This window comes from Cupriavidus sp. 05T41, from assembly GCF_056396525.1.
Genome location: NZ_JBFTLQ010000008.1, coordinates 1 through 56,185 on the forward strand (window position 1 = coordinate 1; position 56,185 = coordinate 56,185).

At 67.2% G+C, this 56,185-nt stretch carries 48 protein-coding genes and 1 pseudogene (1 of these 49 cut by a window edge); 27 read left to right on the top strand and 22 right to left on the bottom strand.

Annotation, left to right across the window (positions count from 1 at the left end; genetic code table 11):
* The 4 genes and pseudogenes from AC1DKV_RS06705 to AC1DKV_RS06720 all read right to left on the bottom strand — a co-directional run.
* Positions 1 to 354, bottom strand: a pseudogene (locus tag AC1DKV_RS06705) (thiolase family protein); the annotation flags it as partial.
* Positions 355 to 392: 38 nt separating this feature from the next.
* Positions 393 to 1,643, bottom strand: a complete 1,251-nt coding sequence (locus AC1DKV_RS06710) for an ABC transporter substrate-binding protein (RefSeq protein WP_441611851.1) — start codon at positions 1,641 to 1,643, stop codon at positions 393 to 395.
* Between the two features lie 75 nt (positions 1,644 to 1,718).
* The gene (locus AC1DKV_RS06715; RefSeq protein ID WP_477137512.1) at positions 1,719 to 2,774 is read right to left on the bottom strand and encodes a cyclase family protein; all 1,056 of its coding nucleotides are present in this window, start codon (positions 2,772 to 2,774) and stop codon (positions 1,719 to 1,721) included.
* A 3-nt stretch (positions 2,775 to 2,777) separates the two neighbouring features.
* Positions 2,778 to 3,602, bottom strand: a complete 825-nt coding sequence (locus AC1DKV_RS06720; protein ID WP_441611853.1) for an IclR family transcriptional regulator — start codon at positions 3,600 to 3,602, stop codon at positions 2,778 to 2,780.
* A 267-nt stretch (positions 3,603 to 3,869) separates the two neighbouring features.
* On the opposite strand from AC1DKV_RS06720, the gene AC1DKV_RS06725 reads away from it, so the two are divergent.
* A complete protein-coding gene (locus AC1DKV_RS06725; RefSeq protein WP_441611854.1) occupies positions 3,870 to 6,332 on the top strand; it encodes a penicillin acylase family protein in 2,463 nt (820 codons plus the stop codon).
* 29 nt (positions 6,333 to 6,361) lie between these two features.
* On the opposite strand, the gene AC1DKV_RS06730 is transcribed toward AC1DKV_RS06725, so the two are convergent.
* Both AC1DKV_RS06730 and AC1DKV_RS06735 read right to left on the bottom strand, forming a co-directional pair.
* On the bottom strand, positions 6,362 to 9,421 hold the full coding sequence (locus AC1DKV_RS06730) for an FAD-binding and (Fe-S)-binding domain-containing protein (protein ID WP_441611855.1): 3,060 nt from the start codon (positions 9,419 to 9,421) through the stop codon (positions 6,362 to 6,364).
* A gap of 85 nt (positions 9,422 to 9,506) precedes the next feature.
* Positions 9,507 to 10,193: a GntR family transcriptional regulator gene (locus AC1DKV_RS06735; RefSeq protein WP_477131379.1), complete on the bottom strand. Its 687-nt coding sequence runs from the start codon at positions 10,191 to 10,193 to the stop codon at positions 9,507 to 9,509.
* A 249-nt stretch (positions 10,194 to 10,442) separates the two neighbouring features.
* Here AC1DKV_RS06735 and AC1DKV_RS06740 point away from each other — a divergent pair, with 249 nt between their 5' ends.
* The 6 genes from AC1DKV_RS06740 to AC1DKV_RS06765 all read left to right on the top strand — a co-directional run bounded on the left by AC1DKV_RS06740 (position 10,443) and on the right by AC1DKV_RS06765 (position 17,004).
* A complete protein-coding gene (locus AC1DKV_RS06740; protein WP_441611857.1) occupies positions 10,443 to 11,648 on the top strand; it encodes a pyridoxal-phosphate-dependent aminotransferase family protein in 1,206 nt (401 codons plus the stop codon).
* Between the two features lie 95 nt (positions 11,649 to 11,743).
* Positions 11,744 to 12,742, top strand: coding sequence for a Bug family tripartite tricarboxylate transporter substrate binding protein (locus AC1DKV_RS06745; protein WP_477137513.1), 999 nt, complete (start codon positions 11,744 to 11,746; stop codon positions 12,740 to 12,742).
* 178 nt (positions 12,743 to 12,920) lie between these two features.
* Positions 12,921 to 13,430 carry a tripartite tricarboxylate transporter TctB family protein gene (locus AC1DKV_RS06750; RefSeq protein ID WP_441611859.1) on the top strand — a complete coding sequence of 170 codons (510 nt, stop codon included), beginning with the start codon at positions 12,921 to 12,923 and terminating at the stop codon, positions 13,428 to 13,430.
* 10 nt (positions 13,431 to 13,440) lie between these two features.
* A complete protein-coding gene (locus AC1DKV_RS06755) occupies positions 13,441 to 14,937 on the top strand; it encodes a tripartite tricarboxylate transporter permease (protein ID WP_441611860.1) in 1,497 nt (498 codons plus the stop codon).
* A 20-nt stretch (positions 14,938 to 14,957) separates the two neighbouring features.
* On the top strand, positions 14,958 to 15,767 hold the full coding sequence (locus AC1DKV_RS06760) for an enoyl-CoA hydratase/isomerase family protein (RefSeq protein WP_441611861.1): 810 nt from the start codon (positions 14,958 to 14,960) through the stop codon (positions 15,765 to 15,767).
* A gap of 22 nt (positions 15,768 to 15,789) precedes the next feature.
* Complete coding sequence (locus AC1DKV_RS06765; RefSeq protein WP_441611862.1) at positions 15,790 to 17,004, top strand: CaiB/BaiF CoA transferase family protein; 1,215 nt, start codon at positions 15,790 to 15,792, stop codon at positions 17,002 to 17,004.
* 18 nt (positions 17,005 to 17,022) lie between these two features.
* On the opposite strand, the gene trhA is transcribed toward AC1DKV_RS06765, so the two are convergent.
* From trhA to AC1DKV_RS06780, 3 genes are all read right to left on the bottom strand, one after another.
* Complete coding sequence (trhA, locus tag AC1DKV_RS06770; protein ID WP_441611863.1) at positions 17,023 to 17,640, bottom strand: PAQR family membrane homeostasis protein TrhA; 618 nt, start codon at positions 17,638 to 17,640, stop codon at positions 17,023 to 17,025.
* Positions 17,641 to 17,841: 201 nt separating this feature from the next.
* On the bottom strand, positions 17,842 to 19,512 hold the full coding sequence (locus tag AC1DKV_RS06775) for an amidohydrolase (RefSeq protein WP_441611865.1): 1,671 nt from the start codon (positions 19,510 to 19,512) through the stop codon (positions 17,842 to 17,844).
* Positions 19,513 to 19,586: 74 nt separating this feature from the next.
* Entirely contained in the window at positions 19,587 to 21,119 is a 1,533-nt protein-coding gene (locus tag AC1DKV_RS06780) for an amino acid permease (protein ID WP_477137514.1), read from the bottom strand.
* A 331-nt stretch (positions 21,120 to 21,450) separates the two neighbouring features.
* Here AC1DKV_RS06780 and AC1DKV_RS06785 point away from each other — a divergent pair, with 331 nt between their 5' ends.
* On the top strand, positions 21,451 to 22,338 hold the full coding sequence (locus tag AC1DKV_RS06785) for a mechanosensitive ion channel family protein (RefSeq protein ID WP_441611867.1): 888 nt from the start codon (positions 21,451 to 21,453) through the stop codon (positions 22,336 to 22,338).
* A 109-nt stretch (positions 22,339 to 22,447) separates the two neighbouring features.
* On the top strand, positions 22,448 to 23,533 hold the full coding sequence (locus tag AC1DKV_RS06790; protein ID WP_441611868.1) for a Zn-dependent alcohol dehydrogenase: 1,086 nt from the start codon (positions 22,448 to 22,450) through the stop codon (positions 23,531 to 23,533).
* A gap of 56 nt (positions 23,534 to 23,589) precedes the next feature.
* On the opposite strand, the gene AC1DKV_RS06795 is transcribed toward AC1DKV_RS06790, so the two are convergent.
* The 3 genes from AC1DKV_RS06795 to AC1DKV_RS06805 form a co-directional block, all read right to left on the bottom strand.
* Positions 23,590 to 24,162, bottom strand: coding sequence for a hypothetical protein (locus AC1DKV_RS06795; RefSeq protein ID WP_441611869.1), 573 nt, complete (start codon positions 24,160 to 24,162; stop codon positions 23,590 to 23,592).
* A gap of 80 nt (positions 24,163 to 24,242) precedes the next feature.
* On the bottom strand, positions 24,243 to 25,637 hold the full coding sequence (locus tag AC1DKV_RS06800) for a carotenoid oxygenase family protein (protein ID WP_441611870.1): 1,395 nt from the start codon (positions 25,635 to 25,637) through the stop codon (positions 24,243 to 24,245).
* Positions 25,634 to 26,413 (bottom strand): TetR/AcrR family transcriptional regulator, encoded by a 780-nt coding sequence (locus tag AC1DKV_RS06805; protein WP_441611871.1) that lies wholly within the window; start codon positions 26,411 to 26,413, stop codon positions 25,634 to 25,636. Before AC1DKV_RS06805 ends, AC1DKV_RS06800 begins: the two co-directional genes overlap by 4 nt.
* Before the next feature lie 250 nt (positions 26,414 to 26,663).
* Here AC1DKV_RS06805 and AC1DKV_RS06810 point away from each other — a divergent pair, with 250 nt between their 5' ends.
* A complete protein-coding gene (locus AC1DKV_RS06810; RefSeq protein ID WP_441611872.1) occupies positions 26,664 to 27,584 on the top strand; it encodes a LysR family transcriptional regulator in 921 nt (306 codons plus the stop codon).
* A gap of 4 nt (positions 27,585 to 27,588) precedes the next feature.
* Here the strand turns inward: AC1DKV_RS06810 and AC1DKV_RS06815 are convergent, their stop codons facing one another.
* Entirely contained in the window at positions 27,589 to 28,098 is a 510-nt protein-coding gene (locus AC1DKV_RS06815; protein WP_441611873.1) for a DUF6630 family protein, read from the bottom strand.
* A 69-nt stretch (positions 28,099 to 28,167) separates the two neighbouring features.
* Positions 28,168 to 28,857 carry an ArsR/SmtB family transcription factor gene (locus AC1DKV_RS06820; RefSeq protein ID WP_441611874.1) on the bottom strand — a complete coding sequence of 230 codons (690 nt, stop codon included), beginning with the start codon at positions 28,855 to 28,857 and terminating at the stop codon, positions 28,168 to 28,170.
* A gap of 368 nt (positions 28,858 to 29,225) precedes the next feature.
* Here AC1DKV_RS06820 and AC1DKV_RS06825 point away from each other — a divergent pair, with 368 nt between their 5' ends.
* Positions 29,226 to 30,326 (top strand): alkene reductase, encoded by a 1,101-nt coding sequence (locus AC1DKV_RS06825; protein WP_441611875.1) that lies wholly within the window; start codon positions 29,226 to 29,228, stop codon positions 30,324 to 30,326.
* Positions 30,327 to 30,460: 134 nt separating this feature from the next.
* Here the strand turns inward: AC1DKV_RS06825 and AC1DKV_RS06830 are convergent, their stop codons facing one another.
* Together AC1DKV_RS06830 and AC1DKV_RS06835 are read right to left on the bottom strand one after the other, a co-directional pair.
* Positions 30,461 to 31,396, bottom strand: a complete 936-nt coding sequence (locus tag AC1DKV_RS06830; RefSeq protein WP_441611876.1) for a LysR family transcriptional regulator — start codon at positions 31,394 to 31,396, stop codon at positions 30,461 to 30,463.
* 530 nt (positions 31,397 to 31,926) lie between these two features.
* On the bottom strand, positions 31,927 to 33,120 hold the full coding sequence (locus tag AC1DKV_RS06835; protein ID WP_441611877.1) for a hypothetical protein: 1,194 nt from the start codon (positions 33,118 to 33,120) through the stop codon (positions 31,927 to 31,929).
* 112 nt (positions 33,121 to 33,232) lie between these two features.
* Here AC1DKV_RS06835 and AC1DKV_RS06840 point away from each other — a divergent pair, with 112 nt between their 5' ends.
* Together AC1DKV_RS06840 and groL are read left to right on the top strand one after the other, a co-directional pair.
* Positions 33,233 to 33,523, top strand: coding sequence for a co-chaperone GroES (locus tag AC1DKV_RS06840; protein WP_441611878.1), 291 nt, complete (start codon positions 33,233 to 33,235; stop codon positions 33,521 to 33,523).
* A gap of 56 nt (positions 33,524 to 33,579) precedes the next feature.
* Positions 33,580 to 35,199 carry a chaperonin GroEL gene (gene groL, locus AC1DKV_RS06845; RefSeq protein ID WP_441611879.1) on the top strand — a complete coding sequence of 540 codons (1,620 nt, stop codon included), beginning with the start codon at positions 33,580 to 33,582 and terminating at the stop codon, positions 35,197 to 35,199.
* Between the two features lie 90 nt (positions 35,200 to 35,289).
* Here the strand turns inward: groL and AC1DKV_RS06850 are convergent, their stop codons facing one another.
* Positions 35,290 to 35,898 carry a nitroreductase family protein gene (locus tag AC1DKV_RS06850; protein WP_441611880.1) on the bottom strand — a complete coding sequence of 203 codons (609 nt, stop codon included), beginning with the start codon at positions 35,896 to 35,898 and terminating at the stop codon, positions 35,290 to 35,292.
* Positions 35,899 to 36,247: 349 nt separating this feature from the next.
* Here AC1DKV_RS06850 and AC1DKV_RS06855 point away from each other — a divergent pair, with 349 nt between their 5' ends.
* Positions 36,248 to 37,084 (top strand): transporter substrate-binding domain-containing protein, encoded by an 837-nt coding sequence (locus tag AC1DKV_RS06855; RefSeq protein ID WP_441611881.1) that lies wholly within the window; start codon positions 36,248 to 36,250, stop codon positions 37,082 to 37,084.
* 51 nt (positions 37,085 to 37,135) lie between these two features.
* On the opposite strand, the gene AC1DKV_RS06860 is transcribed toward AC1DKV_RS06855, so the two are convergent.
* Complete coding sequence (locus tag AC1DKV_RS06860) at positions 37,136 to 37,333, bottom strand: hypothetical protein (RefSeq protein ID WP_441611882.1); 198 nt, start codon at positions 37,331 to 37,333, stop codon at positions 37,136 to 37,138.
* Positions 37,334 to 37,471: 138 nt separating this feature from the next.
* Here AC1DKV_RS06860 and AC1DKV_RS06865 point away from each other — a divergent pair, with 138 nt between their 5' ends.
* From AC1DKV_RS06865 to AC1DKV_RS06925, 13 genes are all read left to right on the top strand, one after another.
* Positions 37,472 to 38,335: an ABC transporter permease subunit gene (locus AC1DKV_RS06865; protein ID WP_441611883.1), complete on the top strand. Its 864-nt coding sequence runs from the start codon at positions 37,472 to 37,474 to the stop codon at positions 38,333 to 38,335.
* Positions 38,335 to 39,063, top strand: coding sequence for an ABC transporter ATP-binding protein (locus tag AC1DKV_RS06870; protein WP_441611884.1), 729 nt, complete (start codon positions 38,335 to 38,337; stop codon positions 39,061 to 39,063). The genes AC1DKV_RS06865 and AC1DKV_RS06870 overlap by 1 nt, the downstream gene beginning before the upstream one ends.
* A gap of 59 nt (positions 39,064 to 39,122) precedes the next feature.
* Entirely contained in the window at positions 39,123 to 40,118 is a 996-nt protein-coding gene (locus AC1DKV_RS06875) for an NrtA/SsuA/CpmA family ABC transporter substrate-binding protein (RefSeq protein ID WP_441611885.1), read from the top strand.
* Positions 40,119 to 40,250: 132 nt separating this feature from the next.
* Entirely contained in the window at positions 40,251 to 41,633 is a 1,383-nt protein-coding gene (locus AC1DKV_RS06880; RefSeq protein ID WP_441611887.1) for an NtaA/DmoA family FMN-dependent monooxygenase, read from the top strand.
* Entirely contained in the window at positions 41,626 to 42,864 is a 1,239-nt protein-coding gene (locus tag AC1DKV_RS06885) for an acyl-CoA dehydrogenase family protein (protein WP_441611888.1), read from the top strand. The genes AC1DKV_RS06880 and AC1DKV_RS06885 overlap by 8 nt, the downstream gene beginning before the upstream one ends.
* A 104-nt stretch (positions 42,865 to 42,968) precedes the next feature.
* A complete protein-coding gene (locus tag AC1DKV_RS06890; protein WP_441611889.1) occupies positions 42,969 to 43,430 on the top strand; it encodes a RidA family protein in 462 nt (153 codons plus the stop codon).
* Between the two features lie 216 nt (positions 43,431 to 43,646).
* A complete protein-coding gene (locus AC1DKV_RS06895; protein ID WP_441611890.1) occupies positions 43,647 to 44,690 on the top strand; it encodes an ABC transporter substrate-binding protein in 1,044 nt (347 codons plus the stop codon).
* A 9-nt stretch (positions 44,691 to 44,699) separates the two neighbouring features.
* Entirely contained in the window at positions 44,700 to 45,572 is an 873-nt protein-coding gene (locus tag AC1DKV_RS06900) for an ABC transporter permease (RefSeq protein ID WP_441611891.1), read from the top strand.
* Positions 45,569 to 46,276: an ABC transporter ATP-binding protein gene (locus tag AC1DKV_RS06905; RefSeq protein ID WP_441649664.1), complete on the top strand. Its 708-nt coding sequence runs from the start codon at positions 45,569 to 45,571 to the stop codon at positions 46,274 to 46,276. Before AC1DKV_RS06900 ends, AC1DKV_RS06905 begins: the two co-directional genes overlap by 4 nt.
* 42 nt (positions 46,277 to 46,318) lie before the next feature.
* Positions 46,319 to 47,629, top strand: coding sequence for an LLM class flavin-dependent oxidoreductase (locus tag AC1DKV_RS06910; RefSeq protein ID WP_441611893.1), 1,311 nt, complete (start codon positions 46,319 to 46,321; stop codon positions 47,627 to 47,629).
* A 125-nt stretch (positions 47,630 to 47,754) separates the two neighbouring features.
* The gene (gene dapC / locus AC1DKV_RS06915) at positions 47,755 to 48,987 is read left to right on the top strand and encodes a succinyldiaminopimelate transaminase (RefSeq protein ID WP_441611894.1); all 1,233 of its coding nucleotides are present in this window, start codon (positions 47,755 to 47,757) and stop codon (positions 48,985 to 48,987) included.
* A 194-nt stretch (positions 48,988 to 49,181) separates the two neighbouring features.
* Positions 49,182 to 50,156 carry a Bug family tripartite tricarboxylate transporter substrate binding protein gene (locus AC1DKV_RS06920; RefSeq protein WP_441611895.1) on the top strand — a complete coding sequence of 325 codons (975 nt, stop codon included), beginning with the start codon at positions 49,182 to 49,184 and terminating at the stop codon, positions 50,154 to 50,156.
* Positions 50,157 to 50,204: 48 nt separating this feature from the next.
* Positions 50,205 to 51,503, top strand: a complete 1,299-nt coding sequence (locus tag AC1DKV_RS06925) for an LLM class flavin-dependent oxidoreductase (RefSeq protein ID WP_441611896.1) — start codon at positions 50,205 to 50,207, stop codon at positions 51,501 to 51,503.
* 293 nt (positions 51,504 to 51,796) lie between these two features.
* On the opposite strand, the gene AC1DKV_RS06930 is transcribed toward AC1DKV_RS06925, so the two are convergent.
* The 4 genes in view from AC1DKV_RS06930 to AC1DKV_RS06945 are tightly spaced (at most 28 nt apart) and all read right to left on the bottom strand, a layout consistent with a single transcriptional unit that may run on beyond the window.
* Complete coding sequence (locus AC1DKV_RS06930; protein ID WP_441612261.1) at positions 51,797 to 53,533, bottom strand: dipeptide ABC transporter ATP-binding protein; 1,737 nt, start codon at positions 53,531 to 53,533, stop codon at positions 51,797 to 51,799.
* 5 nt (positions 53,534 to 53,538) lie between these two features.
* A complete protein-coding gene (locus tag AC1DKV_RS06935; RefSeq protein WP_441612262.1) occupies positions 53,539 to 54,486 on the bottom strand; it encodes an ABC transporter permease in 948 nt (315 codons plus the stop codon).
* A gap of 4 nt (positions 54,487 to 54,490) precedes the next feature.
* Positions 54,491 to 55,456 carry an ABC transporter permease gene (locus tag AC1DKV_RS06940; protein ID WP_441643115.1) on the bottom strand — a complete coding sequence of 322 codons (966 nt, stop codon included), beginning with the start codon at positions 55,454 to 55,456 and terminating at the stop codon, positions 54,491 to 54,493.
* 28 nt (positions 55,457 to 55,484) lie between these two features.
* Positions 55,485 to 56,185: the 3' portion of an ABC transporter substrate-binding protein gene (locus AC1DKV_RS06945; protein ID WP_441611898.1), read on the bottom strand. It continues 898 nt past the right edge of the window; the window shows 701 of its 1,599 coding nt (coding positions 899-1,599); the start codon falls outside the window, past its right edge; its stop codon occupies positions 55,485 to 55,487.

The window sequence follows — 56,185 nt, forward strand, 5'->3', positions numbered from 1 at the left end:
GCTCTGGCCGCTCAGGCGGTTCTCCCCGGCCACCACCAGCACGTTGCGGCAGCGCCCCGCGCCCACCAGCTCGCGCGCCAGCATGGCCATCACGCCGCCGGTGGCGCCGCCCGATGCCACGCCGTGCGCGTACGCCGGATCGAGCGAGGCGTACTCGCAGAAACGCGTGGCCAGCATCAGGTGCGGCAGCGTGGTGGCATAGCCGCACAGCACGCCGTCGATGTCGGCGCGCGCCAGGCCGGCGTCGGCCAGCGCGGCGTCGGTGGCGGCCGCCATCAGGGTCAGCGGCGTGCTGCCCTCGATGCGGCCGAAGCGCGTATTGCCCGCGCCGCGCAGGTAAGCTGCATTTTGCATATCGTCTCGGTCAGTCCATCGCGTTCATTGCCCGGCGCTCATCGCTTCATCAGCGGGCACTGCGACTTGGCCGGCGGGATGAAGGCCTGGTCGCCCGGCACCGTGGCCAGCAGCTTGTAGTAGTCCCACGGGTACTTCGACTCGGCCGGCGTCTTGACCTCGAACAGGTACATGTCGTGCACCATGCGGCCGTCTTCGCGGATGCGGCCGTTCTTGGCGAAGAAGTCGTTGATCGGCATGGACTTCATCTGCTTCATCACCGCCGCGGTCTCGTCGGTGCCGGCGGCCTGGATGGCCTTCAGGTAGTGCATGACCGAGGAATAGGTGCCGGCCTGGCTCATGTTCGGCATCTTCTTGAGCTTCTCGAAATACCGGCGCGACCACGCGCGCGTGGCATCGTTCATGTCCCAGTAGAAGCCTTCGGTCAGCAGCAGCCCGGACGCGGTCTTCAGGCCGATCGCGTGGATGTCGTTGATGTACAGCAGCAGCCCCGCCATGCGCTGGTTGCCGCCCCTGGTCAGGCCGAACTCGCTGGCCGCCTTGATGGCGTTGACCGCGTCCCCGCCGGCGTTGGCCAGGCCCACCACCTGCGCCTTGCTGGCCTGCGCCTGCAGCAGGTAGGAGGCGAAGTCGCTGGCGCCGATGGGGTGGCGCGCGGCGCCCAGCACCTTGCCGCCGGTCTCGTTGATGACGTTGGTGGCGGATTCCTGCAGCGTGTGGCCGAAGGCGTAATCGGCGGTCAGGAAGAACCAGGTCTTGCCGCCGCGCTGCACCACCGCGCGCGCGGTGGAATTGGCCAGCGAATACGTGTCGTAGGCATAGTGCACCGACACCGGCGTGCACAGGTCATTGGTGATGCGCTCGGTGCCCGGGCCGGAGAACACCACAATGCGGTTCTTCTGCTTGGCCACTTCCAGCACGGCCAGCGCGGGCGCCGACGCGGCCACGTCGAGGATGGCGTCCACATGGCCGGTGTCGAACCATTCGCGTGCCTTGCTGGCGGCGATATCGGCCTTGTTCTGGTGGTCGGTCACCACCAGTTCGATCTTCTTGCCCAGCACCTTGCCGCCGAAGTCGTCGATCGCCATCTGCGCCGCGGTGGCGCTGCCGCGCCCGGTCACGTCGGCGTACAGCCCGCTCATGTCGAGGATCAGGCCGATCTTGACTTCGTCGTCGGAAATGCCGGGCTTGGCACCTTGCGCGCCGGCCTGGCCGGCGCCGCACAGCAGCGCGGCGGCCAGCGCCAGCACGCCCAGCGGGCGGCGCAGCAGCGGATGGTTGCGGTTCATGGTGATCTCCTCCATGGGCCTTGGTGGCCCGCGTTCTTCTTGGTTTCTATGAAACAGCGGGGAACCGGGCGGCGGCTAGACCGTCGCCACCGGCGTGGTGGGCGAGCCCACCGCGCCCGGCAGCCGCAGCGGCGGCGCGGTGAGCATGAAGCGCGAGCGCTGGTTGGCGCGCAGCCATGCCGCCAGTTCCTTCATGTACCAGAGCTCGCCTAGCGGCAGGCCGAGCTTGAACAGGCAGTGGTGGTGCAGCGGCAGCAGCGAGTGGTGCGTCTCGCCGGCCGGCGCGGGGCGCGCGGGATAGCGCTCCACCGCGTAGTTGTCGGCGATCAGCGCGGCGATGCCGGCATCGGTGATCCAGTTCAGGAGCTTGTCGTCGCGGCCGTCGAGCGCGCAGCAGCTGTGGTGCAGCACATTCTCGTCGGGCTCGCGCTGCATCGACAGCACCACCTCGGCAAAGCCGGTGCGCAGCAGCAGCATGTCGCCGCTCTCCACCTCCACGCGGTCGGCTTCGAGCACGCGCATCAGGTCGTCGTAGCCCACGTTGCGGAAGTCCTGCCCGTAGTTGTGCGCCAGGTCCACCAGCACGCCGCGGCCCTGCATGCCCTTCACGGCGAAGTTCTCGATGCCGAGCGCGCGCGCCTCGCTGTGGTCGTGGCCGCAGGCGTGCGCGGCGAAATGGTCGTCCTCGGCGTAGTCCACCGGGCCGACGATATGCTCGTTGGCGCGATAGCCGTTGTAGTAGACGCGCTCGGCGCGGCCGTCGCCGTCGGCGTCGAACAGCGCGCCCACGTGGGCCAGCGAATCCCATTGCGTGGAATACTGCAGCGACAGCAGCACCTGGTCGTCGCTGATCACGTCGGTGGCGGCGGGATCGACCTTGGCCAGCGGGAAATTCACGTAGGGGATGTCGTCGCGGAAGGTGGGGCGCAGCACCGGCGGGTTGCGGCGCGGGTTGAGCTTGTTGCCGCCCGGGTAGTCCAGCGGCAGCGACAGGCAGAACGACAGCCCGGCCTGTATCTCGCGGGCGCCCTTGCGGACCTGCTCCGGGCCGATCAGGTTGACGCGGCCAAGCTGGTCGTCGGGCCCGAAATCGCCCCAGTTGGAACCCTGTGGTCGTTGCTTCCAGCGCATGCTCTATGCCTCCGGTTGTGGGTTTGCGTGCGCGGCGGCCGTCTTGCGTGGCCGCCGTGCAATGGATGATTTTGGCGTGGGGGGGGTCCAGGCCGCGCACACGATCTCGGCTTCGCGCCGCAGCGCGCGCGCCAGCGCCGGCTCGCGCTCGGTGATGCGTTCGTTGAGCGCGGCGATGCTGATGGCGCCGAGCGGATAGCCGTCGGGGTCCGGCAGCGCGATGGCGATGCCGCCCATGCGCTCGACCACCACATCCAGCAGTACCGCATAGCCGCGCGCGCGGGTGGCCTCCACCTCGCGCAGCAGCAGGGCGCTGTCGATGCGCGGGTAGCGCTTGAGCGCGGGCGCGATGCAGCGCACGGCGGCCTCCACCTCGGCATCGGGCAGCGCCGCCAGCAGCGCCAGGCTCCCCGCGCCCACGCCGAGCGGACGCCGGCTGCCCACGTCGAGGTAGTTCGCGCGGATCGGGAAGGTGCCCGGGCGCAACTCCAGGCACACCGATTCGCAGCCGCTCGGCACCGACAGGATGGCGGTGTCCTCGAACGCCTGGGCCAGCCGGATCAGCGCCGGCCGCACGGCGGAGCGCGGGTCGATGCGGCGCACGCTGGTCGCGCGCAGGGCCAGCCATTCGGGGCCGAGCGAGAAGGCCTTGGTGTCGGCATCGCGCGCGATAAAGCCCTCGGCGGCCAGCGTGTCCAGCAGGCGCAGCGCAGAAGCCTTGTCCACGCCCGCCGCGCCGGCGAGGTCGGTCAGGCGCGTATTGCGCGGGTCGGACAGCGCGCGCAGCAGCCTGCAGGCCTTCTGTAGGGAAGTCGTCGGGACCGTCACGCGTGCGCACTCCGGGCAGAGGATTGTTTCAGGGAATGAAACCGGTTTGGTGGTTATAGACGCCTGTACCGGCCTCGTCATTCTGCGCTGCATCAAAGTTTTGCGGGATGAAATTCGTGCGAAGGCCTTGCCGGAACGCGGGGGCGCTTGCCCGGCGGGCGCCGGATTCGACCGCCAGCGCCGTCTTCCGCTATCCTTGGCGGCATTTCGCCGCGCCGGCAGGCGTGGCCAACCCATGCCGTACCCGCCCCTTCCAGGAGATTCCAGATGGTTCGCCGAGCCCGCCGCCTCGCCGCCGTACTTGGCCTGAGCGCCGCCGTGGGCGCCGCCGGCACCGCGCTGGCAGCGCCGCCGGCCGCCAACAACGCCGCCGCGGCGTCCAGCACCGAGCGCTACCAGGTGGCCGGCCTGGAAAAGCCGGCCAGCATCCTGATCGACCGCTGGGGCGTGCCGCATATCTATGCCAATACGCTGTACGACGCTTTCTACGTGCAGGGTTTCATGGCCGCGCGCGACCGCCTCTGGCAGATCGACCTGTGGCGCAAGCGCGGCCTGGGCGAGATGGCCAGGGACTTCGGCGCCGCTTACGTGGAGGGCGACCGCGCGGCGCGCGCCGTGCTGTTCCGCGGCGACATGTACCGCGAGTGGCTGGCCTATGGCTCCGACGCCAAGCGCGTGGCCGAGGCGTTCGTGGCCGGCGTGAATGCCTACGTGGCGCAGACCGAGGCGCGGCCAGACCTGCTGCCGCCGGAGTTTCGCGTGCTGAACTACAAGCCGGCGCGCTGGCGCGCCGAGGACATCGTGCGCATCCGCCACCATGGCCTCACCCTCAACTTCACCGGCGAGATCGACCGCGCGCAGATCTACTGCCACGTGAAGCCCGACGCCGTGCGCGCCGACTGGGTGCGCCGCGAGCTGGACCCGCCCGTCACGCCCAGGCTGCCGGACGGCCTGGACCCGTGCGCGCTGCCCGCCGCCGAGTTGCGCCGCGCCTATGAGCTGGCCACCGCGGCGCCGAGGTTCCCCAAGGAGTGGTGGAGCTCGGCCGCGGCCGGCAACATCCCGCACGAAGCGCTCTACGCCGTGCTCGACAACAACAGCGACACCGCGCGCAGCCTGGGCTCCAACAACTGGGTCATCGCCGGCGCGCGCACCGCCACCGGGCGGCCCATCCTGGCCAACGACCCGCACCGCGCGCACGGCGCGCCCAGCCTGCGCTATATCAGCCACCTGAACGCGCCTGGCCTGTCGGTGATCGGCGCCGGCGAGCCCTTCCTGCCGGGCATCTCGATCGGCCACAACGGCACCGTGGGCTTCGGCCTGACGCGCTTCTACATGGACCAGGAAGACCTCTACGTCTACGAGACCAACCCGGCGCAGCCGCGCGAGTACAAGTACCGCGGCCGCTGGGAGCCGATGGAAGCCGTGACCGAGGAGATTGCCGTCAAGGGCGAGCCCGCGCCGCGCAAGGTCAGCATCGACTTCACGCGCCACGGTCCGGTGCTCTACGCCGACGCCAAGGGCAACCACGCCTATGCGTTGCGCGCGGCCTGGCTGGATCTCGGCATGGCGCCGTACTTCGGCTCGATGGACTATATGCGGGCCCAGAACTGGGACCAGTTCCGCGCCGCCATGAACCGCTGGGGCGCGCCCGGCGAGAACCAGGTCTATGCCGACCGCGACGGCAATATCGGCTGGATTCCCGGCGGCCTGACCGTGATCCGCCCGAACTGGGACGGCCTTACCCCGGTGCCCGGCGACGGACGCTACGAATGGGCCGGCTACCGCAACATGGACGAGCTGCCGTGGGCCTACAACCCTGCCGCCGGCTTCGTGGTGACCGCCAACGAGAACAATATCCCGCCCAAGCATCCCGCTGCGAAGATGGGGGTGGGCTACGAGTGGAGCGACACGGCGCGCGCGCGGCGCCTCAAGAGCCTGGTCGCGGCCAATGCGCATTCGACGGTGGCCGACAGCATGGCCTGGCAGAACGACACCACCTCGCTGCCCGCGCTGCGCGTGGTGGCGCTGCTGGCCAATGTGCGCAGCGACGACGCGCAGGCCCAGCGCGGCCTGGACCTGCTGCGCGGCTGGGACGGCAACGAGCGTGCCGACAGCGCGCCGGCCGCGCTGTTCGAGGTCTGGTTCAGCAAATACCTGCGCCCGGCGGTGGTGCGCGCGGCGCTCTCGGCGGACGGCGCGCGCCTGGCCGGCTACGGCGATGCCAGCCGCGTGCTGGCGGTGCTGGAGCGGCCCGAGCCGTGGATGCCGGCGGAGCGCCGCAACGATGTCATCGTGAGTTCGCTCAAGAGCGCCATGACGGAAGTGGAGCGCAAGCTGGGGCCCGATCCGAAGACGTGGCAATGGGGCAAGCTGCACACCGCCGTGTTCGACCACCCGCTGCACCCGATCCTCGACGCCGCCGCGCGGCAGCGCTACGAAGTCAACGCCGGTCCCATCGGCGGCTCGTCGTTTACGCCGATGAACACCAGCTACCGCAACAGCGACTACCAGCTCACCGCGGGCGCCTCGTTCCGCATGGTGCTGGACGTCGGCAACTGGGATGCCTCGCGCGTGGTCAACACGCCGGGCCAGTCCGGCAATCCGGCCAGCCCGCACTATCGCGACCTCGCGCCGCTGTGGGCCAGGGGCGAGTACTTCCCGCTGCTCTACACGCGCAAGGCCGTGGAGAAGGAGAGCCGCGAGAAGGTCGAGCTGGTGCCGCAGTAACGTGGCTAAGCGGCTAAGCGGCTAAGCGGCTAAGCGAAGGCCACCGGCGCCGCCAGCGCCATCTCCAGGATGCGCGCCACATGCAGCGCCTCGCGCTGCGCGCCATCGTGGATCTGGTGGCGGCAACTGGTGCCGTCCGCCACCAGCAGGGTATCCGCATCCGCCTTGCGGATGGCCGGCAGCAAGGCCTGCTCGGCCATCCGCATCGAGGCGTCGTGGTGCTCCGCCTCATACCCGAAGCTGCCGGCCATGCCGCAGCAGGATGATTCGATCAACTCGGTCTTCAGGCCGGGGATCCATGACAGCACTTCCTGCACGGGGCGCACCGCGTCGAACGCTTTCTGGTGGCAGTGGCCATGCAGCAGCGCCTGGGTCGCGGCGAGCTGCGCGAGGGCTGGCGCGAAGCGCCCGGCCGCGCGCTCGCGCACCAGGAATTCCTCGAACAGGAAGGCGTGCCCGGCAAGCTGGCGGGCGGCGTCGCCATAGCCGTACTGGAGAAACTCGTCGCGCATGGTGAGCAGGCAGGATGGCTCGAGCCCGACCACCGCCACGCCGCGTGCGACATGGGGCAGCAATGCATCGAGCGTGCGCCGTGCCTCGGCCTTGGCCTCGTCCACCAGGCCGGCGGCGAGGAAGGTCCGCCCGCAGCACAGCGCGCGCTGGCCCGGGGCGGTGCCGAGATGCACGGTGTAGCCGGCGGCTTCCAGCACACGCCGCGCGGCGCGCGCGTTGGCGGGCTCCATGTGGTTGTTGAAGGTGTCGACGAACAGCAGAACCTCTTTGCCGCCTTCCGCCTTTGCGGAGGTGCCGCGGGCGTCCGCGCCCTGGAGGAAGGCGGGCTGCCAGCGCGGCAGCGTGCGCCGGGCCGACAGTCCCAGCACGCTTTCGCTCAGCCTGGCCAGCAGCGGCACGCGGTCGCGCAGGTTGAACAGCCATGGCAGGCGGCTGGCCACGCCGGCGTAGCGCGGCATCCAGGCCACCAGGCGGTCGCGCGCGGACAGCCGCCCGGCGCGCGCGTGGGCTGCCCGTACTTCGATCTTCATCTTGGCCATGTCGATGCCGGTAGGGCAGTCGCGCTTGCAGCCCTTGCATGACACGCACAGGTCCAGCGCGTCCTTCACCGCCGGCTCCAGCAGGCCTTGGGGCCCGAGCTGGCCGGACAGCGCCAGGCGCAGCGTATTGGCGCGCCCGCGCGTGAGATGCTGCTCGTCGCGCGTGATGCGGTAGCTCGGGCACATGGTGCCGGCGTCGAACTTGCGGCAGTGGCCGTTGTTGTTGCACATCTCCACCGCGGCGGCGAAGCCGTTGGCGGGATCGAGCCCCGTGCCTGGCGCGCTTTCCGCCTCGGTGACCGGATCGCGCATGACGTTCCACGCGGACCAGTCGAGCGCGCCCGCGAAGGGCTTTACCGTGTAGCCAGGCGGGAAGCGGAACAGCGCCGCTTCATCCATGCGCGGCGTGCGCACGATCTTGCCCGGGTTGCAACGGTGTTCCGGGTCGAACAGCGCCTTCACTTCCTCGAACGCGTGGTTGAGCGCGGGGCCGAACTGCCACGCCACCCATTCGCCGCGGCACAAGCCGTCGCCGTGCTCGCCGGAGTACGCGCCCTTGTATTCGCGCACCATGGCCGCGGCCTCTTCGGCGATGGCGCGCATCTTGGTGGCGCCGTCGCGGCGCATGTCCAGGATGGGGCGCACATGCAGCGTGCCGACGCTGGCGTGCGCGTACCAGGTGCCGCGCGTGCCGTGCTTGTGGAAGACCTCGGTCAGGCGGCTGGTGTACTCGGCCAGGTGCTCGAGCGGCACCGCGCAGTCCTCGATGAAGGAGACCGGCTTGCCGTCGCCCTTCATGCTCATCATGATGTTCAGGCCGGCCTTGCGCACTTCCCACAGCGCCTTCTGCGGCGCGGCTTCCGGCATCTCCACCACGGCGCCGGGCAGGCCCAGGTCGGCCATCAGCTCGACCAGCCGCGCCAGCCCGCGCAGGGTTTCGGCGCGCGCCTCGCCGGCGAACTCGACCAGCAGGATGGCCTCGGGCTCGCCCACCAGCGCGCGTTCGATCACCGGGCGGAAGGCGTCGTTGCGGCGCGCCAGGTCGATCATGGTGCGGTCCACCAGTTCCACCGCGGCGGGGCGCAGCCCGACGATATGGCGCGTCATCTCCATCGCCTGGAAGAAGGAGGGGAAGTTGATCACGCCGAGCGCCTTGTGCACCGGCAGCGGCGCGAGTTGCAGCGTGATGCGCCTGAAGTAGGCCAGCGTGCCTTCGGAACCCACCAGCAGGTGCGCCAGGTTGGCACTGCCGTCGGCCGTGTAGGGACGCTCGCTTTGCGGATGGAAGATATCGAGGTTGTAGCCGCCCACGCGGCGCAGCACCTTGGGGTACATCTGCGCGATGGCGTCGCGCTCGCGCTCGGCAATGCGGCGCACGCCGTCGGCGATATGGCGGTGGGCGGCGCCCTCGCCGGGCCAGCGCGCGTCGAAGCGCACCTCCTCGCCGCCGGCGAGGATGGCGTCGATGCCCAGCACGTTGTGGACCATATTGCCGTACTGGATCGAACGCGAGCCGCAGGAGTTGTTGCCGGTCATGCCGCCGATGGTGCATTGCGCGGCGGTGGACACGTCCACGGGAAACCACAGCCCGTGCGGCCTGAGCCAGGCGTTCAGGTGATCGAGCACGATGCCGGGCTGCACGGTGACGGTACGCGCGTCCTTGTCGAACGCGATGACCTCGTTGAGCCACTTGCTGTTGTCGATCACCAGTGCTTCGCCCACGGTCTGGCCGCACTGGCTGGTGCCGCCGCCGCGCGGCAGCAGCGGCGCCTTCAGGTCGCGCGCGATGTCCAGCGCGAGGCGTGCATCGGCCTCGTCGCGCGGCACCACCACGCCCAGCGGCATGACCTGGTAGATCGACGCATCGGTGGCGTAGCGGCCGCGGCTGGCCGTGTCGAACAGCACATCGCCGCGCAGCTCGGCGGCAAGGCGGCGCTGGAGCGCGGAGCCGGCCCGCGCGGCGCCCTGCATGCCGTGCGCGTCGCGGGGGATGAAGCGCAGTGGCTGGACGGCGGTGTTCTCGGTGGGCAATGCCATGGCTGTCTCTTCCTGGTGTGGGTGCAGGGAACGCAGCCGTGGCGCCGTCCTGCGCCGCATGCCTTGGCTTGCGGCGCGGCGTGCCTCAGGCCGCGTCCAGTCGATCTAGTTCGGCGATCAGCGCATCGCGCTTGTTCTTCAGGTGCTGGCGCAGGATCTCGCGCAGCGTCGCGCCATCGCGCGCGGCCAGCGCATCGAGCATGGCGCCGTGCTCGCGCACGGCCAGGTCCCATTTGTCCTGGTCGAAGTTGGAACGAAAGCGCAGGGCCTGGATGCGCAGGTTGATTCGGCGGTAGGTCTCCTCCAGGATCGGGTTGCGCGCCGCCGCGTTGATCGCGTCATGGATACGGCGGTTCAGGCTGTAGTAGTTCGGCAGGTCGCGCCGCGCGTGGCACGCCAGCATCTCGAAATGCAGCGCGCGGATCTCGGTCAGCTCCGCCGGCGTGATGCGCTGGCAGGCCAGCTCGCCGGACATGGCCTCCAGCCCGCCCATCATCTCGAACAGGTTGTCGATGGTCTCGCGCGAGAGCTGCACCACTTCGGCGCCCCGGTTGGGCAGCAGCGTGATGAGCCCGTCGCTGGCCAGCACCTTGAAGGCCTCCCGCAGCGGCGTGCGCGAAACCTGCAGCTGGTCGCACAGCACGCGCTCGTTGAGCCGGGTGCCCGGCGCGAGCTCGCCTTCGACGATCATCGTGCGCAGGCGCTGCGCCACCGCCACATGCAGGATCTGGCGGTCTACGGCGATGGCTTCGGGGGTCGAGATCATGTTCATGGCTTGACAATATTGTATTCAAAATCTACATTGGGGCAAGCAAGAACTTGCTTCGAGCTTGCCGGGCCGCACCGCGGCCCCGCCGCCGCCCCGCCAAAGCACAGCCAAATTCCCCGATAGGCCTTGAATTTACTGGGGTTTTTCCCTGATTGCAGCACGCGCGGCGGCACTACATTATCCCGTATCGCAGCGCCGCAGTGTGTCATTGTTTTTTGAATACAAAATTCAAAACCACGCCTGAGAGGTGACATGATCCGACTGAACTCCCATCCCAGCGGGCGGCATTTCCTGCAGATTCCCGGCCCCACCAATGTGCCGGACCGCGTGCTGCGCGCCATCGACCATCCCACCATCGACCACCGCGGGCCCGAGTTCCAGCAGCTCGGCAAGAAGGTGCTGGCCGATGTGCGCAAGGTCTTCCAGACCGCGCAGCCGGTGGTGATCTACCCGGCGTCCGGGACCGGCGCATGGGAGGCCGCGCTGGTCAACACGCTGTCTCCCGGCGATCGCGTGCTGATGTTCGAGACCGGGCATTTCGCCTCGCTGTGGAAGAAGATGGCCGACAAGCTCGGCCTGCAGCCGGAGTTCCTGGTGGGCGACTGGCGCCACGGCGTGGACGCCGCCGCCATCGGCGCGTACCTCGGGCAGGACCGTGGCCATGCCATCAAGGCGGTGTGCGTGGTGCACAACGAGACCTCCACCGGCGTGACCTCCGATATCGCCGCCGTGCGCCGCGCCATCGACGCGGCCGGCCATCCGGCGCTGCTGCTGGTCGATACGATTTCCTCGCTCGGCTCGGTGGACTACCGCCACGACGAATGGGGCGTGGACGTGACCGTGTCCGGTTCGCAGAAGGGCCTGATGCTGCCACCCGGCCTGTCCTTCAACGCCGTCAGCCAGAAGGCCATCGCGGCCTCGGCTTCGGCGCGGCTGCCGCGTGCGTTCTGGGGCTGGGACGAGATCATCGAGGCCAACAAGAACGGGTACTGGCCCTACACGCCGGCCACCAACCTGCTCTATGGCCTGTCCGAAGCCTGCGACATGCTGTTCGCCGAAGGGCTCGGCAACGTCTTCGCGCGCCACCAGCGCCACGCCGAGGCCACGCGCCGCGCGGTGCGCGCCTGGGGACTGGAGATCCTGTGCCAGAACCCGGCCGAATACAGCCCGGCGCTGACCGCGGTGCTGCTGCCGCAAGGGCATGACGCCGACGCCTTCCGCCGCATCGTGCTGCAGCACTTCAATATGTCGCTGGGCCAAGGCTTGTCCAGGCTGTCGGGCAAGGTCTTCCGCATCGGCCATCTCGGCGATTTCAACGACCTGACCCTGATGGGCACGCTGGCCGGCGTCGAGATGGGGCTGGCGCTGGCCGGCATCCCGCACCGGGCCGGCGGCGTGCTGGCGGCGATGGACAGCCTGCGCGCGTCCTCGGTGGCATTGGAGGCGGCGGCAAGGTAGGCGCGGTTCGCAGCACGGGCGGGCCCCGCGGTGCCGCCCGGCATGTGCCGATGTGCCGACAGAGCGCACGGCGATCCAACCAAAGGAGACAAGTCATGACCTTGCGTTTGACCTTGCGCGCGCTTGCGTGCGCCTCGCTGCTTGGCGCCGTGGGCACGCCCGCGCTGGCCTGGGAGCCGACCAAGCCGGTGGAGATCGTGGTGCCGTTCAGCGCGGGCGGTGCGTCCGACCAGATGGCGCGCTCCATCCAGGGCATCATCGCCAAGCACAAGCTGATGGCGCAGCCCGTCATCGTGCTCAACAAGGCGGGCGCCTCCGGCGCCGAAGGCCTGATGGACACCAAGGCTTCGCGCGGCGACGCGCACAAGCTGCTGGTCACTTCGTCCGCGCTCTATACCGTGCCGATGATCAGCCAGCTCCCGTTCAACTGGCGCGACCTCACGCCGGTGGCCATGGTCGCGCTCGACGAGTTCGTGCTGTGGACCAATGCCGAGGCGCCGTACAAGACCCCCGCCGACTTCGTCAACGACGCGAAGAAGATGGCCGGAAAAATGAAAATGGGCGGCACCAGCTCCAAGCGCGAGGACCAGATCATCACCGCGCAGGTCGAGCGCAAGACCGGCGCGAAGTTCATCTACATCCCGTACAAGGGCGGCGGCGAGGCCGCCACGCAGCTCTCCGGCAAGCACATCGACGCCAACGTCAACAACCCGTCCGAATCGATCGGCCAGTGGCGTGCCGGCGAGCACCGCGCGCTGTGCGTGTTCGCGCCGGCACGGATGAACTACTCGGCCAAGATCACCGCCACGCAAAGCTGGGGCGACATCCCCACCTGCAAGGAACAGGGCCTCGACGTGCAATACCAGATGCTGCGCGTGTTCATGCTGCCGGGCGGCGTGACGCCCGACCAGCAGAAGTACTACGTCGAGCTGATGCAGAAGGTGGTCGCCACGCCGGAATGGAAGGACTACCTCGAGAAGAACGCCCTCAAGAGCGACTTCCTGGCCGGGCAGAAGCTGGTCGATTTCCTCGGCGCGGACGAGACCCGCCACAGGGACATCATCAAGGAAGCGGGATTCGTGGCGGCGCGGTAGGCGCAGGCGCCTCGCCGGGTTTCTTCTGTCTGTGTTTCTCCCCGCTCCCCGCTCTCCTCTGCGCGCTCCCGCTCGCGGGAGCGGGGAACACGGCACCGCACCATCCGCGTACTTGCACATCCTTCAACAGAAGACAGGCGCGGCCCGCGGCCGCAGCCTCGCAAAAGGAGACCCCAGCATGAACGAACATCCCGAAGGCCATGCCGGCGCGGCGGCGATCTCGGTGCGGACCGCCGAGATCGCGGTCGCGCTGCTGATCGCCCTGGGCGCGGTGGTGGTGATGGTGAGCAACTACCGCATCGGTGCCGGCTGGGCGCCCGACGGCCCGGAGGCCGGGTATTTCCCGCTGCGCATCGGCGCCATTATCTTCGTGTCCTGCCTGGCGGTGCTGTGGCAGGCATGGCGCATGGACGGCGGCGGCGCCCCCTTCGTTACCTGGCCGCAGCTGCGCCAGGTCGGCGTGATCGTGGTGCCGCTGACCGTGTACGTCGGGCTGATCGCCGTGCTTGGCATCTATGTGGCGTCGGCCGTCTTCATCGCGGGGTTCATGGTGGCCATCGGCAAGTTCGCCTGGTGGCGGGCGGTGCTGGCCGGCGTGGCGATCAACGTGGTGCTGTTCTGGGTCTTCGAGATGCAGTTCCGCGTGCCGCTGCCCAAGGGCCCGCTCGAAGCGGCGTTCGGTTTCTGAAGAGGCGGCCATGGAAGAACTCAACTCACTGATGGGCGGCTTCGCCGTGGCGATGTCGTGGCACAACGTCGGGCTGATGCTGGTCGGCATCCTGCTCGGCATCGTGGTGGGCGTGCTGCCCGGCCTGGGCGGCCCCAACGGCGTGGCCATCCTGCTGCCGCTGACCTTCAGCATGGAGCCCACCTCGGCCATCATCATGCTGTCGTGCATCTACTGGGGCGCGCTGTTCGGCGGCGCCATCACCTCCATTCTCTTCAATATTCCCGGCGAGGCCTGGTCCGTGGCGACCACTTTCGACGGCTACCCGATGGCGCAGCAGGGCCAGGCCGGGCGTGCGCTGACATCGGCCTTCACCGGCTCCTTCGTCGGTGCGCTGGTGGGCGTGCTGCTGATCACCTTCCTCGCGCCGATGGTGGCGAAGTTCGCGCTGCGCTTCGGCCCGCCTGAGTTCTTCGCGGTCTACTTCCTCACCTTCTGCAGCTTCATCGGCATGGGCAAGGAAAGCAAGCCCAAGATCCTGATCGCGATGTGCGTGGGCTTTGCGCTGGCGGCGGTGGGCATGGACACGGTTTCCGGCACGCTGCGCATGACCTTCGGCTCCACCGAGCTGCTGCGGGGCTTCGATTTCCTGGTGGTGGTGATCGGCCTGTTCGGCATCAGCGAGATCCTGATGACGATGGAAGAAGGCATCGCGTTCCGCGGCAAGCGCGCCAACATCGACCTCAAGGTGGTGCTCAAGACCTGGGCCGAGCTGCCGCGCTACTGGCTGACGCTGCTGCGCTCGTCGGTGATCGGGTGCTGGCTGGGGGTGACGCCCGGCGGCGCCACCGCCGCGTCCTTCATGGGCTACGGCGTGGCCAAGCGCTTCGCGCGCGACCCCGACAGCTTCGGCAAGGGCAATGTGGAGGGCGTGATCGCGCCGGAATCGGCCGCGCACGCGGCCGGCACCAGCGCGCTGCTGCCGATGCTGGCGCTGGGCATTCCCGGCTCCGCCACCGCCGCGGTGCTGCTGGGCGGCCTGATGATCTGGGGGCTGCAGCCGGGGCCGCTCCTGTTCACCGAGCAGAAGACCTTCGTGTGGGGCCTGATCGCCAGCATGTACCTGGGCAATATCGCCGGGCTGCTGGTGGTGCTGTCCACGGTACCGCTGTTCGCCGCCATCCTGCGCATTCCGTTCGCCATCATCGCGCCGCTGATCCTGGTGGTCTGCGCCATCGGCGCCTTCACCGTGCACAACGCCATGTTCGATGTCTGGCTGATGCTGATCTTCGGCGTGGTGGGCTATGTGCTCAAGAAGCTCGACTATCCGCTGGCGCCGCTGGTGCTGGCCCTGGTGCTGGGCGACCGCGCCGAGGACGCATTCCGCCAGACCATGCTGATCTCCTCCGGCAGCATGGAGGTGTTCTGGTCCAACGGGCTGGTCGGCACCATCATGGCGCTGGCGGTGACCAGCCTGGTGTGGCCGCTGATCGGCGGCCTGCGCCAGCGCCGCCGCGCGCTGGCCTGAGCCGAAGAGGGAGACCCCGCATGAACGAAATCCCGAACGCAGCCACCACCGGCGAAGCGCCGCTCCTGCTCGAACGCGACGGCGCCGTCGCCACCGTGGTGCTCAACCGCCCGGCCAAGCTCAATGCGTTGACGCTGGCGATGTGGCAGCAGCTTGGTGACGCCTTTCGCACCCTGTCCGCCGATATGTCGGTGCGCTGCGTGGTGGTGCGCGGCGCCGGCGAGCGCGCCTTCTCGCCCGGCAACGATATCTCCGAGTTCGCCACGGCCCGCTCCAACAAGGCGCAGGCCATTGCTTACGGCCGCGTGATGCACGCCACCGCGCAGGCCATCCTCGACTGCCCGCACCCGGTGGTGGCGCAGATCCACGGCATCTGCGTGGGCGGCGGGCTGGAAGTGGCGGCCATGGCCGATATCCGCATCTGCGGCGCGGGCAGCCGCTTCGGCGCGCCGATCAAGAACCTCGGCCTGGTGATGGCGCATGCCGAGATGGCGCCGCTGATCCGCCTGGTGGGCGAGGCGCGCACGCTGGAGATCCTGTTCGAAGGCCGCATCATCGGCGCCGACGAAGCCCTCGGCATGGGCCTGGTGTCGCGCGTGGTGGCGGACGCCGAGGTGGCCGCCGAGACGCGCGCCACCGCCGCGCGCATCGCCGCCGGAGCGCCGCTGGTGGCGCGCTGGCACAAGAAGTTCGCGCGCCAGCTGGCAGCCGGCAAGACGCTGGACGCGCGCGAGCTGGACGAAGCCTTCGACTGCTTCGATACCGGGGATTTCCGCACCGGCTTCCAGTCCTTCCTCGCCAAGGAAACCCCGCGGTTCAGCGGCAGCTAGGCCCCGACGGAGCGCACCCGCGATGCAGGATACCAACGCATTTCCCCGCCCCGGCGCTCTTTCCGGCATGCGCGTGCTGGAGCTGGCGCAGATCATGGCCGGCCCCACCTGCGGCATGATGCTGGCCGATCTCGGCGCCGAGGTGATCAAGATCGAGAAGACCGACGGCGGCGATGACGCGCGCGGCTACCGCGAGCCGCAGATCAACGGTGTCTCCGCGCCCTTCCTGATGCTCAACCGCAACAAGCGCGCCATTGCGCTGGACCTGAAGCAGCCCGAGGGCCGCGAGGTCTTCCTGCGCATGGTGAAAGATGCCGACGTGGTGATCGAGAACTTCCGCAAGGGCACGATGGAAAAGCTCGGCCTCGGCTACGACACGCTCTCGCGGCATAACCCGGGCCTGATCTACTGCGCCATCTCCGGCTACGGGCGCAGCGGCCCCGCCGCGGACAAGGGCGGCTTCGATCTGATCGCGCAGGGCTTCGCCGGCCTGATGAGCATCACGGGCGAGGAGGGCGGGCCGCCGCTGCGCACCGGCAACTCCATCGCCGATATCAACGCCGGCATCCTGGCCGCCTTCGGCATCCTCGCCGCCTGCCAGCACAAGCAGAAGACCGGACGCGGCCAGGTGGTCGAAACCTCGCTGATCGAGGCCGGCCTGCAGCAGCTCTACTGGCACGCCGCCATCCATTTCGCCACCGGCGAATCGCCGGGGCCGAGCGGCTCGGCGCATATCCTCGCCACGCCTTACCAGGCCTTCCCGACGCAGGACGGCCATATCATCGTCGGCGGCGCCAACGAGAAAAACTGGGAACGCATCGCGCAGGTGCTGGGCAAGCCCGAGTGGCTGGACGACCCGCGCTACCGCCTGAATGCCGACCGCATGCGCCACCGCGACAGCCTGCTGCCTGCCATGGCCGGGATCCTCTGCGGCCGGCCGTCGGCGCACTGGCTGGCCGAGTTCGACCGCGCGGGAGTGCCGGCGGGGCCGGTGCATTCGATCGGCGAGGCGCTCGCCCACCCGCAGACGCTGGCGCGCGGCATGGTGGTCGAGCAGCAGCATGCGGTGGCCGGCGCGATCAAGACGCTGGGGTTGCCGGTGCAGTTGTCGGAGACGCCCGCGCAATACGTGCGGCCCGCGCCAGGCCTGGGCGAACACACGCGCGAGCTGCTGGCCGAATATGGCTACGGCGAAGCCGAGATCGAAAGCATGCGGGAGACGGGCGCCGTGCGGTGAGGATGGCGCCGCCGGCGCCTATCCCACGTACCAGAAAATGCTCGCGAACTGGCAGGCGCTGCCCGCCAGCACGAACAGGTGCCAGATCCCGTGGAAATGGCGCACCTTCTCGTCGAACAGGAAGAAGCCGATGCCCGCCGTGTAGAGCGCGCCGCCGGCCACCAGCCAGTACAGGCCCGCGGCCGGCAGCGCCGCCACCAGCGGCCCGAACGCGAACAGCACCAGCCATCCCATCAGAACGTAGATCAGCAGCGAGAAGATGCGCGTGCGCTTGCCGATCCACAACTCCTGCGCAATGCCGATCAGCGCCAGCCCCCAGTTCACCCCGAACAGCGTCCAGCCCCACGGCCCGCGCAGCGTCACCAGCGCGAACGGCGTGTAGCTGCCGGCGATCAGCAGGTAGATGGCGCAGTAGTCCAGCCGCCGCAGCACGTCCTTGGGGCGGCCGCGCAGGCTGTGGTAGAGCGTGGAGATGGTGTAGAGGAACACCAGCGTGCTGCCGTAGACCACCGAGCTGACGACCTTCCAGGCATCGTGGTACAGGGCGGAGGAGGTAACGAGGACGGCCGTGCCGGCGGCCGCGAGGACGGCGCCGGCGAGGTGGCTGTAACCGTTGAAGCGTTCTCCGTGGTACATGGGCGTGGCTTCTCCTGTGTCTGGCCGCCCGGGTGGCATCGTGAAACGATTTCCCGGGCGATTGCGTCAGGGGACGTTGCCGCCGCAGCGCTGCTGCGGTGCAATAGGCCGTATTCTTGCACGGATCACCGGTCTGCAGAACCCTGCCGGGCCGCAGGGTCTTTCCGGGGCGGCGGCCCGCCCCGGTGATTCAGGCCTGGCTCAGCGCCGTTCGCCTTGTGCGTAGACGCGTTCGCCGGCCACCCACGTCTGCAGCACGCGGGTCTTCCAGATCTCGCCCGGCGCGACCTTGAACAGGTCCTGGTCGACCAGGATGAAATCGGCCCACTTGCCCGGCTCCAGCGAGCCCAGCGTCTTCTCCTGGTGTTCCGCGTAGGCGGCGTCCAGCGTGAAGGCGCGGAAGGCCTGGGTCAGCGTCATCGCTTCTTCCGGGTGCCAGCCCTTGATCGGGCGGCCCTGGTGGTCCGTGCGCGTCACCGCAGCGTGCAGGCCGTAGAAGGGGTTGGCGGATTCCACCGGGAAGTCCGAGCCGCCGGCGATCACCGTGCCTTGCCTGAGCATGGTCTGCCACGCATAGGCGCCCTTGATGCGTTCCTGGCCGATGCGGTCCTCGGCCATGTTCATGTCGCTGGTCGCATGGGTGGGCTGCATCGAGGCGATCAGGTCGAGCTTCTTGAAGCGCGGGATGTCCGGCAGCGACACGACTTGCGCGTGCTCGATGCGGTTGCGCAGTTCGCGGCCGCCGACTTCCTTGTAGGCCACTTCGAGCGCGTCCAGCACCTGGTGGTTGGTGGCATCGCCGATGGCGTGCACATTGACCTGGTAGCCGGCCTTGATGGCGGTCTTGACGGCTGCCTGCATGGCGGCGTCGCTCATGAACAGCAGGCCGCTGTGCACGTGGTCGTCCGAGTAGGGCGCCATCAGGGCCGCGCCGCGGCTGCCCAGCGCGCCGTCGCCGTACAGCTTGACGGCGCGCAGGTAGTAGCGGTCGTTGCCATAGCCCGAGAGCGGGCCCTTGGCCGAGAGCGCCTTGAAGTCGTCGCCGGTGTCGCGGATCATGCCGTAGATGCGCGTGGTCAGCTTGCCCTGGTCGGCGAACTCGCGGTAGATGCGGTCCTCCTGCGCGGTCACGCCAGCGTCGCCCGCCGCGGTCAGGCCGAGCGCGTTCATATGCGCGAGCGCGGCGGCCAGCGCGGCGCGGCGGTCGTCGTCGGAGTAAGGCGGGATCACGTTGTTGACCAGCGCCATCGCCTTGTCGACCAGCACGCCGGTGGGATTGCCGTTGGCGTCGCGCTCGATGCGCCCGCCTGCCGGGTCCTTGGTGTCGCGCGTGATGCCGGCGGCCTGCATCGCCCTGGTATTGAGCCACGCGGCGTGGCCATCCACGCGCACCAGGCGCGCGGGGCGGTCGGAGACGGCGGCGTCCAGTTCGGCCGCGGTGGGAAAGCGGCCCAGCTTCCAGTTGACCTGGTTCCAGCCATAGCCCAGCAACCACTTGCGTTGCGGGTTGCTGACGCCATAGGCGCGGATGATGCCTTGCGCTTCCTGCAGGTCCCTGGTTTCCGACAGCGAGATCTCGGTGGTCTTGAAGCCCAGGCGGAACACATGGCCGTGCGCGTCGATCAGGCCCGGCAGCAAGGTCTTGCCCTGGCCGTCGATGCGCTTCGCATCGGGATACTGCGCACGCAACGCGGCGGCGTCACCGGTGGCCAGCACCTTGCCCTGGTCGAACACAAGGCCGGTGAAGCTGGCGACCTGGTCGTTCTTCAGCGTGTAGCCCTGCACGGATTCGACCAGGCTGGGCGCGGCGTGGGCCGACAGCGCGAGGCCGGCGGCCAGCGCCAGCAGGCTCTTGTGGATTGCGTGTTTCAAATCAACTCTCCTTGTTGTTGTGGTACAGCGCTTTGGTTTTCTTATGGGCTCTCAGGATGACTGCTTGGTGCTCTTTATTCGGCCGTCGCCGCAGCGGGAAGGGCGGGGCCGCCCGCCTCGCTTCGCGCAGGTGGCAGCGGCGGGAATTTCATGTCGGCATAGCGTACGAAATGCGTCTTGCGCACGATGCGATAGCCCAGCCAGATCGCGAGGAAGATCGGGATGCCGATATAGGTGGCGGTCACCGCCACCCAGTCGATCTTGCCGTCGGTGAAGGCCTGGTAGTTCTGCCCCAGCGTGACGACCAGGCACAGCCCGAAGGCGAACAGCGGGCCGTACGGGAGAAATGGCGAGCGATAAGGCAGGCGCGACAGGTCCAGCCCCTGTGCCACGAAGCCGCGGCGGAAGCGGTAGTGGCTCACCGCAATGCCCAGCCAGGCGATGAAGCCCGTCATGCCCGACAGGTTGAGCAGCCACAGGTAGACCGACTTGCTCTCGAACAGCGAGGTCAGGAAGCACAGCGCGCCCACCGCGGTGGTGGCCAGCAGCGCCGCCAGCGGCACGCCGTTGCGCGTGAGCCGCGCGAAGATGCGCGGCGCGCGGCCTTCGGTGGCGAGGTTGTAGAGCATGCGGGTGGAGGCGTACATGCCGGAGTTGCCGGCGGACACCACCGCCGTCAGGATCACCGCATTCATCACCCCGGCGGCGAAGGCGAGGCCCGCATGGCGGAACACCAGCGTGAACGGGCTCACGCCCACCGTTTCCACGTCGTTCTTGAGCAGGCTCGGGTCGGTGTAGGGAATCAGGATGCCGATGATCAGGATCGCCAGCACGTAGAACAGCAGGATGCGCCAGAACACCTGGCGCACGGCGCGCGGGATGTTCTTCGCCGGATCGGCCGATTCGCCCGCGGCCACGCCGATCAGCTCCGTGCCCTGGAACGAGAAGCCGGCGATCATGGCCACGCCGATCATGGCGGGCAGCCCGCCGACGAAGGGCGCATCGCCCGCGGTCAGGTTCTGCAGGCCGACCGGCAGGCCACCGCCGTCGCCGCGCAGGATGCCGAAGATCATCAGCACGCCAATGACGATAAAGGCGATCACCGTCACCACCTTGACCAGCGCGCACCAGTATTCGGCCTCGCCGAAGCCGCGCACCGAGATGGCATTGAGCAGGAACATCACGCCAAGGAACAGCGCGCTCCACAGCAGGCCGGGCGTATCGGGGAACCAGTACAGCATCACCAGTTGCGCCGCCGCCAGCTCCACCGCGATGGTCACCGCCCAGTTGTACCAGTAGTTCCAGCCCAGCGCGAAGCCGAAGCCTTCGTCCACGTAGAGCGCGCCGTAGGTGGCGAACGAGCCCGACACCGGCATATAGGCCGCCAGCTCGCCCAGGCTGGTCATGAGGAAGTACACCATGGCGCCGATCAGCACATACGCCGCCAGCGCGCCGCCCGGGCCCGCCTGCGCGATGGTGGCCCCGGAGGCGACGAACAGGCCGGTGCCGATCGAGCCGCCGATCGCGATCATGGTGAGGTGGCGCGCGCGCAAGGTGCGGCGCAGGGCGGGCGGAGCGGTGCCGGTGGCGGGAGGCTCGATGGTCATGGGCGAGAGGGGTTGGGGCAGGAGGGCCGGGCCTGCCGGCACCGCCCGCATTCGCCGGCGGTGCCGGCGTGCGACCCAGCCCGGCTGGCATGCCGCGTACAGGCATGCAATACATTCACCGGCTGGTACATACGGCGGCATCATAAGAGAAAACGCGGCGCGGCGGAAGCGGTCGCGCACCGCGATGGGGCATGGTTCCGTGCGTGCCGGGTCGCGCGCGGGAAGCCATGTTTTGCGATCGTGCATTGCAGCATGGCTAGAATCGGGGTTTGACTTCGCGCAGGCGCGGCCCTGCCGGCAGCGCTGCCAAGCCGTATTCGGACTAATCCTCATGACCCTGCCCTTCAACGATAGTTATCTGCTGCACATCGGGCTGAGCCTTGCCATCGTGCTCGCCGGCATGGTGGCGGTGAAGTTCGTCAACCGCTTCTTCCAGTCGCGCCAGCTCGCCGACAAGGACAACCGCGGCAGCTACCGCACCTGGACGGTGGCCTCGCGCAACGCGGTCGCGGCGGTGGTGTTCCTGCTGCTGCTCGGCATCTGGGTGTCCGAGCTCAAGAGCGTGGCGATCTCGCTGACCGCCTTCGCGGTGGCGCTGGTGATCGGCGGCAAGGAACTGGTGATGTGTTTCCTGGGCGCCTTCCTGCGCATGATGGCGCGCCCGTTCCAGCTCGGCGACATCGTGGAGATCGGGCCATATTCCGGCGAGGTGGTGGACATGGACGCGCTCACCACCACGCTGGTGGAGATCGCCGGCACGCGGCAGTTCACCGGGTCCACGGTGCAGATCCCCAACAGCACGCTGCTGACCTCGGCCGTGCGCAACCATTCGCAAGCCGGCAAGTACACGCTGGATACCCTGCGACTGCCGTTGCCGGAGAAATGCGACCCGGACCGCGTCGAGGCCGACCTGATCGCCATCACCGAGCAGGTCTGCGCGCCGTTCCTGGCCGAGGCCCGGCACAGCCTGCAGGAGTACGGCGGCTCGCGCTTCCTCGATCTCTCGCAGTTCGAGCCGCGCGTGCTGTTCGAGGCCGTGGCCGCGGACAAGCTCGACGCGCTGGTGCGCTTCCCGGTGCCGGTGGCCTCGCGCCTGTCGGTCGGGCAGCAGATCCTGCGGCAGTATCACCGCCAGCGCGGCGAGGCGGCTGCGGCCGCGGCCGCAGCCGCGACGCCCGCCACAGCGGCAGCGGCGACCCCTGCCGCCTCTGCCACCTGACGAGGGCCGGCCGGACGGCTTCACCGAATCCCGTTTCGGCTGTATGGTAGCCCTTGCTGCGCGAGGCGCCGCATGCGCATTCGAACCCTGTCGGACAACGAGGAGACCCATGAAAGCCGCCGTCATGCATCAACCCAAGACCCCGCTCGTGATCGAAGACGTCGCCATCGGCAAGCCCGGCCCGCGCGAGGTGCTGCTGCGCACGGCCGCGGTGGGCGTGTGCCATTCGGACCTGCATTTCCTGGACGGTGCCTATCCCTTCCCCACGCCGGTGGTGCTGGGCCACGAGGCCGCCGGCATTGTCGAGCAGGTGGGTTCGGAGGTGCGCACGGTCAAGCCCGGCGATCATGTGATCACCTGCCTGTCGGCCTATTGCGGCCATTGCGAGCACTGCCTGACCGGCCACTTGTCGCTATGCGTGGAGCCCGACACCAGGCGCCGCGAGGGCGAGGAGCCGCGCCTGCTGGCCAAAGGCGCGCCGATGAACCAGTTCCTCAACCTGTCGGCCTTCGCCGAGCAGATGCTGATCCATGAGCATGCGCTGGTGGCGATCCGCCCCGAGATGCCGCTGGACCGCGCCGCGCTGATCGGCTGCGCCGTGACCACCGGCGTGGGCGCGGTGGTGCATACCGCGCGCGTGCAGCCCGGCGAGACCGTGGCCGTGATCGGCTGCGGCGGCATCGGCCTGGCCACCATCAACGGGGCGGCCATCGCCGGCGCGGGCCGCATCATCGCAATCGACCGCGTGCCGGGCAAGCTGGAGCTGGCGAAACAGTTCGGCGCGACCGACGTGGTCAACGCGGCGGATACCGATGCGGTGGAAGCCGTGCGCGCGCTCACGCGCGGCGGCGTGCATCACGCCTTCGAGGCCATCGGCCTCAAGCAGACCGCCGAGCAGGCCTTCTCGATGCTGCGCCGGGGCGGCACCGCCACCGTGATCGGCATGATCGCGCCGGGCGTGAAGATCGAGATCAAGGGCACCGATTTCCTGGCCGAGAAGCGCATCCAGGGCTCGATGATGGGTTCCAACCGCTTCCCGGTGGACATGCCGCGGCTGGTGGACTTCTACCTCTCGGGCAAGCTCAGGCTGGACGAACTGATCTCGCGCCGCATGCCGCTGGAGAACATCAACGAAGCCTTCGACGAACTGCGCCGCGGCGAACTCGCGCGCTCGGTGATCATGTTCGAGCACTGAGCGCGGCGCGCCGAACCGGCAAAAGGAAAGGGCGGGCTCCGCCGTCCCGGGCTCGCCTAGCGTTGCGGCTGGCTCGCCGCTGCCGCTTCGGCCGCGCGGCGCACCGCCTGCGGGTAGCGGATGGTGAAGAGCACCGCGCCGCCCATGGCGGCCAGGCTGACCGCCACGTCGACCCACAGCGGGATCGCGCTCACATACTCGGCGGCCGCGTCGGCGGCCACCAGCACGGCCAGGGCCACCGCCCACACCAGCGTGATGTGGCGGTTCACCGCCAGGAAGCGGGGCGAGTCCCACAGCTCCGGCGCGACCCGTTCGCGCGCATATTGCAGCGTGAACGGCTTGCCGATCGCCAGCGAGATCACGATGATGGCCAGCAGGCCGCCATCGACCGCCAGCCGCACCGTGGCTATCGTCCAGCTTGGCGCGGCCACCAGCGTATAGGCCAGCAGCAGCCCGAACAGCACCAGCGTGCCAAGCTCCAGCACCTTGAGCGATTCGCCCCGCCGCCACATGCGTGCGCACAGGAACAGCGAGACCGCGAGGGCGGCGGCCAGTCCCGCCAGTGGCGAGACGCGGCGCGTGGCGATGAAGAAGGCGATGAACGGGGCGAAACCAGTCAGAATTCCCATGCTGTTCTCCTTGGGGATCTTGCGGCCCGATGGTTGCCCGGCCGCGTGGCAATGAAAGTGTCCGCAGGCGCGGCGGCGGTTCAGTCGGCGCCGAGCCAGTTGCCGTGGAAGCCGAACGGGACGCGGTGCGACAACTGCACCGTGGCCACCGGGCCGTCGGCGATGGCGCCGGCCTCGTAGACCACCATGTCGCTGCGGTTCTCCGCGCCGCGGAAGACCGTGGCGATCAGCCAGCCGTCGCCTTCGGCGCTGTCGGCCGCGCGCGGCACGAATACCGGCTCGGAGACCGCGTCGCCCTCGTCGAGCACGTGCACCGTGCGCTTGCCGCTGCGCAGGTCGATATGGGCCAGGCCGTCATAGCTGCCCCGCGCGCTGCTTTCGTGCTGGCGAAACGCGAAGTAGCCGTGGCGGTAGGGCAGGGTGGCGAAGCGCTCGTCGAAGCGCGGGAACTCGCCCGCCATGTCGTCCAGGTATTCGCGCGTGAAGGTGTCCGAGTTGCCGGCCATGTCGAAGGTCCAGCGGCACAAGCGCGCGCGTGCGCCGTCGGCGTTGGGGTTGAACAGCGGTGCGGTGTCGTACTGCATCACGTCGGCGATGATCCTGTTGCCGGATTCCCATGCATTCATCACGTGGAAGACGTAGCACGCTTCGCCGCGGAACCAGCGCATCCTGGCCACGCCGCCCTGGCGCGGCATGATGCCGATATGCGAGCCCTTCTCCGGCTCCCACGCATAGGCCGGTTCGCCGCGCATGGCGCGCTCCATGCTGCCGGTCACCGGCAGGATGGGAAACAGCACGTGGTTCTGCGTCACCATGAAATCGTGGACCATGCTCGGATATGGCGCCTCGAAGCGTTCCAGGCGCTGGAGCTGGCCGGCACGGTCCACCACGCCGTAGCGCAGGGAGGGCGTGAAGGGGCCGTCGGCCGAGTAGGCGAAGAACACCATCTCGCCGGTGACCGGGTCCACCTTGGGGTGCGCGGTCATGGGACCCGTCAGCTTGCCGCCGTAGTCCACGTCGCCGCGCGTGGCCAGCGTCTCGCGGTCCAGCTCCACCGGCAGGTCGGCTTCTTCCAGTGCCAGCAGGCGCGCGCCATGCCACAGGATATTGGTGTTGGCCACGCCGTCGTTCTGGCCCGCCACCGCGGGGTCGGTGGTGGCCGGATTGCCCCAGCTGCCGAACAGGGCGCCGCCGGCGGCCTGTTCGCGCTGGAACTTGTTGGTGCGCACCCAGCGGTTGCGGTAGCGCACGCGCCCGTCCTCGATATGGAAGGCATGCACCATGCCGTCGCCGATGAACCAGTGGTAGAAGGCATCGCGCGGCGCGAACTGCGGGTTGGGTCCGTTGCGGTAGAGCGTGCCGCGCAGCGCGCGCGGCAATTCGCCCAGCACTGGCAGGTCGGGCGCGTCGCACTCCATCAGGATGGGGGCGAAATTGCCGCTGAGATAGGGCGAAGGCGGGAACGGCTTGCTCATGTCGTGCTCCTTTTCCTGGTCTGCTGCCGGGCCGGTTCCGGTTCGGCGGTGGGGGTGGCTTGGGGTTTGGCTTGGGGTTTGGCTTCGGGTTTGGCTTCGGGGGCGGCTTCGGGGGCGGCTTCGGATGTGGCGGCCGGCGTGTGCGCGGCGGGCGCGCTGGCCGGGCCGGCCACCGGCATGCGCATGCCTTGTCCCAGCAGGCGCATCATCTCGGCGTGGATGACGCGGTAGCCGGGTTCGTCCGGCAGCTTGCCGGCCAGGCGCAACATCACCAGGCCGTGGATCGAGGCCCAGATCACGTAGCTCAGCACATGCGGGTCGCCGTGGATCAGGCCGCGCTCGGCCATGCCTTCCAGGTGGGCGCTCATGGTGCGGCGCGCCCGCGACCCGGCGCGCTCCAGTTCCGGATAGCGCGCATCGCCCGGCTGGGTCAGTTCGAACATCAGCCGGTAGGCATTGGGCTCGGCGAAGGCGAAATCCAGGTAAGCCTGGCCTACCGCGCGCGCCCGGTCGCGCGGCTCGGCGGCGCTGGCGCCCGCGCCGGCGGCCTCCAGCGCGGCGGCGAAGCGATCGAATGCCGCGGTGCGCACTGCGGCCAGGATGTCGTCCTTGTCGCGGAAATAGCGGTACGGCGTCATCGGGCTGCAGCCCAGTTCATCCGCGAGCTGGCGCATGCTGACGCTGGCCACGCCGCCTTCGGCGAAGCGCCGTTCGGCCACTGCGCAAAGGCGTGCCTTGAAAGCGTCGATTTCGTCCTGGGTCAGGTTTTTTGCCATGGTTCGGGTGGCGCGGATACGGGGTGGATACGCAGCAAAGCGCGGCAAAGTGATTCACGAGCCTGGCCGGCCGGTGTGCCGGGCAGCGATGATTTACAGTGTATATTTACGTTGTAAATTATCAAGGCATTTTTTGCCGGGGGTGTTTCTTCCCCTCCGCGGACACTGCCCGCCGCCCATGCCATTGTTCGCCCTGTGGGACAATGGCTCCGGCGCCGGCAGGTGCGCGACGAGGCGACAGGAACGACGCATGAAGACGATCGAATGGAAGGACTGGGAGATTTTCTGCCGGGTGGTGGAGGGTGCCGGCTTCACCCGGGGCGCAGAACTGGCCGACGTGCCGAAATCCTCCGCCAGTGCCGCCGTGGCGCGGCTCGAAGTGCAGCTCGGCGTACGCCTGTTCGAGCGCACCACGCGCCGCGTGCGCGTGACCGAGCGCGGCCAGCAGCTCTACGACCGCGTCGCGCCGCTCTTCTCCGAGTTGCGCGAGATCAGCGCCGAGGCCGCATCCGTCAGCGAACAGGTCAGTGGCACGCTGCGCATCTCCACGCCCTACGAAGTGGGCTCGCTGCACCTGTCGCCCGTCATCACGCGGCTGTTGCGCCTGCATCCCGAGCTGCGCGTGGAAGTGGACGTGACCTGGGACCAGCCTGATCTCGTCGAGCGCGGCTACGACCTGGCCTTCGTCATGACCGATACCGGCCTGCACGACAGCTCGTTCGCCAGCAAGCGCGTGGTGCTGATCGAACGGGGCTTCTTTGCGTCGCCCTCGCTGATCCGCGCGCGTGGCCTGCCCCGCACGCCGCAGGACCTGGTCTGCTGGCCCATACTGGGCAATGCCGAAGACCGCCGCTGGGAGTTCCTGCGTGACGGCAGCGAGGTCGCGAGCCTGCCGGTGGAGCCGCGCATGCGCACGCAGAGTGCGGAGCTCCGCCTCAAGGCCGCGCTGGACGGGCTGGGCGTGGCGCGCCTGTCGCCGCGTTACGTACAGGACGAGCTCGATCAGGGGCGGGTGGTGCGGGTGTTGCCCGCCTATACGACATCACCGCTGAAGGTGTTCGTGCTGATGCCGGCGCGCAAGCTGATGCCGGCCAGTGTGCGTGTGTTCCTCGATGTGCTGGAGGATACGCTGGGCCGGATCGATCCCCGGCTGTCGCCGCCCAAGGGGTGAGCCCTCAGTACGGCTGATCTCCGGCGCGGATATCGAGCCCGAGCATTTCCGCCGCGCTCGTCATCTCCTCGTCATCCTCGCCGCGGGCAATCCATCCGGCATAGGCATCCCCATCGGTATTCCAGTTCCACAGCGTGATGCCCGCCATCCGCAATTGCTCGGTCGCCAGCTCCATCAGTTCGGGAACGGTGGCCTTCTCGAGGAAGTCCTCGTCCTCCGGATCCTCGACGCCCCAGTCGATCTCGATGTCCAGCCGTGCGCACAGTTCGTCCAGGCAACTGATAAAGGACGCGCAATCCTTCCAGTCGACATAGAAGCCGGATTCCCAGTCGATCACGTCCTTGAGCAGCCACAGCAGTTCCTGGCCTGCGATCTCGTCCGCGTCGTCGGCGTTGGCGAGCGCCTCGTCGAACAGCTTTTGCTGTTTCTCGGCCATGGCCGCGTCGCCGAGGTTGATCAGTTCGATCAGGCGCCAGAGTGTCTCGCGCGCTTCGTCAGTCAGTCCATCGCTCATCGCATCTACCTCCTTTGCTGCGGTCTTGGTGTGGTCGGAAGAATCATTGGCCCGGTGGCTCGCCGGGGCTCAGCCGGCGATGCGCCAGATCTCGCGCTGGCCCAGCGGTGTCACGCGCAGGGCGCGCGAGGCCGACGTGGGTTCGATCCACCGCTGGTCCATCAGGCTTTGCAGCAGCGCGGCGCCGAGCGCGCCGCCGAGATGGGGCTTGCGCTCGCTCCAGTCGGGGCAGGTGCAGGCGAACTGGCGGCGCTTGCGCCTGGCCATCTCCAGGTCGATGCCAAGTTGCGCCATGCCTTGCGTTCCGCTCGCGGTGAGCTCCACCGCATTGCCGGCCACCGCGATCCAGCTGGCGCGCGCCATGCGCTCGAACAGGGCGACGGCAAGCTCGCCGGCCAGGTGGTCGTAGCAGGTGCGGGCCTGGCGCAGCGCCGCCGGCGCGGTACGCGACGTGGGCACTGCGCGCGCGCGCGTCGGACGGCTGGCCAGCGACGCGCTGGCCAGCGCTTCGATGGCCACGCCGATCTCCGGCGTGGCGAGGCGATAGTAGCGATTGCGCCCGCGCGTCTGCACCGCCAGCAGGCCTCCTTCGCTCAGGCGCGCGAGGTGACCGCTGGTGGACGAAGCCGAGAGGCCGGCAATGGCGGCAAGTTCGCCCGCGGGCCGCGCGCTGCCGTCCATCAGGGCCCACAGCATGGCGGCGCGCCCCGGGTCCGCCAGCAGGCCGGCGAGCTGGCTGATGCTGGGAGCGTATTCCATAGTTCATCCTGCAGTGAAACGACGATCGTAGTATAGGTCGGATTGAGGGTGAGCTGAGCTGCTACTTCTGCGATGAGTAAGCTGGGAATGGCCAGGGCGGAAGTACGAGGTGGCCATCGCCTTCGGCGCACTTCGTCCTGTCTCCGACCTGTCACGCTCGAGTTGACCTGTACCGCAGCGCTACGCCCGTTCGAGAGGGACTGCCTTGACACCCGGATCAGCCACTCGGCCATCGTGTCGGCCAGGCGCAAACACCCACGGCATTGTCGCTTCCGACGCAACTCTGAGTCGAGGCGCGGGCCGTTATTCATTTGCATCGACCGGCCTAGAGTGAGCACGTTCTGGACTACTTCAAATGAGCCAACTCTATGTCTTCTTTGTTCGATCCGTACGATCTTGGACCGTTTCGCCTCAAGAACCGTGTTGTCATGGCACCAATGGAGCGCTCGCGCGCGCGCAACGCGGACTGGGCGCCGCAGCTCGACACGGCCCGCTATTTTGCGCAGCGCGCGGGCGCCGGTCTCATTGTCACTGGCAGCATCTCCATCAGCGAATGGGCTCGCACCTGGGCGTTCGAGCCCGGCCTGTACACCCCGGCCCAGATCAAAGCCTGGCGCCATGTAACCGGAGCGGTTCATGATCATGGCGGGGTGATCTTCGGGCAGATCAGGCATGGTGGCCGCGCAAGTCACGTTTCACATCAGCCGAATCGCCAGCGCACAGTCAGCTCCACCGACACTGGGGCGACGAAAGCGATTTCGATGGCGTTCGACGAAAATGGCCAACCGGCCTTTCTGTTGCAAGGCAGGCCTCGCGCGTTGCGCACTGAGGAGGTGTCCCAGATCGTCGGCGAGTTTGCCCAGGCCTCGCGCAATGCTCGCGAAGGTGGATTCGACGGCATCGAGATCCACGGTGCCAACGGTTATCTTCATGATCAGTTCATCAATGGAGCGCTTAACACCCGCGACGACCGGTACGGCGGCTCGATCGGGAATCGTCTTCGCTTCACGCTTGAGACGGTCGATGCGGTCGTCAACGCCATCGGTGGCGAGCGTACTGGCATCCGCCTGTCGCCCTTTGGCCGCTACAACGAAATGCCGGCTTTCGATGACGAGGCCGAGACGTACCTGACGCTTGCGTCCGAGCTTTCGGCGCGCGGCATCGCCTATGTGCACATCAGCGACCAGACCCGATGGGCCGACGACGTCGCCATTCCCGAACATTTTCTACGGGCGTTCCGCGGCGCCTTTCGGGGACCCGTGATCCTCGCCGGCGGCTATCTGCGGGATAGTGGACAGGCAGCTGTCGATTCGGGAGAGGCTGATCTGATTGCGATCGGAAAGCCCTTCATCGCGAATCCCGACCTGATCAAGCGCCTGCGCAACGGCTGGCCGCTCAATGAATGGGATGAGGATACGTTCTATACGGCGGGAGCCCGGGGCTACACGGACTACGGGGTCTACGAGTAGGACCACGTCGTATCTCCCGCCCTGAAGTTCCTTCCCGCAATCTGGTGAACGCGGCGAGCAGACAGGGATTCGCCGTTGTCCGACCGCTGGAGCGTGGCGTGGCTCGTCAACTTCGGTCACACGAGGTAAGCGGCTTATCGCCCGGGCGCCGCTACCGGAAATTGACGCGCGCGGTCGAGCAGGGCATCGACGATAACGCGAACCTTCGCCGGCAACGCGGGTGTCCGGGCCCACAACAGGTTGATTGGCACCTCGCTGCCCGACATCCTGTCGAGCACGGTGACAAGATGGCCGCTTCTGATGTCATCCTGTGCCATCCATAGCGGGAGCTGACCGAGCCCATGTCCCGACTTGATCGCCGCCAGCACCATCTCGAAGTCGCACACCCTATGCTTGATCGGTACGGTATGCGGAACGACTGAGCCGTCAGGCTGTTTGAGCAACCAGGCCATGCGACGCGGGGAATTCCAGCTGGCAATGCAATCGTGACGGGCAAGGTCGGCCGCATGCTGGGGCGCGCCACGCGCAGCGACATACGCCGGCGATCCACAAATGACTATTTGTTGCACGCCCAGCCTTCGAGCGACCAGATCGGTAGAGTCGCCTGGTTCGCCAATACGCACTGCGAGATCGATGCCCTCATCGATCAGATCGACCAGCCGGTCGGTGAAACTGACGTTGAGTTGCAAGGCAGGACATCGGGCCGCCACCTCGAGCAAGACCGGCATCACGTATAGCCGGCCGAACGCGGTCGGGAGGTCGATTCGAACCTGACCTGCCGGGCTGTTCTGCGCGACCTTCAGAATGTCCTCGCCTCGTTGTAGTTCATCCAGCGCGGCCGCGCAATGTTCTAGCCACGCTTCGCCATGGGACGTCAGCGTAAGACGACGCGTCGTGCGGTGAAGTAACTTCGCATCAAGTCGTGCCTCAAGGCGCGAAACCGCGCGAGCGACTGCGGACTTCGTCAGGCCAAGCTCGTCGGCCGCAGAAGTAAAGGAACCCAGTCGCGCTACCGCCACGAACTCTGCGATGCCATCGAACTGCAGGCTGGTAGGAAAATCAGAAGGCATATATCGTGTCCAAGCCGACGGTGCTTTCGAGCTTCGTATGTTCGGGCAGCAACGGCAGCGTCCGAAGACGTTTCGTAGCCGCAGGCAGTTGAAGTAACAAAGCGTGTGAGGCGAAGCTCGCTCACGACGCTGCGCCGCGATTCTTCAGCGCTCAGAGGCCTTGAGATGGTGAAGTCGTGTTCGCTCCAATGTTACACAATGAGTTCGGGGGCAGGCTCGCTAATCAGCGCATTGCCAGTGAGCGGTTGAAGCCCCAACCCATCTGATACATCCTTGGACCGAATCCTGAAGGTCGGTTTCGAGACGTAAGCGATCATCGGTCTCCTACCCTGTCGCTCGAATCTTGATCATGCGAGGAGTCTCTCGAGGCTCGAAGGTCGAAACTGTCCGACGACGGACTCAGCCAACCCAGTGGTCCGTCGGCGTTTTCGATCCATTCGACAAGTTCGACCCGACAAATCTCCATGTTTTTTTCTCCTCCCAAGGATGCTTGATTTGCCGGAGCGGAAACGGTTGGCGCGCGATTCCGGTTACGGCTGCGTACCAGAGCGGCTTAGTACTTTGTTTCTGGATTCACCTTCTGGCGGGTCTTCTCGTGTGATAGCGACCCCGTGCGGCCAGACTACGACGTCGTCATAGGCGTAGAGGCGGCAATTGGTGAAGCGCATTTCCCGGCAGCGTGCCATGGCTTTGTCGATGGCGTTCGAGTTGTTGGTCCAGAAGGCATAGTGTCCGCCATCGGCCAGCACGAATGCTTTAGGTGCCTTGCGTTCACGATAGGTTGCGTAGCCTTTGCGTGCGCGCATATAGGGCACGGCATCGACATTGGCAGCGTCAGCATAGCCGGTGGCCGCGGGAAGAGAGGCTTCGACGTGCGCTAGTCCACCACCCGTTGTCGGAATGCTGACAATCGAGTTTTCACCCATGCGTACCAGGATGACTTCAGGGTAGTCATAAGCCGCGCCCGAGGCGGTGTCCACGGCGACGCCAATCGCGCCACCTCCACCGAATAGTATGTTCCCGAAGGCCATGGCTTTTGTCGTCGACTTCACTGTGGCCAGGCCCGGCTCTTGCCCGTCCTTGTCGCACCGCACGTTGATATCGCCATAGGCTCTATTGATGGTGACCGTGCCCGGAGTGGTGACGTAGTAAGTCCCCTTGCTATTGGTCAGCTTGCATTTCGCACCGGCATGCGGCTGATCATTGTCACGGGTTTCCACGGAAACCACCTGGTTGGTGCCGCTTACGATGGACGCGCAGCCTGCAAAAAGGCTGCTCGCATAAACAAGAGCGATGGTGATGGCTCGCATGTTTTCCCTGAAATTTTGTTTTTTTAATTTAGATTGATTCGCAATATACCCGCGGAGAATTACAGCATTGATTCCCGGCAACGAATACCCCCCGGATTTCGTAATGTATCTGGCAAAAGACAGGCAGATTAGACGTGAATGTTTGGGGTTTAAAGAGGCTGCTCGGCGGAGCGATTCCATCAAGCTGTTGCGTTGACCGGTTGAATCCGCAACCCACAACGGCATTTCAACATTCGCGTTAGCGGACGGCCACGGCGGCCCGTGCGGGTTCCACCGGTCTGGCGGCGGTGAAGCGGGCAAAAAAACCTGGCGACAATGCGAGCGATCCGGCTCGTAAGCCGCGTGACTATGGAAATGCGAAACAAGCAGTTGGCCGTGCGCGGCATCGTTTTTATACTCAGCACTCACCGGCATTGAGTGCTGATTGCAAACATCGCGGTGTCACCGCGGTGTGCTCATCTGCCGATTCGATTCGATCCGATTCGACCTGTTACCACTCCCTGCATTTCATTTCCCTGGAGCCAGCATGAGCCTTCGTCCCCTGCACGATCGTGTCCTCGTCAAACGGTCCGACAACGAGACCCGCACCGCATCCGGCATCGTGATTCCTGACAGTGCCGCCGAGAAGCCCGACCAGGGCGAAGTCGTCGCCGTCGGCCCCGGCCGCCGCAACGAGGCCGGCGAACGCATCACGCCGGACCTGCGCCTGGGCGATCGCGTGCTGTTCGGCAAGTACGCCGGCCAGGGCGTCAAGGTGGACGGAGAGGAACTGCTGGTGCTGCGCGAGGAAGACGTCGTCGCCGTGGTCGAGCGCTGAAGTACCGCGACACGAACAATCAAGATCAACCAGACAAAGACACAGGACCAATAGCAATGGCAGCAAAAGACGTAGTGTTCAGCGACGTGGCACGGGCCAAGGTGGTGGAGGGCGTCAACATCCTTGCCAACGCAGTGAAGGTGACGTTGGGCCCAAAGGGCCGCAACGTGGTACTGGAGCGCAGCTTTGGCAGCCCCACGGTGACCAAGGACGGCGTGTCCGTGGCCAAGGAAATCGAGTTGCAGGACAGACTGCAGAACGTGGGTGCGCAACTGGTCAAGGAAGTGGCCTCGCGCACTAGCGACAACGCCGGCGATGGCACTACCACCGCCACCGTGCTGGCCCAGGCCATCGTGCGCGAAGGCGTCAAGTATGTGGCGGCGGGGCTGAACCCGCAGGACCTGAAGCGCGGCATCGACAAGGCGGTGGCGGTGGCCATCGAGGAGCTGCGCCGCATCAGCAAGCCCACCACCACCAGCCGCGAGATCGCCCAGGTGGGCACCATCTCGGCCAACGGCGAGAGCGCCATCGGCGAGCGCATCGCCGAAGCCATCGACCGTGTAGGCAAGGAAGGCGTGATCACCGTGGAAGACGGGAAGTCGCTGGCCGACGAGCTGGAAGTGGTGGAGGGCATGCAGTTCGACCGCGGCTACCTGTCGCCATACTTCATCAACAACCCGGAGAAGCAGGTAGTGGTGCTGGAGCAGCCCTTCTTGCTGCTGGTGGACAAGAAGATCTCCAGCATCCGCGACCTGCTGCCGGTGCTGGAGCAGGTGGCCAAGGCCGGCCGCCCGCTGCTGATCATCGCCGAGGACGTGGAAGGCGAGGCGCTGGCCACGCTGGTGGTCAATAACATCCGCGGCATCCTGAAGGCTGCCGCAGTCAAGGCGCCGGGCTTCGGCGACCGCCGCAAGGCGCTGCTGGAGGACATCGCCATCCTCACCAACGGGCAGGTGGTGGCCGAGGAAGTGGGCCTGTCGCTGGAGAAGGTCTCGCTGGAGCAGCTGGGCCAGGCCGCGCGCGTGGAGATCGGCAAGGAGAACACGACCATCATCGACGGTGCAGGTGATGCCGATCAGATCCAGGCGCGCGTCAAGCGCATCCGCACCCAGATCGACGAAGCCACCTCCGACTACGACCGCGAGAAGCTGCAGGAGCGAGTGGCCAAGCTTGCCGGCGGCGTGGCCGTGCTCAAGGTGGGCGGTGCCACCGAGGTCGAGGTCAGGGAAAAGAAGGCCCGTGTGGAAGACGCGCTGCATGCCACCCGCGCCGCGGTTGAGGAAGGCATCGTCGCCGGCGGCGGCGTGGCGCTGATCCGCGCGCGCCAGGCGGTCAAGGACGTGACCGGCGCGAATCCCGACCAGCAGGCCGGCATCAAGATCGTGCTGCGTGCGCTGGAGGAGCCGCTGCGGCAGATCGTCACCAACGCTGGCGAAGAGGCGAGCGTGGTGGTGGCGCGCGTGGCCGAGGGGGCAGGCAACTTCGGCTACAACGCGGCCACCGGCGAATACGGCGATCTGGTGGAAGGCGGCGTGGTCGATCCGACCAAGGTAACCCGCACCGCGCTGCAGAATGCGGCCTCGGTGGCCGGCCTGATCCTGACCACGGATGCGGCGGTGATCGAGCTGCCCAAGGCGGATGCCGCACCGGCGCTGCCGGGCGGGCTGGACTTCTAAGCCCGGCTCGGGGCATGAACGACAAAGGCCGCCAGCAATGCTGGCGGCCTTTGTCGTTCATGCCGGCTTCCTGGGAGGAGCCTTCGACGCCTAGGCGCCCGGTTGTTCCACGAACGCAAAGCGGCCCTCGGCCACCAGGTGCGACAGCGGATGGCGTTGGGTGGGCTGCTCGCGCGCCTGCAATGCTTCAGGCAGCTGCGACTTGTCGCCCTGCTTGCCGATGGCGATCACAGCCTCGATGGCATAGTCGTGCGGCACCGCCAGTGCCTCGCGCAACCGCGCCTTGTCGAAGCCGCCGATGCCATGTGCGTGCCAGCCCGACAGCGTTACCTGGAAGGCCAGGCTGGCCCAGGCCGCGCCGGCGTCGAAGGAATGCGTGGCGATGTCCTGCGGCTCGGTCTTGCCCGGCGGGATCCACACCTTGCGCGACAGAATGGCCACCAGCGCCGACGCGCTCCGTGCCCAGCCTTGGTTGTACTCCGAAAGCGCGTCGAAAATCGGCTGCCAGGCCGGTGTATCGCGCCGCCCGTAGACGAAGCGCCACGGCTGGGCGTTGTAGCCGGACGGCGCCCAACGCGCCGCCTCGAAGAAGCGCAGCAGCGTGGCGGGTTCGATCGCCTCGCCGGTGAAGGCGCGCGGCGACCAGCGCTGCAGGAAAAGCGGATGGATATCGTGCTCGGTGCTGCGGGGCTGCGACATGAGGGTTCCTGGTGATGGATGCGGACAGTATTGGCTCAAGATGCCGGCGGGTGGTGAGCCGTGGCTGGAATCGGAGAGCGCTCCAGGGCTGATTCCAGCATGACTTTCTACGGCTTTCCTACGAGTATTTGCGCAGGTTCTTACTCGGATAGCTGTGTGCACCAGGACCGGCGGATGGCATGCGCCGGGCTCGGGCTCTCACGCCAACGCTGATTCCTGAGCTCGCCTCATTGCCCCGGCGCCCGGCCCGGGGTCGCGCATATCCATATCCGAAACCCTTTCTTGTGGTCGTCAGCGTGATCCAGCAAGATGCCCGCCTCCCTTTCACTTGCTTCGGCGCGTGGTCCGCATGAATTCCGTCTTCCGCTTCTCGTCCTTTGCCCGAATCGTCGCCGCCTTGCTTTGCCTGTCCGCGGGCGTCGCGCATGCGGATGCCACGCTCGACAAGATCAGGCAGCGCGGCAAGCTCGTGGCGGGCGTGGTCCTCTCCGGCCCGCCCTTCGGCACCATCGACCCGGCCACGCAAAAGCACGTGGGCTATAACGTGGAGTTGTCCGAGGGTGTGGCCAGGGGCCTTGGCGTCACGCTGGAAACCATCCAGGTGCAGCCCTCGAACCGCGTGCAGTTCCTGCAGCAGGGCAAGGTCGATATCCTGATCGCCAATATGCAATGGACGCAGGAGCGCAGCGAGATCCTGTCCTTCGTGCCCACGCCATTCGAGGAGGTCGGTGGCGCCGCTATCGCCAGGAAGGGTAGCGGCATCGCCAGGTGGGAAGACGCCAAAGGCAAGCCGGTATGCGTTTCGCAGGGCAGCAACTTCACCAAGCCGCTGGCCGAGCAGTACGGCGCGCAGATCAGGGCCTTCCGCGGCCAGCCCGAGTCGCTGCTGGCGCTCAGGGGCGGCAATTGCGTGGCGGCGGTGCATGTGAGCCCGACGCTGCGCGACCTGGTGGAGAACAACGCCGACTGGAAGGACTACGAGATCGTTTCGCCGCGCGACCTGATCCCGTCCCCATCGGTGATCTGGGTGCGCAAGGGTGAGACCGATACCCAGGCCGTGATCGACCGCATCGTGCAGGACTGGCATCGCACCGGCTGGCTGATCGGCGTAGAGAAGAAGAACGGCATGACGCCCACGCCGCTGCTGCGCCAACTGCACGAGAAGTTTCGCAAGACGCCCGCCTGAGGCGACGCACGCATGGCAGGGAATCGCTACAGGGGACGGGCCGGACAATGGTTAGCCGAAAGCCGAAAGCCGATAGCCCGGTTCCGCGTCCTGTGGTGCCTCCTGTTCTGTCGAACAGCAAAGACCGTTGCCATCCGCGATTTCAAAGCCAATCGCGGGCATCCTGAAAAGCCGCTCTGCCGCAAATGCATGAACGCGCAGGCGCGGCCGGGATGTCTCCTCCACTTCGCTGGATGCGCCGAAAGACATATGCATATCCAGACTTGTTATTTCCCGCGTAACTGGCCAGACAGTAAGCTTTGACGCTCACTCACCGGCCGAGGCAGTCCTGCCTTGCCGCGTTGCCCCGGTTTCAAATTCTACTCGTCGCGGGACGAGCCAGTTTCCATGACATCCAGCGCCTCAAAGCCATTCGACGTGCGGACTGCCGCGCCGCCAGCCGCGAAGGAGAAAGCCCGCGGCCGCGAGCGCAGGCTCGGCAATGCCGGGTTCCTGGCGATCTCGTGGGCCACGCCCGTACTGGTCCTGGTCGTATGGGAATTCCTGTCCCGCGCGGGCTATATCGAACCGCAGGTGCTGCCGGCGCCCAGCAGCGTCGCACGGACGGCATGGGAAATGATCCGTGACGGATCGCTGTTCGTTCACCTCGCATACAGCCTGGCACGGGCGGCGACCGGCTTTGCCATCGGTGGCGCGATTGGCTTTGGCCTGGGCATCCTGGTGGGCTTCTCCCGCCTGGCGGAGGCCGTCCTGGACCGCTCGGTGCAGATGGTGCGGGCGATCCCGTTCCTTGCCCTGCTTCCGTTGGTCATCGTCTGGTTCGGCGTGGAGGAGAGCGGCAAGATCTTCCTCGTCTCGCTGGCCGTGCTATTCCCGATCTATATCAACACGGTGCTGGGCATCCGGCAGGTGGACCCGAAGCTGCTGGAGGTTGGCAAAGTGACGGGCCTGAGCCTGGGCGAGCAGATCTCGAAGATCGTGCTGCCGGGTGCCATGCCGTCCATCCTGACCGGCGTGCGCTATGCGCTCGCCGTGTCGTGGCTGGCGCTGGTCATCGCCGAGACGATCGCCACGACGAAAGGCATCGGCTTCCTCGCCATGGATGCCCGCGAGTTCCTGCAGACCAATGTCATCGTACTCACCCTCCTGATTTACGCCGCCATCGGCGTGCTCGCGGATAGCCTGGCGCGCCTGCTGGAACGCCGCTTGCTGTCCTGGCATCCCAACTACGACGCAAAGGGTTCACGCTGATGTCCGCGCAAACAGCAACCCGCCAGCGCGGCGAAGCGGCGGTCGTCGTCCGTGGATTGCGCCGTCAGTATGGCGAACATGTGGTGGTGGACGATCTCGACCTGCAGATCGACGCCGGCGAATTCGTCGCGCTGCTCGGTGAAAGCGGCTGCGGCAAGACCACGCTGCTGCGCGCGCTGGCTGGTCTGGACCCCATCGACGCCGGCCACGTGGACGGCCCCGCGCAGCCTGCCGTGGTCTTCCAGGAGCATCGGCTGATGCCGTGGTTCCCGCTATGGCGCAATGTCGCGCTGGGCATCCCGGACGACAAGGGCAGGCCGCTCGCCGAGGCGGCTCTGCGCGAGGTTGGCCTCGGCGGGCGTGAAAACGACCTGCCCAGACGACTCTCCGGCGGGCAGGCGCAGCGTGTGGCATTGGCTCGCGCGCTGGTGCGCGAGCCCCGCTTGCTGTTGCTGGACGAGCCGTTCGCCGCGCTCGATGCGCTGACTCGCATCAAGATGCATGTGCTGGTGAAGGAGCTCGTGGCACGTCACCAGCCTGGCGTGCTGCTGGTGACACACGATGTGGACGAGGCCATTGCCATTTCCGACCGCATCCTGGTCATGCGCAAGGGACGCATCGCCGCGTCCTACGGCGTCGGCGCCGACGCCGGGCAGGAAAGGGGCACGCTGCGGGCCCGCCTGCTGCGGGAACTGGGCGTCGATGCCCGGCCCCGGCCAGCCAGCTGAGATCCAGTCTTCCCGTCCCGGCCATGCGCGCCGGTTCTGCCATTCCTTGTGAGGTTCCGATGACACAGCATTCCCCGTTTTCTCCCGCCCGCCGCAAACTGGTCCAGGCCGGCCTGGCGCTCGGCGCCGGCCTGGGGCTGCCGCAAGGCGTCCTGGCCGAGGGTACCCGCAATACCGACAAGGTGCGGGTGGGTTGGGGGCCCGGCGGCTTGCCGCTGATCGCGCGCGAACGCGGCGAATTCGAGAAGAACCTGGCGGCCAAGGGCATCAAGGTGGAATGGGTCGGCCCCTTCCCCAATCACGCGCCGTCGCTGCAGGCGGTGGTGGGCGGCAGTGCCGACTTCGGCTTCTGGGGCAGCACGACGCCAGCGCTGGCGGCGATCATCGCCGGCTCGCCGCTGGTGTTCGCGCAGTTCAATGTCTATAGCCCGCGCAGCACCGCGATCATCGTCAAGAAGACCTCGGGCATCAACTCGGTCAAGGACCTGGCCGGCAGGAAGGTGGCGGTGAACCGCTCCGGCCTGGGAGAGTTCCTGCTGGTGGCGGCGCTGGAAAAGCATGGCGTCGACCGCGCGAAGGTGGAGTTCGTCTACCTGAATCCGCCGGACGCGGCACCCGCCTTCGGGCAGGGCAAGGTCGATGCCTGGTCCATGTGGACGCCCGGCGTGGACATCGCGCGCAGCCAGTACGACGCCAAGGACATCTTTTTCGAAGGCACCGACCTGGACTTCCTGATCGACTATTCCTCGCTGGTCACGCAGCGGCGCTTCGCGGTGGAGAACTCCGCCCTGGTGCGCGCCGTCATCGACGCCTATCGCATCGAGGGAACGTGGTCGGACCAGCATGCTGCCGAGGCCGAGGCCTTCGCCCAGAAGGCAGGCAAATACAGTAATGCCGTGCGTGACCACCTGATCGGTTATCGCCGCCAGAACAAGTTCTACGAGGCCGACGACAAGGCCTTCCTCGGCCAGTTCCAGCGGGCCGCGGACTGGCTGGCCGAGCGCCGCATCCTGCCGAAGCGGGTCAACGTGGCCGAGTACTCCGTGAGAGTGTGAGCCGGGTTTCCTGTCCGGGCGCTTCCGGCGCCCGGGCGCTGTCACGCCATTCCGATACTGCCGCGCCATGGCTGGGGTATCGCAGCAATATGCCGCGATACGCAGCCTCCGTCCCACCGCAAGGACCTTTTCATGTCATCCGCACCTCCCGTTCGCCTGGGCGTCAACGTGCTCGCCTCCGGCCGCCATGACGCCGCCTGGAAGACGCTGCCAGATCCGGCCCGCCTGTCCACCGATATCGACAGCTTCGTCGAGATTGCCCGGATCGCCGAGCGCGGCAAGATCGACGCGCTGTTTCTCGCGGACGGGCCGGGCGGGCTGGTGCCGGAGGCCTTTCACCGGCCGTGGCGCGCGCTCGATCCGCTGGCGCTGCATGCCGCGCTGAGCCAGGCCACCCGGCACATCGGCCTGGTGGTGACGGCATCCAGTCTCTTCGGCCATCCGTATATCGTGGCGCGCCAGATTGCCACGCTCGACCACATCAGCAAAGGGCGCTCCGCCTGGAACATCATCACCAGCCAGGTGCCGGTGGCGCTGGCCGCCTACGGGCTCGACAAGGGCTTCGAGCAGGAGGCGCGCTACCAGCGCGCAACCGAATTCGCGGAGATCGTGGTCCAGTTGTGGGACTCCTTGCCGCAGCACGCCGTGGTGGCCGATGCGCGCAGCCATGTCTACGTGGATCCGGCACGACTGAGGCCGATCCGCTACCGGGGCGAGCATTTCCGCAGCGAGGGCACGCTGTCCACCCCGGCCACCCCGCAGGGCCGCCCCGTCATCTTCCAGGCAGGGCAGTCAGATGACAGCAAGGCCTTCGGCGCGCGCTTCGCCGATGCGCTCTTCACCGGGCAGCGCCGCATCGAAAAGGGGCGGACGTTCTACGCCGACGTGAAGTCCCTGGCGCGCAGCTACGGGCGCAATCCGGACCACCTGCTGGTGATGCCCGGCCTGTTCCCCATCCTGGGCGGCACCGAGGCCGAGGCGCACAGGCGCAAGCGGGAACTGGACGAGCAACTCGATCTCGCATTCTTGCGCGAGGAACTGGCGCACCACCTGGCGCTCGATCCGGACGATCTGCCGCTGGACGAAAAGCTGCCCTTTGACAAGATCGAGCAGGCGGAAAGCCGGGTGCCCGTGGCCTCGCGATGGCATCGGCGGGAAATCCTCAGCGAGGCGCGCGCGAACGACTGGACCGTGCGCCAGACGCTGGTCAGCAATATCACCGGCGGACACCGGATCATCGCAGGCACGCCGGAGCAGGTTGCCGCCGACATCCTGCACTGGGTCGACAGCCGCGCCGCGGACGGTTTCAACCTGAACATCGACGTACAGACGGGCGGTCTCGAAGATGTGGTGGACCACCTGATCCCCGTGTTGCAGAAGGCGGGGCGCTTCCGCACCGAGTACACGGGAACGACACTGCGTGACCACCTGGGACTGCCGGCGTATGCGGACCCGCGCGATCCGGGCGTCGCCGCGCAGGCCGCCAGCCGCGAAGGAGTGACCGATCATGTCTGAGGTTGCATCGGTCGACCTGATCGCGTGGAGCGACGTGACACGGCGGCTCGGCTACGAAGACCTGTTCCGGGAGCTGGCGGCGGGTGCTGCCGAGCGCGACGTGGCGCACCGGCTCCCCTTCGCCGAAACGGCCGCCCTCAAGGCACGCGGCTTCGGCGCCGTGCGGTTGCCGCGTGCCGAGCGCGGGCAGGGCATCACGCTGCCGGAGTTGTTCCTGCTGGCACGCGATCTCGCCACGGCGGACTCCAACATCGCCCACGTGTTCCGCAATCACTTCTTCGCGGTCGAGCAGCACCTGAAGACCAGGGACGGCGCCTTCTCGCGGCATGTTCTGGAATTGGCGGGACAGGGCAAGACCTTCGGCGTCGCTTTCAACGAACTGACCGGCGAGCCGGCCGGCTCCCTCGGCCAGGTGCCGGCCACCCGGCTCGTGCCGGTGCCCGGCGAGCCCGGGTGGCGCATATCGGGCAGGAAAATCTACTCGACCGGCAACCTGTACGCCGACTACCTGTTCTCCACGGCAATCGAGCCGGCCACCGGGCGCACCAAGCAGTTTTTCATCGCATCTTCTGCGTCCGGCGTGAAGCTCGACGACGACTGGGACGGATTCGGGCAACGGCTCACAGGCTCGGGCACCACGGTGTTCGACAACGTGTACGTGAACGAGGCGGACCTGCACGATCTGCCTGCCCGCGCGAATGACGGCCGGCCCGTGCTGTATGGCTTCACCTTCCACCAGGTGTACCTGACCACCGCCATCACCGGCATCGTCAGCAGGATACTGGCGGATGCCGTTGCCCTGGTGCGCGCGCGGCACCGCAACTACTATCACGCGCTGGCGCAGCGGCCGGGTGACGAACCGGAAATCCAGGCGACGATCGGCCGCATCGCGGCCTACCGCAGCGCCCTGCACGCCGTCACCGACCGCGCCGTGCAAGCGCTGGACCTTGCCTGGCGGGAGTCCCATGGCCCGGACGCGCATCGCTTGTCGCTGGCCGCCACGGTGGCGGCTTCCGAGGCCAAGGTGGTCACCGACGAGGTGGCCGCCAATCTGGCCAGCCTGCTGATCGACGTGTCCAGCGGCAGCGGGGTTTCCACCCAGGCAGCGCTCGACCGGCACTGGCGCAACATCAAGGTCATTGCCTCGCACAACCCGCGCCTCTACAAGGAGCGGGTGCTGGGCGACCATTACCTGAACGGCACGTTGCTGCCAACCGGCGCGTTCTTCTAGATGGTCCCGGTGGACATGCGAGAGCAGGCATGGATACCGGTTGCGTTTCAACGCAGATGTCCGGCCCCGGGGGGCCGCCACCCGTACAAGCAGAGGAAACCACCATGAGCGCAGATGAACGCCTTGCAAGATTCGTCGCCGGACCCCGAACCGCCAGCAAGCCCGCGGCGCACTACCAGAACGCCACGGCATGGGGCAACCTGCTGTTTCTTTCCGGCAAATCCGCCGCGCCTGTAGACAGCAAGGCGCCGCGCGGGAAGCTCGGGCGGGAATTCTCCGTCGAAGAGGGAAAGCACTTCGCACATCTCGCCGCGATCGAACTCTTGCTCGTCCTCAAGGACGAACTCGGATCGTTGGACAAGGTTGCGCAGGTGCTCGAACTGCAGGGATTCGTCAATGCCACCGAGGATTTCGAAGAGCATGCCCTGGTGCTCGATGGTGCCTCCGATACCCTCGTCGAAGTGCTCGGCGATGTCGGCATCCACGCGAGGTCCGTGCTCGGCGCCAGTTCGCTGCGCGGCAACAACCCCGTGATCCTGCGGGCAGTGGTGGGCGTGAGGCCCTGACGGCAGGCTTGCCGGTGAAGGCCTGGCGCAGGCCGCAGACCAAGCCGTTTGCAACGGGGATTCCCGCCGGGCGGCGGAGCCGCAGCCCGGCCACCCTGCCGCGAAGATGGTAGCAAGCAAGATCGAAAAGCTTCGTTGCCCGCGCTTCCACGCGGTTGCAATATCCAGGACTGCTCTGTCTCACGGGGCGCCTTGCCGGTGCTGCTCGTATCCTCCATGTCTATCAAGAAATCTCGCTTGCGCGCCGTCTGCATACTGTTTTCCCTCGCCCTGGGCGGCACCTTCGGCGCGCACGCATTGGCCCAGCCGGGCGGCGCGGATCCGGCGGTCCCGGCGGGAACGAAGCTGGTTGTAGCGGACCAGAACGAAGCCCTCCAGACGCTGCTGCGCAGCGCCGGCGAGCAGGCTAGGGTGGGCGCCAGCATCACCTATGCCAACTTCCTCGGTGGCCCCGCGATCCTGGAGGCCTTCCGCGCAGGCGCCCTCGACCTGGCAGTGGTTGGCAATACGCCGCCGATTCAGGCCCATGCCGCAGGCGAGACGCTGCCGGTTGTCGCAGCCAGGAAGAATTCGGCGCCGGACTACCAGTTCGCCGTGCGGCCAGGGTTGACGATCAACACGCTCAAGGAACTGAAAGGCAAGAAGATCGCCTATGCCGAAGGAACCGGCCGCCAGCCTTTCGTGCTGGCCGCGCTGAAGCTGGCGGGCCTGTCCCGGCGCGATGTCAGGCTGGTGCCGCTGCGCGCGGGCGAGTTCCCCACCGCGATCCACAGCGGGCAGGTCGATGTGGCGGCCCTGAATGAGCCGCACTTCAGCCGCTACCTGCGCGACTACGCGGACCAGAAGGCCAGCACGATACCCGCGGCCGAGCATGCCGCGCTGCCCACCGGCACGGCCTACCTGTATGCCAGCCCGAAGGCGCTCAAGGACCCGGCCAAGGCCGCCGCGATCCGCCAGTTCGTGAAGGGCTGGATCCGGGCCAGCGACTGGGCCGTCAAGCATCCGCAGCAATGGGTGCAGGCCTACTACGTGAAGAACCAGGGCCTGAAGCCGGAGGACGGATTCGCCATCGTCAGGTCGGAGGGGAAAGTCTACTATCCGCTGCTGTCGGCGCTGATCCCGTCACAGCAGCAACTGGTTGACCTGATACACGATGCCGGCGACATACCGAAGCGCCTGGACGCCCGCGAGGAGTTCGACCTTGGTTTCGATCCCGTGATCAAGGCTGCCGTCGATTCGCTGCCGCCGGCAGCCAACTAGGAGGACGGCATGAACCAGCAGGCTTCCACTGCAGGCAAGGGCGCTGGCGCCTGGCTACGCGCCGCGGCTTCGGGCCAGCGGCCTTCCGCGCGCGGCGCCGGACCCCGGCCGGCCTTGCTGCCGCGCAAGCTCGGTGCCTGGGGCTTGCTGTTCGGGCCGGCGGTCGTGCTGCTTGCCTGGGAGCTGGCCTCGCGGCTCGGATATCTTCCGCCCAAGCTGCTGGCTGCGCCGTCGAGCGCCGTCGTCACCGGCCTGGACCTGGCGCTCGACGGGACCCTCGGCCCGCATCTGTGGGCCTCGGCCCAGCGCGCCTACATCGGTTTGTTCTGGGGCGTGCTGATTGGGGTCACGCTCGCGCTTGCGGCTGGCCTGAGCCGTTGGGGAGAGGCGTCGATCGACAGCCTGGTGCAGATCAAGCGTGCGATTCCCACGCTTGCGTTGATTCCGCTGGCGATCCTGTGGCTGGGCAACGGCGAGTCGATGAAGATCGTCCTGATCGCCACCAGCGTGCTGGTGCCGGTCTATATCAATACCCATGCCGGGCTGCGCAGCATCGACATGCGCTACGTCGAACTGGCACAGAGCCTGGGGCTGTCGCGGGCCGAGTTCGTCCGCCGGGTGGCGCTACCCGGGGCGCTGCCCGGCTTCTTCACCGGTCTGCGGCTCGCGGTGACAACTTGCTGGACGGCGCTGGTGGTGCTGGAGCAGATCAATACCACGGAGGGCATCGGCTATCTGATGAACCGCGCCCGTGACTACGGCCAGACCGATGTCATCGTCGTCGGCCTGTGCATCTACGCCCTGCTGGGGCTGGGCTCGGATGCCCTGGTGCGTGCCTGCGAGCGCAAGGCGCTGTCCTATCGGAAGGTGATCGGGTCATGAGCGTCGCCATCGAAGCGCGCGCCCTCAGCCGGCGCTTCGGCCAGCGCACGGTGCTGGACAACCTCTCCTTTAGCATCGCCCCCGGCGAGTTCGTCGCGCTGATAGGCAAGAGCGGTTCCGGCAAGAGCACCTTGCTCAGGGCCTTGGCGGAACTCGATGCCGACGCGGGCCGCAGTGGGGAGCTCTCCGTGCCGCAGAGCCGATCGGTGCTGTTCCAGGATTCGCGTCTGTTGCCGTGGGAGAGCGTGCTCGGCAACGTGAAGCTTGGCCTGCACCAGGCAGATGCGGAGGCCAGCGCGAAGGCGGCGCTTGCCATGGTCGGGCTGGCCGGCCGCGAGCAGGCCTGGCCCAATGCGCTCTCCGGTGGCGAGCAGCAACGGGTTGCGCTGGCGCGATCCCTGGTGCGCCGGCCGGCCCTTCTGCTGGCCGACGAGCCCTTTGGCGCCCTCGATGCGCTGACCCGTCTCAGGATGCAGGGCCTGCTGCACGATGTGGTCCGCAAGCACCGGCCAGCGGTCTTGCTGGTCACGCATGACGTGGAGGAGGCGTTGGTGCTGGCCGACCGCGTCATGGTCATGGATGCGGGGCGCATTGTGCTCGACCGGCCAGTCGGGCTGTCCCACCCGCGCAGAAGGAGCGGAGCGGGCTTTGATCAGCTACGCGACCAGTTGCTTTCCGCCCTCGGCATGGACACCTGCGTGTAGGCGCCTCGTTCCACCTCCCCGATCCATCGACCCCTTGACCCCATGGCGAAGAAGCAACTCCACCTGAATCTGTTCGTCCACGGCCGCGGCCACCACGAGGCGGGCTGGCGCCATGCGCGCGCCACGCGCCTGCCGCTGACCGATATCGGCTACTACGAGGCGCTCGCCCGCACGGCGGAGGCAGGCTGCTTCGACTCCGTGTTCCTTGCCGATGCGCTGGCACTGGGGGAGGGCATCCGGCACGTCGCCGGCGCCGGGCTGGAGCCGATCACCGCGGTAGCGGCGCTGGCACGGGCCACCAGCCGGATCGGCTTTATCGCCACTGCCTCCACCACTTACTCAGAGCCTTTCAACCTGGCTCGCCAGTTCGCTTCGCTCGACCACATCACGAACGGCCGCGTGGGCTGGAATATCGTAACGTCGTGGGTCCAGGGCGCCAACCAGAACTTCGGGCTGGACCAGCAGCCGCCGCATGCGGAGCGTTACGCGCGTGCCCACGACTTCCTGGAGGCGGCCACCAAGCTATGGGACAGCTGGGCCGACGATGCCATTGTCGATGATGCGCAAACGGGGCGCTTTGCCGACCCCGGCCGTATCAGGCCGATCGGGCATGCCGGCGCGTTCTACAAGGTGGCCGGCCCGCTCAATATCCCCCGGGGGCCGCAAGGTCGCCCCGTGCTCGTCCAGGCAGGCTCGTCCCCCGCGGGGAAGGCGTTTGCGGCACGCTATGCGGAGGCGGTCTTCACCGCGCATCTGGACAAGGAAACCGCCGTGGCCTTCTACGACGAGCTGAAAGCCGGGGCCGAGAAGAGCGGCAGGCGCGCCGACCAGATCGTGGTCCTGCCCGGCATCAGTCCGGTGATCGGTTCGAGCGATGAAGAGGCGCAGCGCAACTGGCGCGAGCTCAATGCGCTGACCGATCCCGAGGTCGGCCGTGCCAGGTTGTCCAACCGTTTCGGCGGGTTCGACTTCTCGCACCTGGATCTCGACACGCCGCTGTCGCCCGATGATTTTCCCGATCCCGCCACGGTGCAGGCGGCACAGAGCCGGGCCGTGGTGATCACCGGCCTGGTCTCCCGCGAGCGCCCGACGCTGCGCGAACTGCTGCACAAGCTTGCCGGCGCGCGCGGGCACTTCGCCCTGGCAGGCTCTCCCGAGCGCATCGCCGACACTATCGAGGATTGGTTTGTCAGTGGCGCCGCCGACGGCTTCAACGTGATGCCGCCGGTGCTGCCCGCACACCTCGACGATTTCGTCGAGCACGTGGTGCCGCTGCTGCAGCGCAAGGGCCTGTTCCGCCGTGACTACGAGACCCATACGCTGCGGGCGCACTACGGGCTGGATCGCCCGTGAGTACGCCGGCGCGCCGTGTCCTGGCAGCGGGGGGGCGGAAGGCGCCGGAAGCCGCCAGGCCGCCAAGCCGCTAGCCGTCAGCCGTTAGCCGCTAACGCACCGAGAGTCCTCACCGGAGAACAACCATGAGCCACCCCCTGCACGAGCGCCTGCAGCCCTATCCCACCGAGAAACTTGTGGCGCTGGCGGCGCAGACGCCGTTGCGCACCAAGCTGGAGCCCATCAGTTTCAGCTGGGGCGAGCCGCAACATCCCACGCCGCGCTTTATCGTGGAGGCGCTTGGCGAGCACGCCGCGGGCATTGGCCAGTATCCAAAAGTGGCCGGCAGCGATGCGCTGCGCGAAGCCATTGCCGCGTGGATCGCACGCCGACACGGCGTGACCGACCTGGACGCGGCACGCGAGATCGTGCCGGTCAATGGCTCCAAGGATGCGTTGTTCAGCGTGGCGCAGGTGGTGCTGCGGGCCAATCTTCCACTACAGGGTACGCCAGTGGTGCTGGTCAGCAACCCCGGCTACCAGGTCTATGAAGGTGCCGCGCTGCTGGCCGGGGCGGAGCCGTATTACCTGGACATCGACCCCGCGCGCGGGCTGGCCGCAGCCTTCGACGCGGTGCCGCCCGACATCTGGCCGCGCGTGCGGCTGGCCTACCTGTGCTCGCCCGACAACCCGTCGGGGCGCGTGTACTCGCTGTCCGATTGGGCGCATGTCCTGGAACTGGCCGAGCGCCACGGCTTCCATATCGTGGCGGACGAGTGCTACTCGGAGCTCTACTTCGACGAGGATGCGCCGCCGCTGGGCGTGCTGGCCGCCGCACGCGCGCTGGGCCGCGACCGCCAGCGCATCCTGGCCGTGGCCAGCCTTTCCAAGCGTTCCAACGCGCCCGGCCTGCGCTCCGGGTTTGTCGCCGGCGACGCGGAGGTGCTGGCGCGGCTGCGCCAGTACCGCAGCTATTCCGGCGGGGTACTGAGTCCGGCCGTGCAGGGCGCCAGCATCGCGGCTTGGCAGGACGAGGCGCATGTGGTGGAGAACCGGCGCCTGTACCGCGAGAAATTTGCCTTCGCCATCCCGCGCCTGCAGCAGGTGGCGAGCCTGCACACGCCGCAGGCGGGCTTCTTTGTCTGGCTGGACATCCGTGCCAGCGGGCTGGATGACGTGGCGTTCACGCGCGAATTGCTGGCCGAACAGAACCTTGCCGTGGTCCCAGGCACCTACCTGGCGCGCACGGTGCGCGGCCATAACCCTGGCGCGGGCCACATCCGCATTGCGTTGGTGGCCAGCCCGGAGGAATGCGCGCAGGGCGTGGAACGGCTGATCCGCTTTGTCCGCGCGCTGCAGCCGGCGACCGTGGCGGCCTAGTCTGCTCCGGCATCAACCCTGCGCCAGCCGCGCTTCGGCAGCGTGGCTTGATCGGACCAGGCCAAGCGCCTGCGTACCTCTGCGCCGCTCCCGCGTCAAGGAACGACTCCAACTTATCTACTGCGGAATGCTTCCTTTTGCCGGGCTGTGCGCTCGTGTGAGACTTGGCCCTCGCTTATCTGCAGGCCTTTGCCATGTCCAACATTGCCGTTCGCCTCGCGACAACCATCATCCTGGCGGTCGCCGCCACATCCTCCCATGCACAGGCTGGCCCGGCGTATCCGTCAAAGCCGATCAGCTATATCGTGCCCTATGCACCCGGCGGTACCAACGATAATGTGGCGCGCATCATCAGCAAACGGCTCGCGGAGAAGACCGGGCAGAGCGTGCTGGTCGAGTACAAGCCGGGCGCCGGCGGCACCCTGGGTGCGGGCTATGTTGCCCATGCGCCAGCCGACGGCTACACGTTGCTCAACACGTCGATCGGCAATCTCGCGATTGCGCCGCAACTGGTCAAGACGACCTTCGACCCGTTTGCGGATTTCGTTCCGGTGGCATACATCGGCAACTCACGCGCGACGGTGGCAGTCAATCCAGGCGTGCCTGCCCGGAGCCTGAAGGAACTCATCGCTTATGCCAAGGCCAATCCTGGCAAGCTGACCTACGCCACCTCGGGCAATGGTACCCCTGGGCATATCGCCGGCGAGTTGCTCAAATCGCTCGCAGGCATCGACATGCGCCATGTGCCGTACAAAGGCAGCGCGCCCGCCGTGGCGGATGTGATCGCCGGCCATGTGGACGTAGTGTTCGATCCCCTCAGTACGGCATCCATCAAGGCAGGAAAGCTGCGTGCGCTTGCCTTCTTCGGTAGCGAGACCTCGCCCGAACTGCCAGGGGTGCCGTCGATTGCGCAGGCCGGAATCACCGGCTGGGAGAATGCGTTGGGAGGGTCGTTCTTCGTCTCCGCACCGAAGGACACGCCTGCGAGCGTACTCGCGGCGTTGCGGGGATTGCTCACCGAAATCCTGCGGGAGCCCGCGACTATCCAGGCGCTCGCCCGTGTCGAGGTGGAGGCCCGCTCGCTCACACCGGAGCAGACCAAGGCAGCGATACGCTCGGTCCATGACCTGTCGCATCGCATCATACAAAGCAGCGGTACCCAGCTCTAGCTCCAGGCGCCTTTGGCGCCAGTGCCACACCAATTTGAAGTCTCTGACATGCCCATCACTTCGCCAAAGCCGATCAAACTAGGCCTGTTTCTCCTGGCCGCCGGTCATCACGCCGCCGGCTGGCGTCATCCCGACGCCGAGTCAGGTACGGAGAACATCGATCTGATTATCCGGACCGCCCAGGCAGCAGAGCGAGCCCGGTTCGACATGGTGTTCTTTGGCGACCGCTTGCTGACCACGCCCGAGTCGCACCCGTCGATGATCACGCGGCCGGAGCCGCTGACACTGCTTGCCGCATTGGCGATGGTGACGCGTCACATCGGGCTGGCGGCAACGGCATCCACGACCTATAGCGAGCCATTCAACCTCGCGCGCATGTTTGCCACAGTGGACAAGATATCCAAGGGGCGGGCCGCATGGAATATCGTGACGACCTTCGCCGATGGCTCGGTGAACTTCAGCAGGGAACGGCATCCCGACCATGCCGAGCGGTATGCGATCGCCGACGAGTTCGTCGAGGTGGTAAAGGGATTGTGGCGCTCGTGGGAGCCTGATCCTTATGTGCGCGACAAGCAGGCCGGCGTCTATGTCGACACGGGCAAGATGCACGCGCTGAATCACCGCGGCAGGTTCTTCGAGGTAGCAGGTCCGCTAAACGTGACGCCGAGCCCGCAGGGACATCCGGTGCTGATCCAGGCGGGATCTTCCGGGCCAGGCCAGGCACTCGCCGCTCGCCATGCAGAGGTTGTCTTCACGGCGCAACAGGACCTGGCGGCGGCCCGGCAGTTCTATCGGGAGATAAAGGAGCAGGTGGCGAAACAGGGGCGCGATCCGGCGCACTGCCTGGTGATGCCCGGGTTGATGCCCATTGTCGGACGTACCGAGCAAGATGCTTATGAGAAGCTTGCGGTATTGCAGAATGGCACCGATCAATCCAACGCGACCGCCTTGCTATCGGAGCAACTGGGCCACGATATTTCAGGCTACCCGCTCGATGGACCTTTGCCCGAGCTGCCATCCACCGAATCCATCCAGAGCCGCAGTCAGCTGCTGAAGAAGCTTGCGCGCGACCGTAACCTGACGCTACGGCAGCTCTATCACGTGGTTGCCAGTGCCCGAGGCCACCAGGTCGTCGTGGGCACCGCGGCGCAGATCGCGGAACATATCACCACTTGGGTGGACGAAGGCGCCGCCGATGGGTTCAACATCATGCCCGCGTATTTTCCTGGCGGCCTGGACGACTTTGCCAATGAGGTAATTCCGCTGCTGCAGGCGCAAGGGCGGGCCCGTACCGAATATCAAGGTGGAACCCTGCGGGAGAACCTCGGCTTGCCGCTGCCCTATTGACCGGATGCGCTGCAAACCTCGCCCTTCAGGGAGGGTCGGCGTTGCATGCCACGCTTCTTTGGCCCGGACAGCAACCAGTCGGATATCGTGTCTGCATTGGCGTGCATGGCTTCGGCGCACGGCGGTGCGAGGAGTCGGGCGAACTTGAAACGGTAGGCGTTTGGTGCGGGAATGGAACGATTCTTTTCGCCGAAGCTTATGCGGCGGGCCGGCGAGGGCAGCCGCGCCTGCGCCGCACGCATGGCGGGCACGGGCTCGAGGGGGGCGCCCGGCGCCTGTGCTAGCATGCGCGCTCAGGCATTGACGACCTGCCCGGCCCGGCCGATGTCGGGCACAGCCGCCATCAGCTGTCGCGTATAGGGGTGGGCGGGTGCGGAGAGCACTTCGTCGGCCGCGCCACACTCGACCAGCCGCCCTTGCCGCATCACGCCGACCTGATCGCACATCTGGCGAATCACGGCCAGGTTGTGGCTGATCAGCAGATAGGTCAGCCCGAACTCATCCTGCAGATCGCGCATCAGGTTCAACACCTGGGCTTGCACCGATACATCGAGCGAGGAGGTCGGCTCATCGCAAATCAGAAAGCCCGGCCGGCTGACCAGCGCCCGGGCGATGGCAATCCGTTGCCGCTGCCCGCCGGAGAACTGGTGCGGATAGCGACGTCCATCGTCGGGCGACATCCGTACCAGCCGCAGGGCCTGTGCCACGCGCTCGTCGCGCTCGTCGGCATCCTGGGTAAGGCTCTTTACCTCCAGCGGCTCGGCAATGATCCGGTCGATGCGCCAGCGCGGGTTCAGGCTGGCATACGGGTCCTGGAAAATCATCTGGAAACGACCCGTCAGCGCGATCTCCTTTTCGCGATCCGTGCCACGTTCGATGCCGTCCAGCACGATGGTGCCGGCATCGGGTTGCACGAGGCCGGCAATCATTCGCGCGACCGTCGATTTGCCCGAGCCGGATTCGCCCACCAGGCCGAAGGTCGAGCCACGCGGGATCTCGAAGCCGATCTCGCGCACCGCATGCAGAACGCGGCGCGGCTCGCGTGCCAGGGTGCGCAGCAGCCACCCGGGGGAAAGGTCGTAGGATCGCGACAGCCCCTGGACCGATAGCAGCGGCGCGGCCGCCGGACTGGCGATTGGCGGCATGTCGGAGGGGACCGGTGCCGGCACGTCGGCCACGCCCGCTGCCTGCACCGGGAGCCGCTTCAGCCGCTGGTGCACCGAGGGAATCGCCGCCATCAGCGCCTGCGTATAGGGCGCCTGCGGGCGGGCAAGGATCTCCCGCACCGGACCGGTTTCGAGCACGCGGCCCCGGTACATCACCATTACCCGGTCCGCAGCCTCCGCAATCACACCCATGTCGTGGGTGATCAGCATGGCCGCCGTATTGCGCTCGCGGCATACGCGCCGGAGCATGCCGATCACCTGGTCTTGCACCACCACGTCCAGCGCCGTGGTGGGCTCGTCGGCGATCAGCAGTTCGGGCTCGCCACTCAGCGCCAGGGCAATCGCCACCCGCTGCCGCATGCCGCCGGACAGCCGGTGCGGATACTGGTTGAAGCGGGCGGCGGGGTCCGGTATTTCCACGTCGGCCAGCAGCGCCAGCGCGCGCTGGCGCGCCTGCGCCGCATTCAGCGGCAGATGGGTGCGGATGGTCTCGGTGAGGTGGCGGCCGATCGTGTAGACCGGATTCAGGCTGGTCAGCGGATCCTGGAACACCATCGCTATGTGCTTGCCGCGCAGCCGGCGCATATCCTCGCCGCGCAGCGTGTCGATGCGCTCGCCATGCAGTTCGACCTGGCCTGCCGCCAGCCGGCCGGGTGCTTCGATCAGGCCGGCAACGGCATTGCCGGTCATCGACTTGCCGGCGCCGGACTCGCCGACCACGCCGAGGATTTCTCCGGGCGCGATGTCGAAGGACACGCCGTCAAGCACGCGTACGGTGCCGCGATGGGTGTCGAATTCCACCGAGAGATCGCGAACGCGCAGCAGGGGCGGCCCGGGTTGGGTGGAGGACAGGGGGGTCACCATGCGGGTCATTGCAGTTTCGGGTTGAGTGCGTCGCGAAGCCAATCCCCCACCAGATTGACCGAGAGCGCCAGCGCCAGCAGCACCAGCGCGGGGAAAAACAGGATCCACCACTCTCCGGAGAACAGGAAGCCCTGGCCTACGCGGATCAGCGTGCCGAGAGACGGCTGCGTCGGCGGCAGGCCCACGCCGAGGTAGGACAGCGTGGATTCCGCTACCACGGCCAGTGCAAAGCTGATGGTGCCGATCACCAGTACGGGGGCCAGCAGGTTGGGCAGGATGTGGCGCAACAGGATGCTGCCGCGCGAGCGCCCGCAGACGCGCGCCGCGAGCACGTAGTCCTTGTGCTTCTCCAGCATGACGGCGCCTCGCAGCGTGCGCGCGTATTGCACCCATTCCGAGAGGCCGATGGCCACGATGATCACGTACAAAGCCATCTCGTCGCGGTAGCCGGCCGGAAGAATCCCGCGTGCGATGCCGAAGATCAGCAGCGCCACCAGCAGCACCGGAAACGTCAGCTGCACGTCGGCCAGGCGCATCACCAAGGCATCGAACCAGCCGCCGGCATAGCCGGCCACCAAGCCGAGCACGATCCCGATGACCAGCGACAGCGCCACCGCCGCCGCGCCGACCAGCAGCGACATGCGCAGCCCGTAGAGCAGCGCGGAAAAGATGTCGCGGCCCTGGTCGTCGGTGCCCAGCGGATAGAACGCACCCGAGGCGCCCTGCTGCCAGGGCGGGGTGAAGGCATCGAGCAATTCCAGCGCGGCCGGATCGAACGGATCCTGGCGTGCAAGCCACGGTGCCAGCAGCGCGGCCAGTACCAACAGTGCCAGCAGGGTCACGGCCAGTTGCACGAGGCGCGAGCGCGCGAACGATCGCAGCACCGGGGAATCGGCGTTCCGCCAGCGTCGGCGCGGGGTGGGGGACAGCGTTGAGGTGGAGCGGTTTCTCATCATGTCACGCCCGCCGCAAGCGAGGGTCGACCAACAGGTAGATCAGGTCGACCGTCAGGTTGATGAACACGTAGAGCAACGCGACAGACAGCAGGTAGGCAGCGATCACGGGCACATCCACCGCCTGGATCGACGAGATGAACAGCAGCCCCACGCCCGGCCACTGGAACACCGTTTCGGTGACGATGGCGAAGGCGATCAGCGAACCGACCTGCAGGCCGGTGATGGTGACGACCGGGATCAGCGTATTGCGCAGCGCATGGCCATAGCGGATGCGCCGCTCGGGGAGGCCGCGGGCGCGGGCAAAGCGCACGTAATCCGTGCGCAGCGCCTCCATCATCTCCGCACGCACCAGCCGCATGATCAGCGTCAGCTTGAACAAGCCGAGCGTGGCCACCGGCAGCACCAGCGATGCCCATCCCGAGCGGGTCAGCAGCCCCGTGCTCCAGCCGCCTACGGCTACGGTGTCGCCGCGCCCGAACGCGGGCAGCCAGCGCAGTTCCACCGCGAACAGGTAGATCAGCAGGATGCCGATGAGGAACGTGGGCAGCGATACGCCGACCAGCGAGACCGTCATCCAGGCCCGGCTGAGCCAGCTGTCCCGGTGGATCGCCGTATGCACGCCCAATGCCACACCGCCCAGCACGGCCACGAACGCGGCCACCAGCGCCAGCTCCAGCGTGGCGGGCGCACGTTCCAGGATGACGTCCGCCACCGGCTGCTTGACCCGGTAGGAGATGCCCAGGTCGCCGCGCAGCACATGGCCGAGGTATCGCGCGTACTGGACCGGTACCGGGCGGTCGAAGCCCAGCTCGGCGATCAGCGCCTGCCGGTCTTCCAGCGAGGCATCCTCACCGAGCAGGCTGACAGTGGGATCGCCGATGTGGCGAAACACCAGGAACGCGATGAACGATACGGCCAGCAGCACCAGCAACGATTGCCCGAGCCTGCGCAGAAGGTGGACTAGCATCGGCGTGGACCGGTAAAGGTAGCGGCCTTCATCTGGCGAGCTTGAACAGCTTGAAGTAGGGCGTGTTCGACGGGTTCACCGGGATATCGAGCTTGCGCACCATGGCATAGGTCTGGATCTGGTCGTGCAGCGGCAGGTAGATCAATTCCTTCTGCACCGTGGTCCAGATGCTCTTGATGGTGGCGTCGCGCGTTTTCCGGTCGCCTTCCGCCGCCAGGGACACGATCTTGCTGTCCAGGTCCGGATCGCTGAACCGCGTGGCATTGGTGGCGCCGCGCGCGTTCTTGCCGCGCGTGTGCACCAGGTAGTCGAAGATGTAGGCCGCGTCATAGGTGGGAACGCCCCAGCCATACAGGTAGAAATCGGTGTCCAGGTTGTTGATCGCGGCACTCTGGATGGCCAGCGGGCGCGACACCACATTGGTCTTCACGCCGATGCGGCCCAGGAAGCCGGCCGTGGCCTGGCAGATCGCCTCGTCGTTCAGGTAGCGGTCGTTGGTGCAGTGGAGCGTGATGGAGAACCCGTTCGGGTAGCCCGCCTCCGCCAGCAGCGCCTTGGCGCGCGCCAGGTCTGGCTTGCCCACGACGTCGAAGGCCTTGTCATAGCCGTGGACGAACGGCGGGGAAATGATGTTGGTCGGCACGGACAGGCCGCGCATGACCGCGGTCTTGATGGCGTTGCGGTCGATGGCGAGCTGGAACGCCTCGCGCACGCGGCGATCCGCCAGCG

What these genes read in the sequence shown, in the direction of transcription:
- AC1DKV_RS06710 (WP_441611851.1), bottom strand. Translation starts at nt 1,643, where the DNA reads ATGAACCGCAACCATCCGCTGCTGCGCCGCCCGCTGGGCGTGCTGGCG.
- AC1DKV_RS06715 (WP_477137512.1), bottom strand. Translation starts at nt 2,774, where the DNA reads ATGCGCTGGAAGCAACGACCACAGGGTTCCAACTGGGGCGATTTCGGG.
- AC1DKV_RS06725 (WP_441611854.1), top strand. Translation starts at nt 3,870, where the DNA reads ATGGTTCGCCGAGCCCGCCGCCTCGCCGCCGTACTTGGCCTGAGCGCC.
- AC1DKV_RS06730 (WP_441611855.1), bottom strand. Translation starts at nt 9,421, where the DNA reads ATGGCATTGCCCACCGAGAACACCGCCGTCCAGCCACTGCGCTTCATC.
- AC1DKV_RS06735 (WP_477131379.1), bottom strand. Translation starts at nt 10,193, where the DNA reads ATGAACATGATCTCGACCCCCGAAGCCATCGCCGTAGACCGCCAGATC.
- AC1DKV_RS06740 (WP_441611857.1), top strand. Translation starts at nt 10,443, where the DNA reads ATGATCCGACTGAACTCCCATCCCAGCGGGCGGCATTTCCTGCAGATT.
- AC1DKV_RS06745 (WP_477137513.1), top strand. Translation starts at nt 11,744, where the DNA reads ATGACCTTGCGTTTGACCTTGCGCGCGCTTGCGTGCGCCTCGCTGCTT.
- AC1DKV_RS06750 (WP_441611859.1), top strand. Translation starts at nt 12,921, where the DNA reads ATGAACGAACATCCCGAAGGCCATGCCGGCGCGGCGGCGATCTCGGTG.
- AC1DKV_RS06755 (WP_441611860.1), top strand. Translation starts at nt 13,441, where the DNA reads ATGGAAGAACTCAACTCACTGATGGGCGGCTTCGCCGTGGCGATGTCG.
- AC1DKV_RS06760 (WP_441611861.1), top strand. Translation starts at nt 14,958, where the DNA reads ATGAACGAAATCCCGAACGCAGCCACCACCGGCGAAGCGCCGCTCCTG.
- AC1DKV_RS06765 (WP_441611862.1), top strand. Translation starts at nt 15,790, where the DNA reads ATGCAGGATACCAACGCATTTCCCCGCCCCGGCGCTCTTTCCGGCATG.
- trhA (WP_441611863.1), bottom strand. Translation starts at nt 17,640, where the DNA reads ATGTACCACGGAGAACGCTTCAACGGTTACAGCCACCTCGCCGGCGCC.
- AC1DKV_RS06780 (WP_477137514.1), bottom strand. Translation starts at nt 21,119, where the DNA reads ATGACCATCGAGCCTCCCGCCACCGGCACCGCTCCGCCCGCCCTGCGC.
- AC1DKV_RS06785 (WP_441611867.1), top strand. Translation starts at nt 21,451, where the DNA reads ATGACCCTGCCCTTCAACGATAGTTATCTGCTGCACATCGGGCTGAGC.
- AC1DKV_RS06790 (WP_441611868.1), top strand. Translation starts at nt 22,448, where the DNA reads ATGAAAGCCGCCGTCATGCATCAACCCAAGACCCCGCTCGTGATCGAA.
- AC1DKV_RS06795 (WP_441611869.1), bottom strand. Translation starts at nt 24,162, where the DNA reads ATGGGAATTCTGACTGGTTTCGCCCCGTTCATCGCCTTCTTCATCGCC.
- AC1DKV_RS06800 (WP_441611870.1), bottom strand. Translation starts at nt 25,637, where the DNA reads ATGAGCAAGCCGTTCCCGCCTTCGCCCTATCTCAGCGGCAATTTCGCC.
- AC1DKV_RS06805 (WP_441611871.1), bottom strand. Translation starts at nt 26,413, where the DNA reads ATGGCAAAAAACCTGACCCAGGACGAAATCGACGCTTTCAAGGCACGC.
- AC1DKV_RS06810 (WP_441611872.1), top strand. Translation starts at nt 26,664, where the DNA reads ATGAAGACGATCGAATGGAAGGACTGGGAGATTTTCTGCCGGGTGGTG.
- AC1DKV_RS06815 (WP_441611873.1), bottom strand. Translation starts at nt 28,098, where the DNA reads ATGAGCGATGGACTGACTGACGAAGCGCGCGAGACACTCTGGCGCCTG.
- AC1DKV_RS06820 (WP_441611874.1), bottom strand. Translation starts at nt 28,857, where the DNA reads ATGGAATACGCTCCCAGCATCAGCCAGCTCGCCGGCCTGCTGGCGGAC.
- AC1DKV_RS06825 (WP_441611875.1), top strand. Translation starts at nt 29,226, where the DNA reads ATGTCTTCTTTGTTCGATCCGTACGATCTTGGACCGTTTCGCCTCAAG.
- AC1DKV_RS06830 (WP_441611876.1), bottom strand. Translation starts at nt 31,396, where the DNA reads ATGCCTTCTGATTTTCCTACCAGCCTGCAGTTCGATGGCATCGCAGAG.
- AC1DKV_RS06835 (WP_441611877.1), bottom strand. Translation starts at nt 33,120, where the DNA reads ATGCCGGTGAGTGCTGAGTATAAAAACGATGCCGCGCACGGCCAACTG.
- AC1DKV_RS06840 (WP_441611878.1), top strand. Translation starts at nt 33,233, where the DNA reads ATGAGCCTTCGTCCCCTGCACGATCGTGTCCTCGTCAAACGGTCCGAC.
- groL (WP_441611879.1), top strand. Translation starts at nt 33,580, where the DNA reads ATGGCAGCAAAAGACGTAGTGTTCAGCGACGTGGCACGGGCCAAGGTG.
- AC1DKV_RS06850 (WP_441611880.1), bottom strand. Translation starts at nt 35,898, where the DNA reads ATGTCGCAGCCCCGCAGCACCGAGCACGATATCCATCCGCTTTTCCTG.
- AC1DKV_RS06855 (WP_441611881.1), top strand. Translation starts at nt 36,248, where the DNA reads ATGAATTCCGTCTTCCGCTTCTCGTCCTTTGCCCGAATCGTCGCCGCC.
- AC1DKV_RS06860 (WP_441611882.1), bottom strand. Translation starts at nt 37,333, where the DNA reads ATGTCTTTCGGCGCATCCAGCGAAGTGGAGGAGACATCCCGGCCGCGC.
- AC1DKV_RS06865 (WP_441611883.1), top strand. Translation starts at nt 37,472, where the DNA reads ATGACATCCAGCGCCTCAAAGCCATTCGACGTGCGGACTGCCGCGCCG.
- AC1DKV_RS06870 (WP_441611884.1), top strand. Translation starts at nt 38,335, where the DNA reads ATGTCCGCGCAAACAGCAACCCGCCAGCGCGGCGAAGCGGCGGTCGTC.
- AC1DKV_RS06875 (WP_441611885.1), top strand. Translation starts at nt 39,123, where the DNA reads ATGACACAGCATTCCCCGTTTTCTCCCGCCCGCCGCAAACTGGTCCAG.
- AC1DKV_RS06880 (WP_441611887.1), top strand. Translation starts at nt 40,251, where the DNA reads ATGTCATCCGCACCTCCCGTTCGCCTGGGCGTCAACGTGCTCGCCTCC.
- AC1DKV_RS06885 (WP_441611888.1), top strand. Translation starts at nt 41,626, where the DNA reads ATGTCTGAGGTTGCATCGGTCGACCTGATCGCGTGGAGCGACGTGACA.
- AC1DKV_RS06890 (WP_441611889.1), top strand. Translation starts at nt 42,969, where the DNA reads ATGAGCGCAGATGAACGCCTTGCAAGATTCGTCGCCGGACCCCGAACC.
- AC1DKV_RS06895 (WP_441611890.1), top strand. Translation starts at nt 43,647, where the DNA reads ATGTCTATCAAGAAATCTCGCTTGCGCGCCGTCTGCATACTGTTTTCC.
- AC1DKV_RS06900 (WP_441611891.1), top strand. Translation starts at nt 44,700, where the DNA reads ATGAACCAGCAGGCTTCCACTGCAGGCAAGGGCGCTGGCGCCTGGCTA.
- AC1DKV_RS06905 (WP_441649664.1), top strand. Translation starts at nt 45,569, where the DNA reads ATGAGCGTCGCCATCGAAGCGCGCGCCCTCAGCCGGCGCTTCGGCCAG.
- AC1DKV_RS06910 (WP_441611893.1), top strand. Translation starts at nt 46,319, where the DNA reads ATGGCGAAGAAGCAACTCCACCTGAATCTGTTCGTCCACGGCCGCGGC.
- dapC (WP_441611894.1), top strand. Translation starts at nt 47,755, where the DNA reads ATGAGCCACCCCCTGCACGAGCGCCTGCAGCCCTATCCCACCGAGAAA.
- AC1DKV_RS06920 (WP_441611895.1), top strand. Translation starts at nt 49,182, where the DNA reads ATGTCCAACATTGCCGTTCGCCTCGCGACAACCATCATCCTGGCGGTC.
- AC1DKV_RS06925 (WP_441611896.1), top strand. Translation starts at nt 50,205, where the DNA reads ATGCCCATCACTTCGCCAAAGCCGATCAAACTAGGCCTGTTTCTCCTG.
- AC1DKV_RS06930 (WP_441612261.1), bottom strand. Translation starts at nt 53,533, where the DNA reads ATGGTGACCCCCCTGTCCTCCACCCAACCCGGGCCGCCCCTGCTGCGC.
- AC1DKV_RS06935 (WP_441612262.1), bottom strand. Translation starts at nt 54,486, where the DNA reads ATGAGAAACCGCTCCACCTCAACGCTGTCCCCCACCCCGCGCCGACGC.
- AC1DKV_RS06940 (WP_441643115.1), bottom strand. Translation starts at nt 55,456, where the DNA reads ATGCTAGTCCACCTTCTGCGCAGGCTCGGGCAATCGTTGCTGGTGCTG.